Origin of the sequence: Pantoea sp. B65 (assembly GCF_047308185.1) — a bacterium.
In the GTDB taxonomy this organism is placed as follows: domain Bacteria; phylum Pseudomonadota; class Gammaproteobacteria; order Enterobacterales; family Enterobacteriaceae; genus Erwinia.
The window spans coordinates 132,298-189,706 of sequence record NZ_JAHXPU010000023.1; the positions used below are offsets into that span (position 1 = coordinate 132,298).

Below are 57,409 nucleotides of genomic sequence, written 5' to 3' on the forward strand. Positions count from 1 at the left end.
CCGTTTTATGGCGCAGATGCTTGCGTATATCAGCGGGGCTGATGAGCAGATCACCATTCTGACCGCCACCTCCGGCGATACCGGCGCGGCGGTTGCCCATGCGTTCTACGGCATGGAAAATGTGCGGGTAGTGATCCTCTATCCACAGGGCAAAATCAGCCCGCTGCAGGAGAAACTGTTCTGTACTCTCGGCGGCAACATTGAAACCATTGCCATCGACGGTGATTTTGACGCCTGTCAGGCGCTGGTGAAGCAGGCATTTGATGATGAAGAGCTGAAAAAGGCGATTGGCCTGAATTCAGCGAACTCCATCAATATCAGCCGTCTGCTGGCGCAGATTTGCTACTACTTTGAAGCGGTGGCGCAGTTGCCGCAAGAGCAGCGCAACCAGCTGGTGATTTCGGTACCCAGCGGTAACTTTGGCGATCTGACCGCGGGTTTGCTGGCGAAGTCCCTCGGGCTGCCGGTGAAACGCTTTATTGCCGCCACCAATGCCAACGATACGGTGCCGCGTTTCCTGACCAGCGGCCAGTGGCAGCCGAATACCACCGTTGCGACTCTGTCGAATGCAATGGATGTCAGCCAGCCAAACAACTGGCCGCGTGTGGAAGAGCTGTTCCGTCGTAAGACCTGGCGTTTATCCGATCTGGCGACTGGCGCGGTGAGCGATGAGACCACCAAAGCCACCATGCGCGAGCTGGACGGCATCGGCTACGTTTCTGAGCCTCATGCGGCGATTGCTTACCGTTTGCTGCGTGACCAGCTGCAGCCGGGTGAATTTGGCCTGTTCCTCGGCACCGCGCATCCGGCGAAGTTTAAAGAGAGTGTGGAAGAGATTCTCGACAAACAGCTGCCGTTGCCAGCCGAGCTGGCCGAGCGTGCCGATCTGGAACTGCTTTCGCATCCTATGCATGCCAGCTTTGCTGAGCTGCGGGCATTTTTGCTCAAGTAAGTGATGGCAGTGGCAGGGGCGGCATAGATGTCGCCCCTGTCGCGTTTCAGAGAGAGCGTGTTAATTATTTTTGCTCATCTCGCTTAAACACCAGCTCATTCTCACTGCTGGATTCCGCGTTAAAACAGTAACCTTCCAGATCGAATTTCTTCAACTGCGCCGGTTTCGTCAGACGGTGTTGAATGATATAGCGGCTCATCAGCCCGCGCGCTTTCTTGGCATAAAAACTGATCACTTTAAACTTGCCGTTTTTCTCATCGAGAAACACCGGCTTGATTACCCGGGCGTTAAGCCGCTTTGGCCGGATCGCTTTAAAATATTCATCGGATGCCAGATTAATCAGCACATCGTCTCCCTGCTCCGCCAGCGCCGCATTCAGCGCTTCGGTCAGCGTGTCGCCCCAGAAGGTATAGAGATCTTTTCCCGCCGGGTTTGCCAGCCTGATCCCCATCTCCAGACGATAGGCCTGCATTAAATCGAGCGGGCGCAGCAGGCCATACAGGCCGGAAAGCATGCGCAGATGCTGCTGGGCAAAGTCGAAATCTTGCGCGCTGAAATCTTCCGCCTGCAGGCCGGTATAAACATCACCTTTAAACGCCAGAATCGCCTGACGCGCATTGTCGGGTGAGAAGGGCGGCTGCCAGTCGTTAAAGCGCTGCGCGTTGAGTTCCGCCAGCTTATCGCTGATATGCATCAGTGAGCCAATTTGCGCCGGTGACAGATCGCGCGCCACGGCGATCAGCTGTTGTGACTTCTCCAGCAACGCGGGTTGGGTAAATTTTTTCGTCGCCAGTGGGCTGTCAAAATCCAGCGTCTTGGCCGGAGAGATAACCATCAACATTGTTCTTTCCCTTCATTTAACCCACAGGGTTTATGCGAAATATAACAGGGACTAACCATAGCAAAAAAGCCATCGGATTAGGCAAATCGTTGCTATTCGTCCTGGCTATCTTTTTAGCGGCAACCTTACCTTGCGTGGTCAGTTGCGCGTGATATTATCGACCACAGACTTTTTACCCCTCGACAGTCTAACTTAATGAGAATGACAACTATGACGGACAAACTTACTTCCTTACGTCAGCTAACTACTGTGGTTGCTGACACCGGCGATATCGCAGCGATGAAGCTATATCAGCCGCAGGATGCCACCACCAACCCTTCTCTGATTCTTAACGCCGCGCAAATCCCTGAATACCGTAAGCTGATCGATGAAGCGATCGCCTGGGCGCGCGATCAGAGCAGTGATAAAGCCGAACAGATTCAGTACACTTCCGATAAACTGGCCGTCAATATCGGTCTGGAAATTCTGAAACTGATCCCCGGCCGTATCTCGACTGAAGTTGATGCGCGCCTCTCTTACGACACCGCCGGCAGCATCGCCAAGGCTCGTAGCCTGATCAAACTGTACAACGATGCGGGTATCAGCAACGAGCGTATTCTGATCAAACTGGCCTCCACCTGGCAGGGTATCCGTGCCGCTGAGCAGCTGGAAAAAGAAGGTATCAACTGTAACCTGACCCTGCTGTTCTCCTTCGCTCAGGCGCGTGCTTGTGCCGAAGCCGGCGCCTTCCTGATTTCACCTTTTGTTGGTCGTATCCTCGACTGGTACAAAGCGAATACCGACAAAAAAGAGTACGCGCCGCACGAAGATCCAGGCGTGGTTTCGGTGACTGAAATCTATGAGTACTACAAGCAGCACGGTTATGAAACCGTAGTCATGGGCGCAAGCTTCCGTAACGTTGGCGAGATTCTGGCGCTGGCCGGTTGTGACCGTCTGACCATCTCTCCTAACCTGCTGAAAGAGCTGGCGGAAAGCGAAGGTAGCGTTGAGCGTAAGCTGAGCTTCACGGGTGAAGTGAAAGCGCGTCCGGCGAAAATGACCGAATCTGAGTTCCTGTGGCAGCACAACCAGGACCCAATGGCAGTAGACAAACTGGCGCAGGGCATCCGTAATTTTGCCATCGACCAGGGCAAACTTGAGAAGATGATTGCCGACCTGCTGTAATCAGTTTTCAGTGGCCGGGCAACCGGCTACTTTCTCTTCCCCGCCTCTATGTATTATCCTTGCCAGTAACCCTCTATTAAACCGCGCCGCTTCTGCTTTACCGGCCGTGACTACGCAGCGAACAGACAATGAATACATTACGCATAGGATTGATCTCGGTTTCGGACCGCGCCTCTAACGGTATTTATCAGGATTTGGGCCTGCCGGCGCTGGAGCAGTGGCTCGGCCAGGCGCTCAGTACGCCATTTGAGCTGGAAAAACGTCTGGTGCCCGATGAGCAGCCGATGATCGAACAGGCAATTTGCGAGCTGGTGGATGAAATGTTCTGTCATCTGGTGCTGACCACCGGCGGCACCGGCCCGGCGCGGCGCGATGTGACGCCGGATGCCACCCTGGCGGTTGCCGATCGCGAGATGCCAGGCTTTGGCGAACAGATGCGTCAAATTAGCCTGAACTTTGTTCCCACCGCCATTCTGTCACGTCAGGTTGCCGTGATCCGTAAACAATCACTGATCATTAATCTGCCTGGCCAGCCAAAATCGATCCAGGAGACGCTGGAAGGGTTAAAGGATGAGCAGGGCAAAACGCAGGTGCATGGCATTTTTGCCAGTGTCCCTTACTGCATTCAGCTGCTTGACGGCCCCTATGTGGAGACGCATCCGCAGGTGGTAGCAGCTTTTCGTCCTAAAAGCGCCAGACGTGACACAAACATCTGAAAAACAAATTTTTCAGGCATAAGATCCAGCGCCACTGGGTGTAGCGAGAAATTGACGGTATAGTCATCACAGCTTTACAGCTACGGCTATACTTTTTTTCTTCTGCCTCTGGAAATGCCCGAAAAATTATGGAACAGACAATTGCGCGCCGCTTAAACCGGCAGGATTACAAAACCCTTTCTCTGGCGGCACTGGGTGGTGCGCTGGAGTTCTACGACTTTATTATCTTTGTCTTCTTCGCCGCGGTGATTGGCCAGCTGTTCTTCCCGCCCGATATCCCGGAGTGGCTGCGCCAGGTGCAAACCTTCGGCATCTTTGCTGCTGGCTATCTGGCGCGCCCGCTGGGCGGCATTATTATGGCGCACTTCGGCGACCGGGTTGGGCGCAAGAAAATGTTCAGTCTGAGCATTCTGCTGATGGCGCTGCCAACGCTGGCGATGGGGATGCTGCCTACCTATCAGACTATCGGTATTGCCGCCCCATTACTGTTACTGCTGATGCGGATGCTGCAGGGCGCAGCGATTGGTGGTGAAGTGCCGGGGGCATGGGTATTTGTCGCCGAGCATGTGCCGGAAAAACGCATTGGTTTCGCCTGCGGCACCCTGACCGCCGGGCTCACCTTTGGCATTCTGCTGGGGTCGCTGGTCGCTACGCTTATCAACACCACCATGACGCCTGAGGCGATTGTCGCCACCGGCTGGCGTATTCCTTTCTTTCTGGGCGGTATTTTTGGTCTGGTGGCGATGTATCTGCGCCGCTGGCTGCAGGAAACCCCGGTATTTCGCGCCATGCAGCAGCGCAAAGCGTTGTCGGAAACGCTGCCGCTAAAAACCGTGCTGGCGGAACATAAACGCGGGGTGGTGGTAGCAATGCTGCTTACCTGGCTGTTATCTGCCTGCATTGTGGTGGTGATTCTGATGGCGCCGACGCTGCTGCAAAAACAGCACGGTATTGCTGCCGCCATCACCCTGCAGGCGAATAGTCTGGCGACGGTGATGCTGATGATTGGCTGTGTGCTTGCCGGCCTGCTGGTCGATCGCTTCGGGGCCGCGAAAATCCTTGCGCTGGGGAGTCTGTTACTGGCGATCTGTAGCTGGGGCTTTTTCCATATTACCGCCATTGCGCCTGAGTATCTGTTCCTGGCATATGCGATTGCCGGTCTGAGCGTTGGCGTGGTCGGTGTGGTGCCGTTTGTGATGGTGCATGCTTTCCCGGCGGAAGTGCGTTTCAGCGGCATCTCTTTTTCCTATAACGTCGCTTACGCCATCTTTGGCGGTCTGACGCCTATTTCCGTCACACTGATGATGAAGTACACGCCGATGGCGCCGGCCTGGTATGTGCTGGCGCTGGCGCTGATGGGGTTAGTGTTAGGCCTGTGGCTGGCCGCAGAACGCCGTCAGCAGGGAGCGATGCGTGAAGTTAGCGCCGGTTAATCCGGCGCCGTACTGACTGACAGGCCCGCATTTGCGGGCCTGATTTTTTTAATCAAAATGAAAATTTTTTTAGTTTTAACCCTTGATGCTGTCAGATGCGGCCCCACTTACTTCTCATCCAATGTTGTTGGACCGAAAAAAAGCGGGCCCGGGCGGTTGAAATAGCGCAATTCGCCCGCATAACTGGTTCACAATCAGATTGATTACGAATTGACGAATTTAAGTGGGAGACGTTTAGATGGGTAAGATTATTGGTATTGACCTGGGTACAACCAACTCTTGTGTTGCAATCATGGATGGCGGCAAAGCGCGCGTGCTGGAAAATGCGGAAGGCGATCGCACCACTCCTTCAATCATTGCCTACACGCAGGATGGTGAGATTCTGGTAGGTCAGCCGGCTAAACGTCAGGCTGTGACTAACCCGCAGAATACCCTGTTTGCGATTAAGCGCCTGATTGGCCGTCGCTTCCAGGATGAAGAAGCACAGCGTGATCTGAAAATCATGCCTTACAAAATCATCGCAGCCGATAACGGCGATGCATGGATCGACGTGAAAGGCCAGAAACTGGCACCACCGCAGATCTCTGCTGAAGTGCTGAAAAAAATGAAGAAAACGGCGGAAGATTATCTGGGCGAACCAGTAACTGAAGCGGTTATCACTGTACCAGCATACTTTAACGATGCGCAGCGTCAGGCAACCAAAGACGCCGGCCGTATCGCTGGTCTGGACGTAAAACGTATTATTAACGAACCAACCGCAGCCGCACTGGCTTACGGTCTGGATAAAGAAGTCGGCAACCGCACTATCGCGGTTTATGACCTCGGCGGCGGTACTTTCGATATCTCCATCATTGAAATCGATGATGTTGATGGCGAAAAAACCTTCGAAGTTCTGGCAACCAACGGTGATACGCACCTCGGTGGTGAAGACTTCGACAGCCGCATGATTAACTATCTGGTGGCGGAGTTTAAGAAAGATCAGGGTATCGATCTGCACAACGATCCACTGGCAATGCAGCGTCTGAAAGAAGCCGCAGAGAAAGCGAAAATTGAGCTCTCTTCTGCCCAGCAGACCGACGTGAACCTGCCGTACATCACTGCTGATGCCACGGGGCCTAAGCACCTGAACATCAAAGTGACGCGTGCGAAACTGGAATCACTGGTAGAAGATCTGGTGGCGCGCTCTATCGACCCACTGAAAGTAGCGCTGCAGGATGCGGGTCTGTCGGTTTCCGACATCAACGACGTTATTCTGGTTGGTGGTCAGACGCGTATGCCAATGGTTCAGGCGAAAGTGGCTGAATTCTTTGGTAAAGAGCCGCGTAAAGACGTTAACCCGGATGAAGCGGTAGCGGTGGGCGCTGCGGTACAGGGCGGCGTTCTGGCTGGCGACGTGAAAGACGTGCTGCTGCTGGACGTAACCCCGCTGTCACTGGGCATCGAAACCATGGGTGGCGTCATGACCGCGCTGATCAGCAAGAACACCACTATCCCGACGAAACACAGTCAGGTGTTCTCTACTGCTGAAGACAACCAGTCTGCGGTAACCATTCACGTGGTGCAGGGTGAACGTAAACGTGCTGCGGATAACAAATCACTGGGCCAGTTTAACCTCGATGGTATCCAGTCTGCGCCGCGCGGTATGCCACAGATCGAAGTCACTTTCGACATCGACGCCGATGGTATCCTGCACGTGTCAGCGAAGGATAAAAACAGCGGTCGTGAGCAGAAAATCACCATCAAGGCTTCTTCTGGTCTGAACGAGGAAGAAATCGCGAAGATGGTACGCGACGCGGAAGCTAATGCCGAAGCTGACCGTAAATTTGAAGAGCTGGTGCAGATACGTAACCAGGCCGATCATCTGTCTCACAGCACGCGTAAGCAGCTGGACGAAGCCGGCGATAAACTGCCAGCAGACGACAAAGCACCGATTGAAGCCGCTCTGACTGCGCTGAACACCGCGCTGAAAGGCGAAGATAAAGCGGAAATCGAAGCGAAAATGCAGGCGCTGATGGAAGTTTCCAGCAAGCTGATGGAATTTGCTCAGCAGCAGCAGGCTGGCGGTGCGACTAACGCAGGCGACGCATCTGCTAAGAAAGATGACGACGTTGTCGATGCTGAGTTCGAAGAAGTGAAAGACGACAAAAAATAAGCCCTGAACGGAAAGGGGGCAGTTAATATACTGCCCCCCTACGGTGTTTTCAGGTACCCCACGGGCGGCAGAAATGCCAGTCGTGAAAGGGTAAAGGTAACCAGCACGGGCGTAGGAGATCTCTCCACGCCCGTGCACGCATGTTAAGGGCAGGATAATTAAGAATGGCGAAAAGAGACTATTACGAGGTTTTAGGCGTTCCGAAATCGGCGGAAGAGCGTGAAATCAAAAAGGCCTACAAACGCCTGGCGATGAAGTTCCATCCTGACCGCAATCAGGAAAAAGACGCCGAAAGTAAATTTAAAGAGGTCAAGGAAGCTTACGAAATTCTGACCGATGCGCAGAAACGTGCCGCTTACGACCAGTACGGTCATGCCGCCTTTGAACAGGGTGGTATGGGTGGCGGTGGCGGCGGTTTCGGCGGCGGCGGCGGTGCTGACTTCAGTGATATCTTTGGCGACGTATTTGGCGATATCTTTGGCGGGGGACGCCGTCAGCGTGCTGCCCGCGGCGCTGATTTACGCTACAACATGGAACTCTCGCTGGAAGAAGCAGTACGCGGCGTGACCAAAGAGATCCGCATTCCGACCCTGGAAGAGTGTGATGTTTGCCACGGCAGCGGCGCAAAATCCGGTACCAAACCGCAGACCTGTTCAACCTGTCATGGTGCGGGCCAGGTGCAGATGCGTCAGGGTTTCTTTACCGTGCAGCAGGCGTGCCCGACCTGTCACGGCCGTGGTTCGGTAATTAAAGATCCTTGTCATGCCTGCCATGGACATGGCCGCGTGGAGAAATCCAAAACGCTGTCGGTGAAAATCCCGGCGGGCGTCGATACCGGTGACCGTATTCGTCTGACCGGAGAAGGTGAAGCCGGTGAGCACGGTGCGCCTGCTGGCGATCTGTACGTTCAGGTCCAGGTGAAGAAACACCCGATTTTCGAACGTGAAGATAATAACCTGTACTGCGAAGTGCCGATCAATTTCGCCATGGCCGCACTGGGGGGCGAAATTGCCGTGCCGACGCTGGATGGTCGGGTAAACCTGAAAGTTCCGGCGGAAACACAGACCGGCAAGCTGTTCCGGATGCGCGGTAAAGGGGTGAAATCCGTACGCGGTGGTACTCAGGGTGACCTGCTGTGCCGCGTAGTGGTGGAAACTCCGGTGAGTCTGAATGAAAAACAGAAGTCGCTGTTACGCGAGCTGGAAGAGAGTTTCGGCGGTCCATCCGGCGAAAATAACAGCCCACGTTCCAAGAGCTTCTTTGACGGTGTGAAAAAGTTTTTTGACGATTTGACCCGTTAATCCTTAAGGGGCGGCATCAGGCCGCCCCTTAACGGCGATATGATTATGCCAAACAGGCGCAGTCATTGGCTGTATGCGAGCAGATCGCCATCACATCCCGCAGATAAGCAATCTCCCTTACTCCTGCCGAAAAATGGCATTTGGCGATAACAGGCCACAGGCGACGACGCCATTAATCTCACCACCCCCTCAGAGAATGTGCCACCATAAGGAAATGAAAAGACATTTTCCAGTGAGTCCTTTTCCGCCACCATTGAAGGGCAACCGCGGCATACCGTGTTTATACTTCGGAAATTCCGAGTATAAAGCCATAAATAATCTGTTTTTTTCGAGTCTTTAACGCGCGTATGCTTCCCGTCAGGTACTGAAACAGGTAACAAACAGGGATTGAATAATATGGTTTTTCAGATCAAGCGTTTGCTTCACAATGATGCCACCAGTGGTGTGGTACTGATTCTGGCCGCCGCGCTGGCAATGCTGCTGGCAAACAGCGCTGCGACGCAACATGGCTATCTGGCGCTGCTGGCGACACCCGTAGAGTTCCGCTTTGGCGAGCTTGATATCAGCAAAAATCTGCTGCTGTGGATCAATGATGCGCTGATGGCGCTGTTTTTCCTGATGATCGGTCTGGAAGTGAAACGCGAGCTGATGGTCGGGGCGTTAGCCAGCCGTGACCGGGCGATATTTCCGCTGATTGCCGCCGTCGGCGGTATGGTGGTGCCCGGCCTGCTGTTTCTGGCGTTTAACGGCGGTGATGAGGTAACCCGCAGCGGCTGGGCGATCCCGACCGCTACCGATATTGCGTTTGCCTTAGGCATTCTGGCGTTATTGGGAAGCCGGGTGCCGCCAGCATTGAAAATTTTCCTGATGGCGCTGGCGATTATCGACGATCTCGGGGCGATTATTATTATTGCGCTGTTCTATACCAGTGAGCTGTCGATGGTCTCTCTCGGGGTGGCCGCCGGCGCGATTGCCATACTGGCGCTGCTGAATATCGCCAATGTGCGCAGCACGGCGGTCTATCTGCTGGTGGGAGTGGTGCTGTGGGGGGCGGTACTTAAGTCCGGCGTCCACGCCACGCTGGCTGGGGTGATTGTCGGCTTCTTTATTCCACTGGCGAAGAAGGATGGCCACTCACCGGCGGAAAAGTTGGAACATGGCCTGCACTCATGGGTTAACTGGCTGATTTTACCCCTGTTTGCTTTTGCCAATGCCGGTGTGGTGCTGGAGGGTATTTCTCCCGGCGAGATGTTCTCGCTGCTGCCGCTGGGGATTATGGTCGGGTTACTGATCGGTAAGCCGCTGGGCATCACCCTGTTTTGCTGGCTGGCTGTCAGGCTGGGGCTGGCAAAACTGCCGCAGGGCACCAGTATGTCGAATATTATCGCGGTTGGCGTGCTGTGCGGGATTGGCTTTACCATGTCGATCTTTATCGCTTCTCTGGCCTATGGCGATATCGATCCGGCGCTGATCACTCTCGCCAAGCTGGGGATCCTGATTGGTTCCATCGTCTCGGCGCTGGTGGGTTATCTCCTGCTGCGCATCAAACTGAAATAAGCCGCCACGGCAAACCTGTTCCTGCAGGTTTGTCGTGTTTTTTATTTCATCTTATGGGTTAAGCTGGATCTATTCGGTTCATTGGCGTTGCTGCACAGGAGCGCATCGGTGCGTATGTCTCATATTAATTACAACCACCTCTACTACTTCTGGCAGGTATGCAAAGAAGGTTCGATTGTGGGTGCCGCCGAAGCGCTATTTTTGACGCCGCAAACGATCACCGGCCAGATTAAAGCGCTGGAAGACCGTTTACAGGGTAAATTATTTAAGCGCCAGGGGCGGGGAGTGGTGCCGTCGGAACTGGGGCAACTGGTGTTCCGCTATGCCGATCGCATGTTTACCCTCAGTCAGGAGATGCTTGATATCGTCAACTACCGCAAAGAGTCGAACCTGCTGTTTGATGTCGGCGTAGCGGATGCCTTATCCAAGCGGCTGGTGAGCCAGGTACTGGAAACGGCGGTGCTGGATGATAAAAAGATCCACCTGCGTTGTTATGAGTCGACCCATGAAATGCTGCTGGAGCAACTGAGCCAGCATAAACTGGATATGATCCTCTCTGATTGTCCGATTGACTCCACCCAGCAGGAAGGGTTGTTCTCGGTCAAGCTTGGTGAGTGCGGCATCAGTTTCTGGTGCACCCGTCCACTGCCCGACAAAAGTTTTCCCGCCTGTCTTGAGCAGCGGCGTTTACTGATCCCGGGACGTCGTTCGATGCTGGGGCGCAAGTTGCTGAACTGGTTTCATTCACAGGGACTCAAGGTGGAAATTCTCGGCGAGTTTGATGATGCGGCATTAATGAAGGCGTTTGGCGCAGCTAACAATGCGATTTTTGTCGCGCCGTCGCTGTATGGCCAGGATATCTATCGCGATGATGAGATTGTTGAGATTGGCCGCATTGATAATGTGATGGAGGAGTATCACGTCATCTTTGCCGAGCGCATGATCCAGCACCCCGCGGTGCAGCGCATCTGCCATAAGGATTTTAGCGAGTTGTTTTTGTGAGCTGATCGACGCGCATTGCAGCAATAAAAAAACCGGCGCATGCGCCGGTCTTTTCAAAGCCGATTAACAACTTAGCATTAAGCCAGTTTGTTGATCTGTGCAGTCAGGTTTGACTTATGACGTGCAGCTTTGTTCTTGTGGATCAGACCTTTACTAGCCTGACGGTCCACAATTGGTTGCATTTCGTTAAATGCTTTCAGTGCAACTTCTTTATCGCCAGTAGCGATGGCCGCGTATACTTTCTTGATAAAAGTACGCATCATTGAACGGTTGCTAGCGTTATGCTTACGACGCTTCTCTGACGTTACGGCGCGTTTCTTAGCTGATTTGATATTAGCCAAGGTCCAACTCCCAAATATATTCTATTGAGGACAATTCAAAGGCCGAGGAATATGCCTTTATCGCCTTCGTTTGTCAATGGATTTGTGCAAATAAGCGCCGTTAAGATGACGACACTCGATTACGTTGTGATGGCGCAGGATTCTACCAGCATCGCAGGGATGAATACAGTCTTTCCCGATAAAATTGTCTGTTATCTGCCTGAATGGCGGCCATCTTACTGAAATCACCATGAGAATCCCTCAAAGGGATCAATCGCGGGTTAACCTTAACCGCTGTACAAGGTATAATCCGCCGATTTCCACAAATTTGAGCCAGCCATGAAGTTTATCCGCGGCATACATAATCTCAGAGAGCAGCATCGCGGCTGCGTGCTGACCATAGGTAACTTTGACGGCGTGCATCGCGGTCATCAGTCCCTGCTGGCGCATCTGTGCGCAGAGGGGCGTAAGCGTGGCGTACCGGTGATGGTGATGCTATTCGAGCCTCAGCCACTGGAGCTTTTTGCCGCCGACAAGGCGCCGGCGCGTCTGACGCGTCTGCGCGAAAAACTGCGTTATCTGGCCGAAGCCGGTGTGGATGCGGTACTTTGTGTGCGCTTCGACCGGCGTTTTGCCGCGCGCACCGCGCAAAGCTTTGTTGCCGATCTGCTGGTGAAGCAGCTTGGCGTACAGCTGCTGGCGGTTGGCGATGATTTCCGTTTTGGCGCTGGTCGCCAGGGGGATTTCCTGTTATTACAGAAAGCGGGCGCTGAATATGGCTTTGATGTGATCAGCACCCAGACATTCTGCGACGACGGCAAACGCATCAGCAGCACCGCGGTTCGTCAGGCGCTGGCGCAGGATAATCTGCCGCTGGCGCAGTCGTTGCTTGGACATCCCTTCAGCATTTCTGGCCGCGTGGTGCATGGCGATGCGCTGGGCCGCACCATCGGTTTCCCCACGGCGAATATTCCTCTGCGGCGTTCAGTTTCGCCAGTAAAAGGGGTGTATGCCGTAGAAGTTTATGGTCTTGCTGAGCAGCCGCTGCCCGGCGTGGCCAATATAGGTACCCGCCCGACCGTTGCCGGGCTACGTCAGCAGTTAGAAGTTCATCTGCTGGATGTTGCAATGAACCTGTACGGACGCCATATAGATGTGGTGCTCTGTGAAAAAATCCGCAACGAGCAGCGATTCGCATCGCTCGACGCGCTGAAAGAGCAAATTGCTAAAGATGTGGTGACTGCCCGAAATATTTTTGGGCGATACCCAAAGTAAGTGGCGTTGCAGCAAGGCGGCAACAGAACGTGCGTCCGCTGCAACTTCAGCTACCAGCGGTATAAAACACCGGTTTAAGAACCGACATACGGAACCGAGAATCTGATGAGTGACTATAAATCTACCCTGAATTTGCCGGAAACGGGGTTCCCGATGCGTGGCGATCTGGCCAAACGCGAACCGGGAATGCTGCAACGTTGGTATGATGACAATCTGTACGGCATCATCCGCGAAGCCAAAAAAGGGAAAAAAACCTTTATTCTGCACGATGGCCCTCCTTACGCGAACGGCAGTATTCATATTGGTCACTCAGTTAACAAGATTCTGAAAGACATTATTGTGAAGTCTAAAGGCATGGCTGGCTATGATTCGCCATATGTGCCGGGCTGGGACTGTCATGGCCTGCCAATCGAACATAAAGTTGAGCAGATGATCGGTAAGCCTGGCGAGAAAGTGAGCGCCGCTGAGTTCCGCGCGGCCTGCCGTAAATATGCCGCTGAGCAGGTTGAAGGCCAGAAGAAAGACTTTATCCGTCTGGGGGTACTGGGTGACTGGGACCATCCTTATCTGACGATGAACTTCCAGACCGAAGCCAATATTATCCGTGCGCTGGGTAAAATCATCGGCAATGGCCATCTGCATAAAGGCGCCAAGCCGGTGCACTGGTGTCTGGACTGTCGTTCAGCGCTGGCCGAGGCGGAAGTGGAGTACTACGATAAAACCTCACCTTCGATTGACGTGATGTTTAATGCGGTGGATAGCGCCGCGGTTGCCGCCAAATTTGCCGCGACCGGTGTTAACGGCCCGATTGCGCTGGTGATCTGGACCACCACCCCGTGGACCATGCCGGCTAACCGCGCCATTTCACTGCATCCGGAATTTGAATACCAGCTGGTGCAGATCGACGGTAAAGCGCTGATCCTTGCCAAAGATCTGGTGGAAAGCGTGATGAAGCGTGCTGGCGTCAGCAGCTGGACGGTGCTGGGCAGCACCACCGGCGCCACGCTGGAGCTGATGCGTTTCCAGCATCCATTCCTCGGCTTTGATGTGCCGGTGGTTCTGGGTGAGCATGTGACCCTTGATGCCGGTACCGGCGCGGTGCATACCGCTCCCGGCCACGGTCCGGATGACTTTGTTATCGGTCAAAAATACGGTCTGGAAACCGCCAACCCGGTAGGGCCGGACGGCTGCTTTATCACCGGCACTTATCCAACGCTGGATGGGGTACAGGTATTTAAAGCCAACGATATGATTGTTGAGCTGCTGCGCGACCATGGCGCATTGCTGCATGTCGAGAAGCTGTTCCACAGCTATCCGCACTGCTGGCGCCATAAAACGCCAATCATCTTCCGTGCCACGCCGCAGTGGTTTGTCAGCATGGATCAGAAAGGCCTGCGTGCGCAGTCACTGAAAGAGATCAAAGGCGTGCAGTGGATCCCGGACTGGGGCCAGGCGCGTATTGAATCGATGGTCGCTAACCGCCCTGACTGGTGTATCTCTCGTCAGCGCACCTGGGGCGTGCCGATGGCGCTGTTTGTCCATAAAGAGACCGAGCAGCTGCATCCGCGTACGCTGGAACTGATGGAAGCGGTGGCGCAACGTGTCGAAGCTGATGGTATTCAGGCCTGGTGGGATCTCGACGCGAAAGATCTGATGGGCGATGAAGCCAGCGATTATGTGAAAGTGCCGGATACGCTTGATGTGTGGTTTGACTCCGGTTCTACCCACTCTTCGGTGGTGGATGTGCGTCCGGAATTTGGCGGCAACAGCGCAGATATGTATCTGGAAGGTTCGGATCAGCATCGCGGCTGGTTTATGTCTTCCCTGATGATTTCTACCGCGATGAAAGGCAAAGCGCCTTATCGTCAGGTACTGACCCACGGCTTCACCGTTGATGGTCAGGGCCGTAAGATGTCGAAATCTATCGGTAACACCGTCAGTCCGCAGGATGTGATGAACAAACTGGGCGGCGATATTCTGCGCCTGTGGGTGGCATCAACCGATTATACCGGTGAAATGGCGGTATCGGACGAAATCCTGAAGCGCTCTGCCGACTCTTACCGTCGTATCCGTAACACCGCACGTTTCCTGCTGGCTAACCTCAATGGTTTTAATCCGGAAACCGATATGGTGAAACCGGAAGAGATGGTGGTGCTGGATCGCTGGGCCGTAGGGCGGGCGAAAGCGGCACAGGATGACATCCTTGCCTCTTACGCCAGCTACGATTTCCATGAAGTGGTACAGCGTCTGATGCAGTTCTGCTCGATTGAGATGGGCTCCTTCTATCTGGATATCATCAAGGACCGTCAGTACACCGCGAAAGCCGATGGCCTGGCGCGTCGTAGCTGCCAGACCGCGCTGTGGTATATCGCCGAAGCGCTGGTGCGCTGGATGGCGCCGATCATGTCGTTTACCGCTGATGAGATCTGGGGTTACCTGCCGGGCAAACGCGCACCGTATGTGTTTACTGAAGAGTGGTTCGACGGCCTGTTTGGCGTGGCGGAAAATGAGCCAATGAATGACGCCTTCTGGGACGACCTGCTGAAAGTGCGCGGCGAAGTTAACCGCGTGATTGAGCAGGCGCGTGCCGATAAACGTATCGGTGGTTCGCTGGAAGCGGCAGTCACGCTGTACGCCGATCCGGCGCTGGCGCAGAAGCTGACCAGCCTGGGCGACGAGCTGCGCTTTGTACTGCTGACCTCCGGTGCGCAGGTGGCGGATTATGCGCTGGCGAGCGCGGAAGCGCAGCAGAGCGAACTGCTGAAAGGTCTGAAAATCGCGCTGTACAAAGCCGAAGGCGATAAATGTCCGCGTTGCTGGCATTACACTACTGACGTGGGTCAGAATGCGGAGCACGCAGAGGTTTGCGGTCGCTGTGTCACTAACGTAGCCGGAGACGGTGAAGAGCGTAAGTTTGCCTGATGCGTAAGCCACTTTTATCGACCGGATTGCGCTGGCTGTGGCTGGTGCTGGTAGTCATCGCCATCGACTTTGGCAGCAAGCAATGGATTATGGATAATCTGATGCTGCACCAGTCGATGCCGATTATGCCGTACTTTAATTTCTTCTACGCCCATAACTACGGCGCGGCGTTCAGTTTCCTTGCGGATAAAGGTGGCTGGCAACGCTGGTTCTTTGCCGGTATTGCCGTGGCGATTGTGGTGGCGTTGCTGGTGATGATGTATCGCGCATCCGCCAGCCAGAAGCTTAATAATATTGCCTACGCGCTGATTATTGGCGGCGCGCTGGGCAACCTGTTTGATCGTTCGTATCACGGCTTTGTGGTCGATTTTATCGACTTCTATGTTGGTGACTGGCACTTTGCCACCTTTAACATCGCCGATTGCGGTATCTCTATTGGCGCCGCATTGATCGTCCTTGAAGGGTTTTTTACCCCTTCCGGAAAGCAGGCTAAACAGAAAGGGTAAGGCATGACTGATTCTGTACAGCGCAATAGCGCGCTGCTGGTGCATTTCACGTTGAAGCTGGAAGATGGTTCAACGGCGGAGTCGACGCGCGCCAATGGCAAGCCTGCGCTGTTTCGTCTTGGCGATGGCAGTTTGTCGGAAGGTCTGGAACAGGCGCTGCTCGGGCTGAAGTGTGGCGATAAGCACCAGTTCAGTCTGCCGCCGGAATCGGCGTTTGGCGCTGCCAGCCCGGACATGATCCAGTATTTCTCCCGTCGTGATTTTGCTCAGGCGGGGGAGCCGGAAATTGGTGCTATTATGCTATTTACCGGTATGGGTGGTAGCGAAATGCCAGGCGTGATCCGGGAGGTTTCCGGTGATTCAATCACCGTCGACTTCAATCATCCCCTGGCCGGACGCACCATTCAGTTTGATATTGAAGTGCTGGAGATCGATCCGCAGCTGGAGGGGACCAATGCAAATCCTGTTGGCTAACCCACGTGGTTTCTGTGCCGGTGTTGATCGCGCCATTAGCATCGTGGAACGCGCGCTGGAGATGTACGGCGCGCCAATCTATGTGCGTCATGAAGTGGTGCATAACCGCTATGTGGTGAACAGCCTGCGCGAGCGCGGGGCGATCTTTATTGAAGAGATTGCCGAAGTGCCGGATGGCTCGATCCTGATTTTCTCCGCCCATGGCGTTTCTCAGGCGGTGCGGGCAGAAGCGCGTACGCGCGAGCTGACCATGCTGTTTGATGCCACCTGTCCGCTGGTAACGAAAGTGCATATGGAAGTGGCGCGCGCCAGCCGTAAAGGCACCGAGGCGATCCTGATCGGTCATGCGGGTCACCCGGAAGTGGAAGGCACCATGGGGCAGTACAGCAATCCGCGCGGAGGCATGTACCTGGTGGAATCGCCGTCTGACGTCGACAAGTTGCAGGTGAAAGACGAAGAGAACCTGTGCTTTATGACCCAGACCACCCTGTCGGTGGATGATACTTCGGATGTTATCGACGCCCTGCGTCTGCGCTTCCCGAAAATCATCGGGCCGCGCAAGGATGATATCTGCTATGCCACCACTAACCGTCAGGAAGCGGTGCGCAGTCTGGCGCGGGATGCTGATGTGGTGCTGGTTGTCGGATCGAAAAACTCCTCCAACTCCAATCGCCTGGCCGAGCTGGCGCAGCGTGCCGGTAAACTGGCGTGGCTGATCGACTCCGCTGAGGATATTCAGGAGAGCTGGCTGCGCAATATTCAGTGTGTCGGCGTCACCGCCGGCGCTTCAGCACCGGATATTCTGGTACAGGATGTGATTAAACGGCTGCGCGAACTGGGCGGCGAACCGGCGATCGAGTTGAGTGGTCGTGAAGAGAATATCGTGTTTGAAGTGCCGAAAGAGCTGCGCGTGGAAGTTAAGCAGGTAGATTAAACCCTGCGGGCGGTGTTTTCGCCGCCCGTGGCGGCCAAATGACCTGTATTTAAGGATCTTATCCGCTTTACGCCGTTACCCTGGTGGAGAGACTGTTGACCGCTCTGTCTCTTTCCCGGTTTTCTCAAGGCTTGCCGATTTGCAACCTCACAGCCCTGTTTCAGGCGTTGAACCCCATACTTTAGCCAGTTTCAACGCCAGTCCCCGGCCTGGCCGGCGATAACGCCGCCTCTGCAATATTCCCCTCCGCGATTCAGTTTTACTGATAATCCAGGCCAGCTGGCGTAAAATTCTTATTATGTAGTGATTATTGTGGCGTCAATGTAGCCGCCTCGTTAACCTTATTGTCGCTTGCAGGCACAGATATGTCAGGGAATCCAATATGAGTCATTCAGAAATCCGTATTGCTATCGTCGGCGCCGATGGGCGCATGGGGCGCCAGCTAATTCAGGCGACGCAGCAGGCAGCCGGCGTGCGCCTCGGGGCGGCACTGACCCGCAGCGGTTCTTCGCTGGTGGGTAGTGATGCGGGTGAATTAGCCGGGATCGGCGTTATCGGGATTAAGGTGGGCGACAACCCCGATGCGGTGGTTAATGATTTCGATATTTTGATCGATTTCACCCGCCCGGAAGGCACGCTGGAGTATCTGGCGTTCTGCCGTCAACATCAGAAGGCGATGGTGATTGGTACTACCGGCTTTGATGATGCCGGTAAAGCGGCGATTAAGCAGGCCTCAGCGGATATTGGCATCGTGTTCGCCGCTAACTTTAGTGTCGGCGTTAACCTGGTGCTAAAGCTGCTGGAAAAAGCAGCAAAAGTCATGGGCGATTATGCCGATATAGAAATCATCGAAGCGCATCACCGCCATAAAGTGGATGCGCCATCAGGCACCGCACTGGCGATGGGGGAAGCGATTGCGGATGCGATGGACTGGGATCTGAAACAACATGCGGTCTACGCGCGTGAAGGTTATACCGGTGAGCGTGCCGCGCATAGCATCGGTTTTGCTACTGTGCGCGCCGGCGATATCGTCGGTGAGCATACGGCGATGTTTGCTGATATTGGCGAGCGTGTAGAGATTACCCACAAGGCTTCCAGCCGCATGACCTTCGCCAATGGCGCTGTTCGTGCTGCTCAGTGGTTAAATGACCGTAAAACCGGTCTTTATGATATGCGGGACGTGCTGAGTTTAGATAGTTTGTAATGTGTTGCGACCATCGTGATGTGGTTATTTCAATCATAAGGTTCTGATTGATAGGGCAATAATTTATTGCCCTTTTTATTTTTATTAAAAATAAGGCTTTGATGTGTTTTTGTAGATTAAGTGTGGTTAATCTGCATTTAATCGGTAAAAAAAGAGCGCAAAATGTCCGTTTTTGACCATTTGGTCTGGTTTTGCGGGCTGTCAGATTGGATTTTTATTTCATTTCACCAGTCAACCGGTTTTATCAGCCGGATATCACCCCTTTTCAGCATGAATCTTCCGAGTTTCCTTCCAGTTGGCTAAAAAAGCATGAAAAACTGGCTCTCAGGGTAGACAATGGCGAAGGCGATCATTAGAATGCGCGCAATTTGCCAAAAATCGACATCTCAGGCGGTTTTTGCATTGATTCAGGCTATGATTATGAATTAATATGCAGATATTGTGACTGTTTATTCCCTGGAGGACGTTTTGATTAAGTCAGCGCTATTGGTTCTGGAAGACGGAACCCAATTCCACGGTCGGGCCATTGGGGCAGAAGGATCGGCAGTGGGGGAAGTGGTTTTCAATACTTCAATGACCGGTTATCAAGAAATCCTCACAGATCCTTCCTATTCCCGCCAGATCGTCACTCTTACTTATCCTCATATTGGCAATGTCGGCACTAATGCTGCTGACGAAGAATCCTCCCAGGTACATGCGCAAGGCCTCGTCATCCGTGACCTGCCGCTGATCGCCAGCAACTTCCGTAATGAAGAAGGGCTGTCCGAGTACCTGAAGCGCCATAACATTGTGGCGATTGCTGATATCGATACCCGTAAGCTGACCCGTCTGCTGCGTGAAAAAGGCGCACAGAGCGGCTGCATCATCGCCGGTGACGTAGCGGATGCCTCACTGGCATTGCAGAAAGCACAAGCCTTCCCCGGCCTGAAAGGTATGGATCTGGCAAAAGAAGTCACCACCCAGGAGTCTTACAGCTGGCTGCAAGGCAGCTGGACGCTGGAAGGGGGGCTGCCATCGCAGAGTACCGACCTGCCATTCCATGTTGTTGCCTACGATTACGGCGCGAAACGCAATATCCTGCGTATGCTGGTGGATCGCGGCTGTCGCCTGACCGTTGTCCCGGCGCAGACTCCGGCGGAAGAGGTACTGAAACTCAACCCGGACGGCATCTTCCTGTCAAATGGCCCTGGCGACCCGGAGCCTTGCGACTACGCTATCAGCGCGATTAAATCATTCCTGGAAACCGATATTCCGGTGTTCGGTATTTGTCTCGGCCATCAGTTGCTGGCGCTGGCCAGCGGCGCGAAGACGGTCAAAATGAAACTTGGCCACCACGGCGGCAACCATCCGGTGAAAGACCTGGATAATAATCGCGTGATGATTACTGCTCAGAACCATGGTTTTGCGGTCGATGAAAATAATATGCCGGCAAACCTGCGTGTGACGCATAAATCGCTGTTTGACCATACGGTGCAAGGGATCCACCGCACCGATAAAGCGGCGTTCAGCTTCCAGGGACACCCTGAAGCCAGCCCGGGTCCGGCCGATGCCGCACCGCTGTTCGATCACTTTATCGAACTGATCGAAGCTTACCGTTCAACCGCAAAATAATCAGGAGCGACAAAATGCCAAAACGTACCGACATAAAAAGTATCCTGATTCTTGGCGCTGGCCCGATTGTTATCGGCCAGGCTTGTGAATTTGACTACTCTGGCGCGCAAGCCTGTAAAGCGCTGCGTGAAGAGGGTTACCGCGTTATCCTGGTGAACTCTAACCCGGCGACCATTATGACCGACCCGGAAATGGCCGATGCAACCTATATCGAGCCGATTCACTGGGAAGTGGTGCGCAAAATTATCGAGAAAGAGCGCCCGGATGCCGTACTGCCAACCATGGGCGGTCAGACCGCGCTGAACTGTGCGCTGGAACTGGAACGCCATGGCGTACTGGCTGAATTTAGCGTCACCATGATTGGCGCGACCGCCGATGCTATTGATAAAGCAGAAGACCGCCAGCGCTTTGATAAAGCGATGAAGAAAATTGGTCTCGATACTGCCCGCTCCGGCATCGCGCATACCATGGAAGAGGCGCTGGCGGTTGCTGAGCAGCTTGGCTTCCCGTGTATTATCCGTCCCTCTTTTACCATGGGCGGCACCGGTGGCGGTATCGCTTATAACCGTGAAGAGTTCGAAGAGATTTGTGAGCGTGGCCTCGACCTGTCTCCGACCAGTGAACTGCTGATTGATGAGTCGCTGATTGGCTGGAAAGAGTATGAGATGGAAGTGGTGCGCGATAAGAACGACAACTGCATCATTGTCTGTTCGATCGAAAACTTTGACGCCATGGGCATCCACACCGGCGACTCCATCACCGTAGCGCCAGCACAGACCCTGACCGACAAAGAGTATCAAATCATGCGTAACGCCTCGATGGCGGTACTGCGTGAGATTGGCGTCGAAACCGGCGGTTCCAACGTGCAGTTCTCGGTGAACCCGGAAAATGGTCGGATGATCATTATCGAAATGAACCCGCGTGTTTCCCGCTCTTCAGCCCTGGCATCGAAAGCAACCGGCTTCCCGATTGCTAAAGTGGCCGCCAAGCTGGCGGTTGGTTTTACGCTGGACGAACTGATGAACGATATCACCGGTGGTCGTACCCCGGCATCGTTTGAACCGTCCATCGACTATGTAGTGACTAAGATCCCGCGCTTTAACTTCGAAAAGTTTGCCGGTGCTAACGACCGTCTGACCACCCAGATGAAATCTGTCGGTGAAGTGATGGCTATCGGCCGCACCCTGCAGGAATCAATGCAGAAAGCGCTGCGCGGCCTTGAAGTCGGCGCCAATGGCTTTGATCCGAAAGTCAGCCTTGACGATCCGGAAGCGCTGACCCGCATTCGCCGCGAGCTGAAAGATGCCGGTGGCGACCGTATCTGGTATGTGGCGGATGCGTTCCGTGCCGGTATGTCGGTTGATGGCGTGTTTAACCTGACCAATATTGACCGCTGGTTCCTGGTGCAAATTGAAGAGCTGGTGCGTCTGGAAGAGCAGGTGGCTAAGCAGGGCATCAACGGTCTGACCAAAGATTTCCTGCGTACCCTGAAGCGTAAAGGCTTTGCCGATGCCCGTCTGTGTGACCTGGCGGGGGTCGCGGAATCGGAAGTGCGTAAACTGCGTGAGCAGTACAATCTGCACCCGGTCTACAAGCGCGTTGATACCTGTGCGGCTGAATTCGCTACCGATACTGCCTATATGTACTCCACCTATGAAGAAGAGTGTGAGGCCAACCCGAACAGCGACCGTGAAAAAATCATGGTTCTGGGCGGTGGCCCGAACCGTATCGGTCAGGGTATCGAATTCGATTACTGCTGTGTGCATGCCTCGCTGGCGCTGCGTGAAGACGGTTACGAAACCATTATGGTTAACTGTAACCCGGAAACTGTCTCTACCGATTATGACACGTCAGACCGTCTCTACTTTGAGCCGGTAACCCTCGAAGATGTGCTGGAAATTGTGCGCATCGAAAAACCAAAAGGGGTTATCGTGCAGTACGGTGGCCAGACGCCGCTGAAACTGGCGCGCGCGCTGGAAGCTGCCGGGGTACCGATTATCGGTACCAGCCCGGATGCGATTGACCGTGCGGAAGACCGTGAGCGTTTCCAACAGGCGGTTGACCGTCTGGGCCTGAAACAGCCGGCTAACGCCACGGTTACCGCGCTGGAGCAGGCGGTGGATAAGGCGGCGCTGATTGGCTATCCGCTGGTCGTGCGTCCTTCCTACGTGCTGGGCGGTCGGGCGATGGAGATTGTTTACGATGAAATCGACCTGAAGCGCTACTTCCAGACGGCGGTATCGGTTTCCAATGATGCGCCGGTTCTGCTGGATCGCTTCCTTGATGACGCGGTGGAAGTCGACGTTGACGCGATTTGCGACGGTGAACGTGTACTGATTGGCGGCATTATGGAACATATTGAGCAGGCGGGCGTGCACTCCGGTGACTCCGCATGTTCACTGCCGGCCTATACCCTGAGCCTCGAAATCCAGGATGTGATGCGTCAGCAGGTAGAAAAACTGGCATTCGAACTCTGCGTACGCGGACTGATGAATGTGCAGTTCGCGGTGAAAGATAACGAAGTCTACCTGATTGAAGTTAACCCACGTGCAGCGCGTACCGTACCTTTTGTCTCGAAAGCCACCGGGGTGCCACTGGCAAAAGTGGCGGCGCGGGTGATGGCCGGTAAATCCCTGACCGAACAGGGTGTCACTGAAGAGGTGATCCCACCTTATTACTCAGTGAAGGAAGTGGTGCTGCCATTTAACAAGTTCCCGGGTGTCGACCCGATTCTTGGTCCGGAAATGCGCTCTACCGGTGAAGTGATGGGTGTGGGGCGTACCTTTGCCGAGGCGTTTGCCAAAGCGATGCTGGGCGCGCAGTCCAATATGAAGAAATCAGGCCGTGCGCTGCTGTCGGTGCGTGAAGGCGATAAGAAACGTATCGTCGACCTGGCGGCGAAGCTACAGAAGTTTGGTTTCGAACTGGATGCCACCCACGGAACGGCGGTGGTGCTGGGTGAAGCGGGTATCAATCCACGTCTGGTGAACAAGGTGCACGAAGGCCGCCCACATATTCAGGACCGTCTGAAAAATGGTGAGTATGCCTATATCGTCAACACCACTGCCGGACGCCAGGCGATTGAAGATTCCAAGCTGATCCGCCGTAGCGCACTACAGTATAAAGTGCACTACGACACCACGCTGAACGGCGGCTTTGCCACCGCGATGGCGCTGAATGCGGACCCGACCGAGAAAGTGATTTCCGTGCAGGAGATGCACGCGCAGATCAAGGCCCATCGGGCCAGATAAGAAAAACCCCGCTGCGGCGGGTTTTTTTTTGGCTATAAGTTACGGCTCCGCTGTCTCCCGGCGGATTTTTTTTTGGGGGCAATATTGTACTTGATGGGTTTTGTGTATAAAATTATATACATTCCAGGGAGGGATATCTGATAATGAATTCAGGAGAAGAACCACTCAAAGCTAAAACCATCGACTGGCGCGGCAGCTCGCTGGAGGATTTGAAAGCATTTCCGGAAGAGACGCGCGCGATAGCGGGTAAAGAACTGCGTAAAGTCCAGTTCGGCGAGGATCCGTCAGATTTCAAACCGGTTAATGATTGGGGGCCGGGTGTTATTGAGATACGGATTGACGGCGAGGGGAACACTTATCGTGTTGTTTATGTAGCAAAATTTTCGGAATGCATCTACATACTCCATAGTTTTGTCAAGAAGACCCGGAGCACCAGCAGGAAAGAGGTAAACATTATCAAAGATCGCTACCGTGAAGTGGTTAATGAGCGGAGAACCAATAAATGACAGATAAAACTGATGTATCATCACGCCATATCACCCGGCCTGGTGACAATATCTTTGCGGATTTGGGCTTTAGCGAAGCGCGCGCTGAGGCGCTGCTGCAAGAGTCAGATGAGGAAATTCGCCAGCTGACGGCGATGAAAAAATTAGTTATGACGGAAATTGCCGACTGGATGAAACAGTCTGGCACTAAGCAGTTGCAGGCAGCACAGATAATGCATGTTACCCGACCACGGGTATCCGATGTGGTTAATCAGAAAACAGAAAAATTCACCCTTGATGCCCTTGTTTCAATGGCCGGCTGCATCGGTAAAAAATTTCAACTGGTGATTAAATAAAAACCCTTTACCGTCATGATCGCGGCGCCAGCCAGCGATCCAGCCAGCTAAACACCTCGGTTTGCTGTTCCAGATAGAACACATGTCCCAGTTGCGGCCAGATTTTAGTTTCCAGCTTGTCATCCGCTTGTTGCGACTGCCATACCCGGTGCATTTTGTCATAGGCGCCTTGCACCGCATTTACCGGAAACAGTTGATCCTTACCGCCGTTGAACACTAGCATTGGGTGCGGCGCCGCGACGCTGGCAACATCAGGAAAATCGAAGTGCGCCGGCAGCCCGGGGTGCAGCATATAGAAGGCGGACTGGCCGCGCAGCACGTTGTTGCCCGGCGTCATCAATCCGTCATAGGTACCCATCCACGAGATCGCTACTGTGGCTGCCACCTTGTCGGAAAGCGACGCCAGTTGCCAGGCGCGCATGGCGCCCATGGAGAACCCCACCACGCCAATGCGTCTGGCATCCACCTGTTGCAATGACGCGAGAAAGTCAGTGGCGCGCAGATCTTCATATGCCATTTCACCCGCCAGCGAACGCCCCAGGTTGAAGAAGTTGCTCGCCAGCGCCTGCTGTTGTTCATATTTCAACGGGCCACGATCCCCCCAGCCAATGGCATCTGTCGCCAGCACCACATAGCCGCGGCTGGCGAGTTCGTCACCGACAAAGCGGCCGCTAAAGAATTTATCCGCCCATGCCTGTGCGGAAGCCAGCTTCCCGGCATCGCCCCACGGCTTAATCACCTTCTCTTTGCCAATATCAAACTTCGCGCCGTGATCGTGCAGCAGGATGATTGCCGGGTGCGGTCCTGGCGTTTTCGGCGTCAGCAGCAGAGCCGCCACCCGGCTTTGATCGGTGATGTTAAACGCGACTTTTTCCGCCAGATAGCTACCGCGATCTTCGCTGTCGATGGTGGCCGGCGCAAAAGCGCGCTGCGAGTCTGGCGTTAATAGCATGGCGCGTAGCTTCTGGCGCGCCGCTATTTTCCAGGCCGCGAAGTTGTTAAAATTGCCTGACAGCCAGGAGTCCGGATAGGTGAGTTGCTGTTTCAGTTCGGGGTAAAACACCGGCAGGCCATCTGCGGTTACCGCCGACGTTTGGTACGTCATATCATGCGCGATGACTGAGGCGCTAAACAGGCATACTGCCAGCAGAGAGGTACAGGAACGTAACAGAATGCGCATAATGACCGCCCTCATAAAAATAAAACAGCGTTTCTTTTTTAGAGGGCGATGGTAAAACGTAGGGCGGGAAATAAACGTGCGCAGGTCACATTCTAAGCAATGGATTTGATTTGGTTCAACTTTTCATGGGGCTGATGGCCGATCACGACAGTGCGACTTTAATGCCTAAACCGATTAACACACCGCCGAGCAGTTTATCGATCAGCTTCTGTGCTTTTGCCAGCCCGCGACGTACCGGCGCGCTCTGGATAAGAAACACCAGCGCTGGCCACCAGATCACTGACAGGCCAAAAATAATCCCGGCATACCATAACTTCTCGCCAAAGCCAGAGTCGATACTCAGCACCTGAGTAAATACCGAGAGGAAAAACAGCGTCGCTTTCGGGTTCAGCAGGTTGCAGAGATAGCCCTGGATAAAGGCTTTCTTCAGCGACGTCTGTTCGCGCTGCAGATTATCGAGATTCATCTTACTGTTACCGCGTGCCAGCAATGCCTGCACGCCAACATAGATCAAATAGGCCGCGCCGGCATATTTCAGCAGCGTAAACAGCCATGGCGTGGTGGTGATCACCACCGCTAAGCCGGCGACGCAGTAGGTCATATGGGTTGCCACGCCGCAAATTACCCCAAGCGACGTAACCAGAGCAGTGCCGCGCGCATAACGCGCCGCATTTTTAATAATCAGGAAAAAGTCCGGGCCGGGAGAGAGCATTCCCAGAGTGGCAATGGTTGCAACAAACAAGCTGGTTTCTAACATAGTGGTAATCTGGTTTAAAATGGAAAGCGCAAGTTTAGCACGGTCGCGGGCAAAAGTTGTGACGGCGATGTTGTCAGAGTGATGCATGGCGCAAGACGGGAAATCCTTTACAACCTTTACGCAAATCCCGCCATCTCACTATCGACGAAACTTTCACCTTTACGTATGATGGCGCCAATTTAACCCTGTTGAGTTTCATATGATGATTAGCCTTATCGCGGCACTGGCAGCCGATCGCGTTATTGGTATGGAAAATGCGATGCCGTGGAATTTGCCTGCGGACCTCGCCTGGTTCAAACGCACCACCCTGAATAAACCGGTGATTATGGGTCGTCTGACCTGGGAATCGCTTGGCCGTCCACTGCCAAATCGCCTGAATATTGTTATCAGCAGCAAACCCGGTAGCGCAGAAGGCGTCACCTGGGTTTCGTCGATTGAAGAAGCCATTAACGCAGCCGGTGATGCCGAAGAAATTATGGTCATTGGTGGCGGTCGTATCTACGAACAGCTGCTGAGCCGTGCCGACCGTCTGTATCTGACCCATATTGATGCCGAAGTTGAAGGCGATACGCACTTCCCGGACTATGAGCCGGATGAGTGGGAATCCATCTTCAGTGAGTTCCACGACGCTGACGAGAGCAACTCACACAGTTACTGCTTCGAAATCCTCGATCGCCGCTAGTTCCTGTCTGGCCACGGCGTTCTGGCGCGGTGGCTTACCGCGCCAGCGGGTGGATTATGCTGTATGGCAGCATCGATGCTATTTCACCGCGTTACCGCCGGGCAAGGTGTCAGTGGCTGCATGGCGCTGCTGAGTGCTTTGTTCCAGTGAGATGCCGCCAGCACCTCATCCGGCTTAAGCTTGCCAGGGTCAGCGCTTTTGCACCGATAATTTACCGCTGTCGGGCAGGGGTGAAGATCGCAAAAACAGACAGTTACACTCTTGTCGTCACCCGCTGCCGCTATCATAAATGTTGCCTTTATTAGTTGCCCCCTGAGTTATCTTCTCCTTCCTGAAACGTTCTGTCAGTCATTGCCACAGTAGTCGCCGGTATATTTCCTCTACCGCTAGCACTGAATAGATCGGCAGAGATCACTGTCTCAAAAATAATAATGATCCACGCTATAACATGCCCCGGGGATCATGGAGTCGCCTTGCTGTGAAAACCAGAATGATGCTTAGCGGCTGGCTGGCATTTATCTGCTGCGACTTCGCATTGGCGATGCTGAGTTTGCAGGTAAGAGATGTCTGGAGTTTATCTTCCTTAGTCTGGTTTCCGGCCGGGCTGCTGCTGGGCATCTTATGCGCGCTGGCGCCGCGTTACTGGCTGCTGTGGTTGCTGAGTGGCGCGCTGTTGCATCTGGTCGCCAGTCAGCTCTACGGGCGTCCGGTGAACGTCTCACTGATCTTCTGCGGTTTTGATGTGTTGCTGATGATGGTGACCGCCCTGATCTGGCAGTTTTTTTATGGGGTAATGTACCGGCCAAATCGCCCGCGTGACATTCTGGCACTGGCGGTGTTGTGCAGTATTGCCGGCATTGTCGAGCGGCTGGTGACCACCTGGGCGCTGTTTCTGCTGGATTATCCCATCGACCACTCGCTTTCCCTGCTGTATATGGCCGGTTATGTGCTGAGTTATCTGCCTTTGACCTTTTTTGTGCTGTGGCTGCTGACCAGCGGCAGTCAGCAGCAGGCCGATATGCGTCTGTGGCTGTTGGCGCTCGGGATGCTGCTGGCATTGTTACTACTGTTTTTTGCCCCGGCGGATGCTGGCGGCGGCGAAGTGCGCTGGCAGGATCTGGCGCTGATGGTCTCATTTGCGCTGCCGCTGCTACTGGCGTTGCGTGGCGATCTGCTGCTGCTGAGCAGCTTCCTGTCGTGCTCGGCGGTGGCATCGCTGGGGGCGACTTTGTTTGGGCTGGGGCCTTTTCACAGCCCGGCGCGCAATCTGCAACAGGATGTATTGCTGGCAACCTGGTATTGTGCCGCCTTCAGCCTGCCGGCGCTGCTGGGCGCCAGCTGGATTGGTCAGCGCTATGCCCAGCTGGCGCGCCAGCGCTGGCGTGAGCAGTTAGTGGATTGCGTCTTACAGCAGGCAGGATTCCAGCGTTTTCACCTCGACAGCGCGGGCGGCTTAAGCTGGCGCTATCAAAGCCGCTGGCAGAATGTCAGCTATGCGCCCGCTAACTGGCCGCAGTTTGTCGCCTGGCTGCATCCGCAGGATCGACAGATGGTTGAGCAGTTGAAAGCGATGACCGAACAGTCTCCGCAGCTGCTGGTAGTCAGGCTTGCCGATATCAGCGGCGAGTTTCATCAGACCAGCATGGCGCTGATTGCCTGTCGCAGGGAGCAAGGATTCTCTTTTGAAGGCGTGCTATTTCCTGAACCGCGGACGGCGCCCGCAGAGAGGCAGCAATGAGTATTCGCGTCATTATTGCCGACGACCATCCGGTATTCCTGTTGGGGTTACGCGGCGTACTGGCCTCGTTGCCAGAGGATTACCAGATTGTCGCCGAGGCGCACGATGTCGGCGGGCTGTTTGTGCAGCTGGCGACGCATCCGGTTGAGATGTTGATTACCGATCTCAATATGCCGGGTGACCAGCAGGTGGACGGAGTGCGGATGATTGGCCGGGTGCGCCAGCTGTATCCCGATCTGACCATCGTCGTGATCACCATGCTCAGCGACCCGCGTATTCTTGAACTGCTGGCGCGGTATCGGGTGAAGGCGATTCTGAATAAAAATAGCCTGTCGCATGAACTGGCCGCCAGTTTACGCAGCAGCGAACCGGCGGGGCAGCCATGGCTGAGCGATGTGTTTCGCAGCGATCCGCTGCTGCAGATCGAAAAAGCGCTTACCAGTAAAGAGCTGGAGGTGATTCGCCTGCTGGGGCAGGGGTTAAGTGTTAACGATATTGCCGCGCGTCTGTATCGCACCAAGCAAACCATCAGCGCGCAGAAACTGAGCGCGATGCGCAAGCTGGGGCTGGAAAATGATGCCGCGCTCTGGCGCTGGCTCAGCCAGAGTGGGCTGGGGTAGTAAGTATGTGCCGCGGGTGGCTGTTATTACTGCTGTTGCTGTTGCTGTTGCTGCCGCTGATGCCGGGCAGGGCAACGCCGCAGTTTTTGCCGGACAGCGCGCTGGCCGGGCAGGCGGATGGCCGACAGGTCGGGATCTGGTCGAATATCAGCGCGGAGGCGCCGGCAGCCAGCTCTGCCACGCTGCTGGCGCCTTATCCGCGGCTGACGGTGGGGCTGTTTTGTTGTTCCAGCGCACCGCTACAGATGATGCGCTGGGACGGTAAACTGGAAGGGCTGTATCCCGATTATCTGCGCCTGCTGTCCGGGGTACTTAAACGTCCGGTAGAAGCACGGCTGTATAATAGCTGGCCACAGGCGTATCAGGCTTTGCAGCGCGGCGATATCCAGTTGCTGGCGCAGTCAGATTTCTCAATAACTGAAAGTCGCAATAATGAAACCGACCCGATTCTGGTGCAACCGCTGATGCTGATGGTGCGCAAAAGCGATCAGAATACCCCTCTTGCCGAATTACGCCTGCTGGCCGCCCCCGATATCAACCCGACGCTGCTGAACCGCCTGCGCAGTCGTTATCCGCGGCTTGAGGTGGCCAGCAGTCAGCAGCAAGCTATCCAGGCGGTGATCAATCACCAGGCCGATGGCTGGCTGGATGGTCAGAGTCAGATTGCCTGGTATGGCGCTTTACGTCCGCTGTCCGGGCTGGTTTATCGGCGCGACGCTGCGGTGGAAGAGCTGCTGTATCGTTTTGTCGGCCGCCAGGGGGACGAGGTCGCGGCGGTGGTTAACCATATTCTTACCGCTATTCCACACGCGACGAAAAATGCGATCTATCAGCGCTGGATATCCGGTCTGGCGCCGGGGTATCACAGCGACGGGCCGCAGTTCAGTCAGCAGGAAATTGACTGGATTAAGCAGCATCCGCTGATCAATGTGGCCGTTGATATTGATATCGCGCCTTACTCTTTTCTGGATAAAGATGATGAAATCACCGGGCTGGATGTCGATATTCTGCAACTGGTGGCGCAAAACAGTGGGCTGAATTTCAACTTTATTCCGCTCTCCGGGTCGTCGCAGGTGGAGAAGGCGCTGCGCGCAGAGCAAGCACAGATGACCCCATCGCTGATGGATTCACCGGCGCGGCGCAACTGGCTGTCGTTTAGCGATCCCTATGGCACGCTGGAGTGGGTAATGATCACCCGTAATGAACGCAGCGCCCCTTTCTCTCTGCAACAGCTAACCCACCGGCGGGTGGCGATCCAGAGCGGCAATGCGCTGCTGGCCGCGATGCAACTTTACCCGCAGCTGGCGGTTGTTGAGGTCGCCAGCGTAGCGCAGGGGGTGGATATGCTGCTGGCAGGTGCGGCAGATGCCACTTTCGCCACCATTGGCAGCGCCAGCTATCTGCAGTCCAGCCGCTATGGCAACCGGATCATCGTGCAGGCGCTGGATAATGCGCTACAGCCGGAGCGGTTTGCGATCCTCTCTTCCTATCCGCAGTTAACCAGCATTCTGAATAAAAGTATTGCCAGTCTGCCGCCGGACGAGTTGCGGGCGCTGAAAATCCACTGGTTTTCCGTCGCCAACCTCGCCGTCTATAACAGCACGCTGCCGCCGTGGGTGATGCTGTGGGGCGTGGCGCTGCTGGTGATTGCCCTTAGCTCGGTATTCTGGGTCAGCTACCTGGCGCGGCAGGTGGCGCGGCGGAAAAAGGCGGAAGATCGCCTGCAGGAGCTGCTGGCTTATTGGGAAACGCTGTTTAATACCGTGCCGACGCCGATGTTTGTCTGCGCTCCCGATATGACCATCACCGCGGTTAATCAGCATTTTTGTCAGCAACTGGGGCTGGCGGCGCGCGCAATGGTCGGCAGCAACCTGTTTTCCCTGCACTTTTTGTCGCAGCAGGATCAGCGGGAAGTGCGCGGGATCTTCCTGCGCTGCCTGTCCGGCGATCAGCCGCAGTTTTCCGATCGCCGCATGGAGCTGCAGGGTAAGGTACGCGAAGGCTATCTGTGGTTTGAGGGCTATCGCAATACCGCCGGGGTGATGCTGGGAGTGATTGGCGGCTGGTTTGATGTGACGGAACGTAAATCACTGGCCGCAGAACTGCTACTGGCGCGCGACAAGGCGGAACTGGCCAGCCAGGAAAAGTCGGCGTTTCTGGCGCGGATGAGTCATGAAATTCGTACACCGCTGCATGCGATTATCGGCATTCTGGAGCTGGCGGTGCCGCAGCAGCCCGATGGCGATAATCCGTTGCGGCTTGCCTGGCAGGCGGCTGATTCGCTGCAGGGCATCATCGGTGATGTGCTGGATTTCTCCAAAATAGAGGCGGGCAACATTGATATCCGTTTGCAGCCCACGCGCCTCGAAACGCTGCTGGAAAGCTGCGCCGCGACTTTTCGTCTGCGCGCGCAGGAGAAGGGACTGGCGTTGCAGTGCCAGCTGACGCTGCCGGCAGAGGTGCTGCACTGGCTGGATGGCGCCCGACTGACGCAGGTGATCAATAACCTGCTGCTGAACGCGATTAAGTTTACCGCACAGGGTGAAATTCAGCTGCGCGCGGTCAGCCATTATCTGCCGGCAGAGGATCGCGATGAGGTGACCATTGAGGTGGAAGACAGCGGCTGCGGTATTCCGCCGGAGATGTATCAGGCAGTACTGCAACCCTGGGTCAGAGCGGAAACGGCGGATACGGTGCCCGGCAGCGGTCTGGGTTTGCCGATTTCCGCCCGGCTGGTCACATTGATGGCGGGGACGCTAACGCTTGGCGCCAGTGCTTCCGGCGGCGTGCGGGTTAGCGTGCAGCTGTCGGCGCAACGGGCCGCGCCGGATCTGATTGCCGCACCGGCGTTGCAGATTAGCGAGCAGAGGCCGCCGGCGGAATCGCTGAATATTCTGGTGGTGGATGATTTACCGGTCAATTTGCAGGTGCTGGCGTTGCAGTTTGCCAGTTCCGGCCATGATATCCAGCTGGTGGGCAGCGGTGCGGAAGCGCTACAGGAGGTTGAGCAGCACTATTATGATCTGGTACTGACCGACTGTCAGATGCAGGCCATGGATGGCTATACCCTGACGCGTTATTTGCGTGAGCATCAACGGCGACGCCAGTTGCCGCCCTATGTGATCCTCGGTTGTACCGCCAATGCTTTTGCCAGCGAGCGCGAGCGTTGTCTGGCCGCCGGGATGGACGATGTATTAATTAAACCCCTGACGCAACAGGCGCTACTCTCCGGGGTGGCGCAGGCATGGAAGCAGGTCACGGAACAGGTGGCGGTGGAGCGGGATGACGCGTTACGTGCTCTGGCGCAGGGTGATGCGCAGCAGGAGCGGCAGTTGCTGATGGCGTTGCAACAGGGGCTGGAGCAGGACAGCGCCGCCATTAGTCAGATGCGCGACGGCAGTGACAGTGAGCAAATCGCGCAGCTTGCGCACCGTATGCTATCGTCATTTGCCCTGCTGAATGACTATCCGGGTATGCGGGTGTGTCTGCGTATTGAGAGAAACGGGCGGGTTGATAACCCGACGCTGGACAGTTTACTGCAGCGGGCGGCAGAGCTGATCGCAAAGGTAGCGCAACGGCTGGCGGCGACATAAAAAAACAGCCCGCCTGATGGCGGGCTGCTGCAGATAGGGGAAATCCATGCCCTGAGGGTTTATTTCATCCCTTTGCATGATGCGTGCATTTTACTGTCGCCAGTTTTACGCCACACGCCCCACTCGCCGTCGGCGCCCGGTACGTTACTCACCGTCCACCAGCCGTTAAACCATTCGCTACCGTTGTAAGTGACTTTCTGACACGGTGTGGCATAGGTTTTGTTTTTATCCCAGCTATCGCCAGTGACGGGCGGCGTGACCGCAACCGGTTTGGCATTCAGCACCAGCGTGGTTTCACCGACATTGTTGTCCGGGTCAGTGGCTTTCAGACTGACGACCACATCAAACTCGGAGGTTGCTGCCGCTTTCAGACGCACCTGGGTGGAGATCCCGCTGGTGTTGGCCAGTTCCACTTTGTCCGCATTGCGCGTCACAGACCACTCGTAGTTCAGCTGCTCTGCCGGGGTACCGTCAGGATCGTTTGACTGGCCGGCATCCAGCGTGGTCCAGCCGCTATGGCTGATCGTGGTGGCTGACGGAGTGATCACCGCCACCGGAGGATTATTTTCCGATGGATTTTCCTCTGGCACTTCACCCTTGTGAACATCAATTTCATAGCTATAGGCTTTGCTGTTATCAACCGCATAGACGTTGTAGTTGTCTTTCACCGCGGTAAGGCTGACCACGCCATTGCTCAGGGTGTCGCCGACCTTCACGGCAATCCCCTGATTGTTGACTTTCTTCGCCAGGTCATACAGCCAGTTTGCCGCCGTTCCCAGTTCCGCTTCGCTGATCACATGCTGCACCGTAGCCGCCACCGCGCCATCGGCGAACAGACGGAACACCACGCTATCGCCGGTTTTCAGATCCTGACCGGCCCGTACGCCGTTACCGATAACCGCCCAACCCTCTTCAGGCGTGGTGGTGCTGCCCTGAATATCGACGTCGCTGCAGCTGACAAAGTTTTCCTGCGAGCCATGTCCTCTGGCCACCGGCCACATGGAGACAATGGTATGTTTACCGCTGGTGCCTGCCGGCAGACGGACCTTCTCAATCCACGGTCCTGAACCGCCAGGCTTGCCGGTTGGGCTGGGAACCGCCGGATAGTGGCCAATTTCCGTCAGATCGCTCCATTTGATCGCTTTAGTGTTATCGGTACCCTGTTTCGTAATGTAGTAACGAATGTGATCGGTAGTATGGTGTGTGGTGAAGAAATATTTAAGTGTGATTTCACCACTGGTATTTGGCGTCACTGCGGTGCTGGTCCAGCTGGTATTCGGCAGATCCAGCCGGTCATTCGAGCGGTTAGCGCGGCAAATATGACCATCTGGCAATGAGCGGGTATAATCCAGATAGTCGCTACCAACATAGACGTTCTGCTGCGGCGTGTTGATGGCCTCCATCTGGTTGCTTGAACGCAACGCCTGGCAGCCCGCCGAGTTATCGGTTTTACATAAATAACCGCGCGAAGGCGGATCCAGAAGATAAGCATGAGCGGAAGCAAGATTGACCTGGCTGGCGCTACCGGCCAGGGTCATTAATACCACCAGACTCTTTTTCTTAAAAGAACGCATAATTTATCCAGTTAACTATAAATTCACAAAAATAAAAGATATTTCACTGGCGCTGATCGCGCTGAGTTAAAATAAAAATCCGCGAAAAGGATAAATACCGTCTGGTAAAGTGCATTTCGCGAAGTGACGATATAATAGTTTTTAGCCAGTTTAATTGAAGCGGAATCTTCCTGGCTGGAATCAGAGGCTTCTTGATGGGCGATATTATTCTTAACCAACAGCAGAATTATCCGCTGGTGCGTTATTATCCGTGGCTTAATAATTAATCCGCTATTGAGGTTATTATTTACAGGAGAGAATGGATGAAACATAAACTGATCGTATTGCTGGTGGCATCACTGCTTTCGTCACTGGCCCTGGCTCATGACGATCATGAAATCACGGCAGTAGCAGAATCTGTTGTTACTGACGGGCAGCATCAGGCTAATGAGACCAGTGGCGACAGCGAGGCGCATGCCTGTGGTGGCGCAGAGAGCGCTGAACCACAGCAAACTGCGGATTAAGCGACGAACATCCGCTGCTGCCGACGATAACCGTCGGATAAAAATCAGACGGTTATCTATTGGTTGTCGGCGCACCGCTGGAGGTGATCATTACAGCTTGATATCAAACAGGCCGGAACGGCTCAGCAGAAAATAGAGCTGGCAGTCGCTCTCTACCGCCAGCTTATCCATTGCCCGTAGCTTATGGGCGCTGACCGTTTTGATACTCAGATTCATGCGGCTGGCAATCCGGGTTAAGCTCAGTCCCTGGCATAACAGCCGCAACACTTCCGACTCCTTGGGCGAGATCTCGTTAGGATTATTGTGCGTATTGAGCAGGCTGCGCATTAAGTCATTTTCGACATACACTTCGTTATTCAGTACGCTATTCATCACGCGCTCCAGCGTCTTTTCACAGATATCCATACTGATATAGCCGGAAATACCGGAACCCAGCATCATCCGTACCAGACTGGCATGGCGGTGCGGCGACATCACCACAATCTTAATCTGCGGATATTTATTACGCAGCCACTTGACCAGGTTATAACCATCCATGGAAGCCAGCGGGCTGCTTTTTTTCTCATTGGTATTGAGTGAGTATCCCAGTAATAACAGGTCAATATGGTTTTTATTTAAAGTATTAACCAGCTCGGCCGGGGTAGAGACGTCATTAATAATACTGTAACTGGCATCATCATTTCCGGCGGAAAGTTTCTTTCCGGTCATATTGTTAATCAGCGATTTAATACCGCAGCGAATCAGTTTGTGTTCATGGGCAATGGCAATGTTAACGGTCATCAGATAGTTCCCCGGTGAAGTTAGGTAATCAGTAAGTGGGGCAGATATTAACCATTAATCTGGTATGGCGGCGAGAAGATTCTTACGACATAAAAAAAACTCATTTTGCGCTATTTTCTGACTGGTCAGATTTAATTATCGCGGCCGGTAGGTTTAAAATTCGCCACGTTGCGCAGCGACATTTCACGGTAAACTTTTTCGGGGACAGAAATGAGAGCGGGATTTAAAAAAATTAATGCTTTTCTTACCGTTGTCGATACCGGCAGTTTTGAAGAAGCGGCACGGCAGCTGTTTATCACACCTTCGGCGGTCTCGTTGCGTTTAAGTTCGCTGGAAGATGAAGTGGGAGAAAAGCTGGTTGAGCGTCGTCGTCCCTGCATTCCGACGGCCAAAGGCGAAATCTTTTATCAGCATGCGCTGGCGCTGCGCAGTGTTAAAGCGCAGATAGACCGCATCTTTGCCTGATCGCTACCCGGCGCACAGCTGCGGCAGGGGGGCGCCTGGATCCACTTCCACTTTAAACTGCCATTCGGCGTAGCTGCTCGCCTGATTAAAACTCTTATTATGATCAGCAAAACCCTGTTGTTTCAGCGGTCTGCCGCTTCCCTGACTGTACACCCCGATCCAGCGCTGCTGCTCATCATAGATCATTCCCCATTCTCTCTGCTGCGTGAAGGGATCCGCATAGATCTGGCGCAGCAGATGCCGGGCCGGCAGGCTGCGCGTATCGCTGAGTAACTGCTGGAAGCGGGTCGGAAAACATTTATTGCCGGCCGGATTATTGCGATACAGACGGATCGCCTGCCGGATCTGCTCACCGGCAAACAGTAGCTGGGCCTCGCGCTCCTGTCGCCACTGCGCCTGGCGATGATCGTAACTGCGCAGCAACAGCAGGGCCATGATGCTGAGCCACGCCAGCAACAGCAGATAGCTGAATCCCGCCTGGGGATTACCAGTGGGCATAGGGCACTCCGTCCAGCGATTTTTGCTGCGACCCGCTATGAATATCAATAATCTGCCCGTTTTCATCCTGCCTGCTCTGCCAGCTGCTGTGTTTATCGGTCATCGGATCGAGCGGCAACTGACGCAGATAGCCTTTATCCACCAGATCCTGCAGTTGCGACGGCCCCTCAATATGATCCTGACGATAGTGATCGAGCGACACGCGCAGCGTATTCAGGTTGTGCTTTAGCACCACCTCCTTCGCCCGTTCGGTCTGCTGGAAATAACGCGGCGCCACCATGGTCATCAGGGTGGCGATAATCGCCATCACCACCAGCAGTTCAATCAGGGTAAAGCCTTGTTCACCATTGCGCATAGGGCACTCCATTCAGTCCGCTGACGCGGCTGGTTGAGGCGACATCGTAGATATCCGCGCCGCGATTAAAATTGCCCGGTTCGCTTTGACTGCTGCGGGTTTGCCAGCTTTCATGGTCGGCTTTCCCGGCGCAGTCACACATTGGATCGCGCGGAATGCGGCGCAGAAAATAAATTTTCTGCTGGTTAGGCGAAGTCTTGTCGACCACCCCTTCGCTCAGCACCTGCAGGTTTGGCGGATAGCCCGATTCATCGGCTTTCTTTTCGATCCGCCCTTCGAGGCTGGCGCGCTGGTAGCTGTCCAGCGCCAGACGGATCTGGCGCAGCGCCTGCTGCAACTGCTGCTCTTTCTGCCGCTGACCCTGTTTTTCGATCAGCGGCAGCGAGGCTGCCGCCAGTGAAGCCAGCAGACTGAGCGTCACCATCATCTCAATCAGGGTAAACCCCTGTTGCCGGCTGCGGCTCATGGCGCGCTGCTCGCCGGGCCGTCATGGGCCGGGTTCGGTGACGGCAGCGCGCCGCGCTGCTCCGGGAAATTGGCTGGCGGTGCCAGTGGCGGCGCGGTCATCGCCTCCTTACCCACCTGGATGCGGCCCGCTGCGCGCAGGCGCATATCCTGGTCTCCTGGCAGATCTTCGGTACCCACCGGAATCGCGCTGATATGGGATCCCGGCAGATCGATGCTGCGCGCAATGCGCGGGGTGATCAGCAGCACCACTTCCGTACGTTTCTTCTCCTTATCCGAGGTGCTGAACAGTGATCCCAGCAGCGGCACACTGCTTAAGCCGGGAATACCGCTCTTTTCATCTTTCTGGTTCTGGCTGATCAGGCCGGCCAGCATCTGCGTTTCGCCATCAAGACTGCTGAGGATGGTTTTCGCCATACGATTATTGGTACTGTAATATTTCAGGCCGTCCTTGCTCTCCTGTGCCAGGCCGAGACTACTCAGGCTGAACTCAACGTCCATACTGATCTCGCCATCGAGGCTGATTTCCGGCGTCACCTGCAACTTAAGGCCGACATCCTGATACTCCACGCGCTGATTCGTCACGCCATCATTGGTGGTATTGGTTAATACCGGCATTTTTTCGCCGATTTCAATCAGCGCCTGTTTATTGTTTTTCACATGGATGCGCGGATTCGCCAGCACTTTGGCATTGTTGCGGATCTTGCTGATATCCAGCTTGATGCCGCGGTTGCCACCGAGATTGATAAACATATTGTTGCCGTTAAAACCATTGAGCGGAATATTGCCGGAGCCGTCGCTGCCGCCGTTAAAGCCAATGCCGATTTCACCCGGATGGCGGATCCCCAGCCGGCTGGCATCGCTGCTGCTGATCTCCAGCACTTCCACTTCCAGCGTCACTTCAGCTTCCGGCCGATCCAGCGTCATCAGCAGACGCTCCACCATTTCGATGCTTTCGCGCGGGCTGCGTATTGTCAGCGAGTTGGTGCGTTCGTCGACGTGAATATCTTTCAGCTTCATAATATTGCGCAGCGCCACATTGACATCTTTGGCTTTGGCATAGCCGAGGAAGAAAGTTTTAACCATGATGTCGCGGTAGATCTTCTCTTTGTTCTGGCTGGCCGGATAGATCAGCAGCGTATTGCTATTCAGCACTTTTTTCCGCAGCTGATTAGAGATCAACAGTAAATTGATCGCGTCTTCCGCCGTGGTGTTATTGGCAATAATGCTGGTAGTGATATTGCGTGACACATCGTTATCAAAGATAAAGTTCACGTTGGTGATCTTCGAGATGGTGTTGAAGATCTCCAGCAGATTATGCGAGCGAAAATTGAGTGACACCGGTTTTTGTAGCTGGGCACTCATCCGCTGCGACGGCTGGCTACTGGATGAAAGCTTACGCAGCAGGTGATCGCGCAGTGCGGTGGCCTGCGGCCAGGCCGGCTCTTCTTCCAGCACTTTATTGATTTTTTCCAGCGCCGCTTCCGGGTTATCCGCCGCCAGCTTGCTGGCCTGCTGATACAGCACATCAAGCGATCGCCAGGCATTAATACGGCGCAGTCCTTGCTGGGCGCGCATATTGCCCGGCTGATATTGCAGCGCGGTGCGCCACAGGCGTGCGGCATCCTGGTAGTTGTTTTCAGCCACTGCGCGATCGGCCTGCTTCAGGTAAAGGTTAACCAGCTGATTGGTTTCCAGCTGCTCGCGGCTTTTTAGCGCCAGATCCTCAGGATCGTTTTGACGCTGTTGTTTCAGCTTATCCAGCGACTGGACCAGCTGTTGTTGTTCATTAAGTGGCTGTTCGCCATGGTTCTCTGTCTGCTGGTTAGCACAGCCCGCCAGCAACAGAACACCGATAATCAGAGACAGTTTTTTTTGCGTAAACATAATCAGAATTCAGGTTTGGATTTCATATCACCCAGCGATAAACGCTGGTCGTTTTCTAGCGGCAGCCAGCGGAACACCAGATAGTCAGGTTCGATCGCCCTTAGCTGCCAGTTATCGTTCAGTTTTTCGCCGCTGCGAATGCTGTCGGCAAACTTGCACTGGCGGCAGACGATCCAGCTTTGTCGGCCATCGGTCAGCAGCAGATAGCGCTGCTGCTGGCTCCACCAGGCTCCCGCCACCCGGAACGGCAGGGTGGGGGCTCGTGGCGCTTCGGCCACCGGCGGTGTTGGCGGCGGCGGCGGCGGCGGTGGCGCCGCCCTGACCTGTGGTCCCTGGAAGGGGAACAGATCGTGATGGTTATCGCTGAGTGCGGGCGCCGCTGCGGCACGGCTGGCGCTGGCAGCGGCCAGTGCCGCAGGCTGTCCCTGCGGCAGTAAATCTTCCGCCACTGGCGCATCATCGGCAGGGCTGAACAGGCTCCACAGTGTGACCGCAGCGGTGACAGCCAGCGCGGCCTGTAAGTAACGTGGCAGTGTCATTGGCTCTCTCCGCTCAGCGTGACGCGCAGCGACATGTTCAGCTGGGTGGTCGCCGGTGTGCTGCGCGCCATGGCTAACGATTCAAACTGCAGCGGCAGGCTGGCCGACATCTCCCGTAATGCGCTTTGCAAATGCAGGTAGTCGCCGATCAGCGGAATATCGAGGGTCAGCCGCTCCGGCGCCGCATCGCTGTCAGCAGTCAGCAACTGATAACGACTCTCTCTGGCTTGCAGGCCGTGCTTTTGCAGAATGGCAAACAGCGCTTTAACCTGTTCATACTCAGTGGCGCTCAGCGGATTCTCCCCCTCTTCCTGCGGCGAGGTAATCGGCAGCGGAACCGCCAGCTGCTGGTGAATCGCCTGCTGGCGCAGGGTATCGGCCGCCAGCGCCGGGCGCAGTTGCGCGCACAGGTAAAACAGCAACACCAGCCACAGTGCGGCGATCGCCAACGGCAGCGGGCCGGACAGTTCATAACACTGGCTGGCGTACCAGCGCAGACGCGGCAGTAGCGTATTTATTGACCGCAGCAGGCCGGAATTAAGACGCATCGGGATACTCCAGATTTAATGTGGCGCGGATCTTCCATGGTTCGGGCATATTGCTCTCCGTCTGGTGGCTGTCCAGCGCCACTTTGACCGGCAGCCGTTGCAGGCGGGCGACAAAGTCCAGCAGCGCATCCAGCGAGTGACTCAGAACTTCGACGCGCAGGCGTTGCTGACGGGTATCCATCTCCAGCGATAGCAGGGCGATATCGTCGCGCAGGGCAGCGGCCATCAGCGTCAGACCGTTCAGCTGCGCAGGGTCCTGTTGCGGTTGCGGCGTGCGGGCGAAGGCGCGTTGTCTGGCGCTAATCGCCTCCGCAGCCTGACGGTGCGCCTGTAACTGCTGCATATCTTCCGCCAGCAGCCGGGTCAGTTGCTGCTGCTGTTGCTGAGTCACGCCGATCGCCGTCAGCGTCGGCGCAATCAGCAGCAGCAGCAGGCTGAGACCGATCGGCAGCCGCCAGCGCGGTGTAAATTGATGATGACTTTTCATGGTGTTGCTTCTCTCACCGCCGGCATCCCCGGTGGCGTCTGCGGCTGGTTGTGCATCACAAAGCGCGCCAGCGGCGGCAGCCCCGCGAGACGGTTAGCGGTATCCAGTTGCTGCGCCAGCTCGCTGTGCGGCAGATGCAGGGTAAACACGCTGTGCCACTGCCGCTGGTAGCGGCAGGCAAAGCTGCTTTGCGGCGTGCCGGCACAGGCAAACAGCGCATTTTCCGGCAGCTGACGGCCAAAACCGGCCAGCATGCCGCTGAACGGGGTGCAGCAGCCGACCAGACGCAGGCGTTGCGCCGCCGCCGTCTGTTTCAGTTCCGCCAGCAGCGCCTGCGGCAGCAGGGCGGCAAAGGCGTTGTCGCCATAGCCGCTGCGCATAAAGCTCACTGCCATCGGCTGGGCTTCATCCTGCTGCTGCGCCAGCAACAGGGCGGCATACTGACGCAGTTCCGCCGGCCGGGTAATACCTGCGCTCCACGGCACCAGCAGATAATTAACGTGTGGCGTATCGACGACAAACTCCAGGCTATCGCGCCAGGCAGGCGCGGGCGGCAGACTGGCGAATAACGGCGTCAGCTGTGCGGCCAGTGGCTGCTGCGGCTGCCAGCGGCACTGATCATGCAGCTCGCCATTACGCCACAGCTGCAGGTGTTGCGGTTGCAGGCGGCAGCACCAGCGCTTAATGGCGGGAAATAACACGTTTCACCTCCTGTAAGCTGGTCAGCCCGTTGCTGGCGGCAGTGATGGCGATCTGCTGCAGCGGCAGAAAACCTTCAGCGATCGCTACCTCGCGCAACTGGCGTAACGGCGCCCGCGCCAGCAGCGCCTCTTTCATCGCATCGCTGAAATGCAGTACTTCCGCCAGCGCCAGTCGTCCGTGATAACCGCTATGGCGGCAGTGTGGGCAACCTGCGCCGCGGCTCCAGCTGGCATCGCTCAGCATCTGCTGGCTGATCTGCCAGTGCGCAATCTCCTCCGCCGTTGGCTGATGGGGTTGCTGACATTGTGGGCAGATCTGGCGCACCAGGCGCTGCGCCACCACGCCGTTCAGCGCGGTGATCAGACTGGCGGGTTCCACCTGCATATAGAGGAAACGTTCCAGCACGCTGAATACGCTGTTGGCATGCACTGACGACAGCACCACATGCCCGGTCAGCGCCGCCTGCACCGCAATACCGGCCGTCTCGCCGTCACGGATTTCCCCCACCAGGATAATATCGGGGTCATGACGCAGGATGGCGCGCAGGCCGCGCGCAAAGGTCAGCCCTTTCTTATCGTTGACCGGGATCTGCAGGACTCCTTCCAGCTGATATTCCACCGGATCTTCAATGGTGATGATCTTGCTCTCACCGCTGTTCAGCTCGCTTAACGCTGAATAGAGGGTGGTGGACTTGCCGCTACCGGTTGGCCCGGTAACCAGCACCATGCCATGGGGGATCTGCGTCAGTTTGCGGATCGCCTGCAGCGTCGGCGTATCAAAGCCGAGGGTTTCCAGCCGCAGTTTTTTATCGTGCGATTTATCCAGCACGCGCAATACCGCGTCCTCGCCATGAATGCTGGGCATAATCGAGACGCGAAAATCGACGTTGCGCTGCTGAATATGCGCCTTAAAGCGCCCATCCTGCGGGATACGACGCTCGGAGATATCCATGCTGCCCAGTACCTTGAGCCGCGAAATTATCTGTTCCGCATTCTGGCCGCCATTACAGCGCGTAATGCTGTGCAGTACGCCATCAATGCGGTACTTCACCACCAGCCCGTCGGCAACGCTCTCCAGATGGATATCGCTGGCGCGGCTTTGCAGCGCGTCGTACAGCGTCGAGTTGACCAGTTTGATTACCGGGCTCTGCTCCTGGTCGAGGGTAACCAGCGAGATCTCCAGCGCCATCTCTTCTGCCTGACTGGTAAAATGCTGCTGATCCAGCTGTTCCATGGTGCGTTGCTGGCGCGACAGGCTCTCCAGCTGCTCATTGACCCAGCCCGGACGGCACAGCGCCAGACGTTCGGTCTGCCGCTGCGCCCACTGGCGCAACGTCAGGCTGAACGGATCGGCCAGTAGCAGCCAGCCGGTGCCGTCCAGCTGGATCGGCAGCAGGCGGCGCGCCAGCGCCTGCGGCAACGAAATGCGGCTAAAATCCAGCGTTGCGGCTGCCAGTTGCTGCTCCTGCAATGGCCAGAGACCCAGCTCGGCCGCCAGCGCGTCGAGCTGCTGCGGTTGTTCGCTTAGCAGCTGCTCCAGCCAGGCGGCGCGCTGCTCCTCTGCAAGATTAAGCCATGCAGAGCCTGGCATCGGTTGATGATCCTGAATCATCCGGCTAATCCTCCCGCCATTTCAAAAATCGGCATATACAACAGAAACACCACCAGGCCGACCAGTCCGCCGACGATCAACATCAGCAGCGGTTCAAATACCTTGCTAAAGGTTTCAATCGCGCGTTCAAGGTTCTCGTCATAAAACGCGGCGATACGTTCACACATCGCTGGCAGTTCACCGCCACGCTCTCCTACCACCAGCAGCCGGCTGGCGACCGGCGTGGTCAGGCCCTGGGCGGTCAGGCAGTGTGATAACGCTTTGCCTGCCTGGATCTCCGCCAGAATTTGCTGTAGCCGTGGCTGATAAGCCGCTGGCAACAGACAACCGGTCAGCCGCAGGGCATCGACCGCGGCCATCCCGCCCTGCAATAGCAGGCCAAGGGTGCGGTAGAAGCGCACCAGAATCGCCAGCTGGTACTGCTGTTTCAGCTGCGGTATGCGCAGTAACTGATTGAATGCCGCCTGACGCAGCGTCTTATTGCGTAACGCCGCGATAAACAGCGTGACGGCGCCGGCGGTCAGCATCAGCAACTGCGGACCGGCGCTGTTTGTCAGCGCGCCCCACCAGACAATAAATTGCGCGCTGCCGTTGAGGTTCTGCATGCCGGTAAACACCACGGCAAAGCGCGGGATAATAAAGCCCAGCAGGAAGAACAGAATCAGGCAGCCGACGCTGATAACCACGCAGGGGTAGAGCAGGGTGCTGCGAATGCGTTTGCGCAGCGTTTCCATGCGCTTTTCATAATGCAGAAAGCGCCCCAGCGCCACCGGCAGCTGGCCGGTCTGCTCCGACGAGGCCACGGTGCTGACCAGCAGCGGCGGAAACAGCGACGGCTGGGCGGCGAGCGCCTGCGACAACTGCTGTCCGCGATACAGTTCGCGCAGAATGTCGGCCAGAACCCGGCGCTGCTGCGCCTCACTGCAGCTTTCACTCAGTGCTTCAATCGCTTCGACAATCACCAGTCCCGCATCCAGCAACGCAATCAGTTCCTGAATAAACAGCGTCAGCGGAAACGGACGCGCGCGCCTGGCCAGCGGTTTCGCTTTGATCTGCAACACCAGCGCCTCCGCGGCGATCTGCGCGCGGGCTTCTTCGACGCTGCTGGCCGGGACCTGGCGGACACTGCGGACGCCGTTGTGCAATAACGTAATTTGATAATTTTTCATGGTTATTTATTGCTCAGCAGACTGGCTTTGTTGTTTTAGCCGCGCATAGTGGGGATGCACGCGCTGGACATAGCGCTGACGCAGATGGCCGCGATCGGGCGCATTACCGGCGTTATAGGCTCCCACCGCTTCCCAGCTATAGCCGTAGTGGCGGATAAAACCCGCCAGCACCCAGGCGCCGGTCATCACACTCAGGCATGGGTCGTCGAGTAGTGCGCGTTCAGAAATCTGAAAGTTGCGCAGCAACGGCAGATGACGGCTGTTAATCTGCATCAGTCCGATATCGTAGCTACCGTCGCGGTTCTGATTGCGTGCCGACGCCTGCAGGTTAGATTCGACGATGGCGATGGCCTGCAATAACTCCGGCTCAATGCCATAGCGTTGCCCGGCCTGCTCCCAGCAGGTGGCGCGCACCGGCAGCTGAATCAGATACAACAGCAGAAAAAACAGAGTTGCACGCACCATCAGAACCCGTAACTAACCTGTTTGCCGTCGTTACCGGTCGCCAGCAGCTCGACTTCATAGACCACATTTTTATTGCGCGTCGGGTTATGCCACTGATACGGGTTGCCCCAGGGATCGGCAGGCACTTCTTTGCTCAGGTAAGGACCACGCCAGTTTTTGACGCCGCCTGGCCGTTCAGTCAGCGCTTTCAGCCCCTGGGCTTCGCTGGGGTACTGACCGACATCGAGGCGATACTGGCTCAGCGCCTGCGACAGGCTTTTCATCTGGCTGACGGCGGTTTTATCTTTCGCCTGGTCAACCTGGGAAAACAGGCGGGGACCGACAAAGCCTGCCAGCAGAGCGATAATCATTAATACCACCAGCAATTCGAGCAGTGTAAAACCCTGCTGGTGGCGGACAGGTGATAACAGATATTTTTTCATGACATTCTCACGGTTATTTCATGGCAGAGATTTAACAAACGATGTGAATATTCTTAAGTAATCGCTGTGCAATAAACAGGCTATTGCTCTGTGCTTCGCTAAGAATTAACACCCGGTGATAGAGAATTTTCTTTATTTAACCGGCGGGGATATTTCTCTGAGCAGGTCAGGCTATTATCCGGCGTTTTACTGATAACCACCTGAACAGAAGAGAGATGAGAGATTAAATGCAGATACTCCTGGCCGCGCTGTCCGGCGCAGTAGTGGGTAGTTTCCTGAATGTGGTGATTTACCGGCTGCCGCTAATGATGGCGGGGGCGGCGTGCTCACTGAGTTTCCCGGCTTCCCATTGCCCCTGTTGCGCCGCACCTATTCGCTGGCGTCATAATCTGCCGGTAGTTGGCTGGCTGTGGCTGCGCGGGCGCTGTGCGGATTGTCGTCAGCCGGTTAGCTGGCGTTATCCGCTGGTAGAGGCGCTAACGGCACTGCTGTTTGTGCTGGTGGTCTGGCGCCACGGGGTGACGCTGCAGAGTGGTTTTATTCTTGGCGCGGTTTGTCTGCTGATTGCGCTGGCGGTCATTGACTGGCGCACCATGTTGTTGCCGGACCGTCTGGTGCTGCCGCTGTGGGCGCTGGGGATGGCGGCGGCGCTGCTGGAACTGGGTTCCGTCAGCTGGCATGATGCGTTGCTCGGCTCAGTAACCGGCTTTGCGTTGCCCTGGCTGCTGGATCGTCTGCATTACCTGCTGCGCGGTACCGCCGGCATGGGAATGGGGGATATGAAGTTGTTTGCCGCGCTGGGCGCCTGGTTCGGTGTGGCGACGCTGTGTCATATTATGCTGTTTGCGCCGCTGCTGGCACTGGCGGCGGCACTGTTATGGTTACGGGTGAAACCGGGTGAAGCTTTTCCTTTTGGCCCCTATCCGGCAATAGTGGCGCTGGTGTTTTTGCTATTTTCGCCGGCGGATTTTTATTTCTGATGCCGGGTATTGGCACGGGCGGCATTAATGCCGATAGTCGGATATGACTGGAATATTCTCAATAATTGCGGGAAATTGCTGCTGTTGTTTATCAGGTAAAAATCCTATTTTCCTCAGGTAATCCTGTTTTTTGATTAATAGCGAAATATTGCCTGTGAACAGACCCGCTCAATTAAACCTGATAACCGCGCTATTATTGCTGAGCAGCGCGGCGCTGCATGCTGAGATGCCCGATACCGCCGACGCTTTCCCGGATATCAGTGATAAAAAGATTATGGTGGGGTTCTGGCATAACCAGCAGACCCCGTCCGTTGGTTATCAGCACGGAACTTCCGCCAGTATCGAACTTTCGCAGATCCCGGCGGAATATAATGTGGTTACCGTGGCCTTTATGACCGGCAGCGGTATTCCGACCTTTACGCCAGATAATCTCAGTGACGAACAGTTCCGCCAGCAGGTTGCCATCGTTAACCAGCAGGGGCGCCCGGTATTGATCTCACTCGGTGGGGCGGATGCGCATATCGAACTGGCAACCGGTGAGGCGCAGAAACTTGCCGATGAAATTATCCGTCTGGTGGAAGTGTATGGCTTTGACGGACTGGATATCAATCTGGCCGACAGTGTGATTAGCGCCGGCGCCAATCAGAGCGAGATCCCCGCGGCGCTGAAACGAGTAAAAGCCACATATCCGCAATTTATCATCAGTATGTCGCCGCCATTTCCTGCCCTGCGCCGGGGCGGCGGCTGGGAAGTGCTGATAGATAATCTTGCCGGCTATTACGACTTTATCGCGCCGCAGTATTACAACCACGGCGATGAAGGGGTTTCCGGCGATAATGACTGGTATGCGCAAAAGGATGACAGTAAAAAAGCCGAGTTTTTATATACCCTTACCGATGCGCTGGTACAGGGAACGCGCGGGTATATTCAGATCCCGGCGGATAAATTTGTTATCGGTTTACCCAGTAATGCGGATGCCGCCGCCTCCGGCTATGTGCAGAATGAGGCTGATGTGCGCAGTGCATATCAGCGCTTAGCTGCTCAGGGCACGCCGGTCAGGGGACTGATGAGCTGGTCGGTTAACTGGGATGCCGGACACCGTCAAAGCGGCAATGCCTATGCGCACCAGTTCGTTGAGCGCTTTAGTCAGCTGGTCAGTGAAGAACTGGCCACGGAACCTGACAGTGAACCGCCGGGGCAACCAGGCAAACCGGATATCGAACTGGCGGAGGGTCAGGCCGTGCTGTCATGGGCCGCTGCCAGCGATAATCTCGCGGTGGCGCGCTATCACATCTGGCGTAATGGCGTCGAGATTGCACAGTCATTACTGCCGGAGTGGACGGATACCCAGCTGAGCGCAGGCAATAGCTATGAATACCAGATTGTCGCCGCAGATAAGGCGGGCAATCTCTCGCCGCCTGGCGAGTCATCGGTTATCACCGTGGAGAACGAGATGCCGGAGGAGGATAGCGAAAAGCCCGCCACGCCGCAGGGGCTGGTGGCGGCGGATATGGCTCAAGAGCGGCTGACGCTAAGCTGGCAGGCGGCAAGCGATAATCTGGCGATCAAACACTATCGGGTATACCGCAATGGGGTGCTTATCAGCGAGTCGCCGACGACGCATTTCACCGATAGCCTGCCCGACGCCGCGGCCATCTATGAATATCAGGTGGCTGCGGTGGATAACGCGGATAATGTCTCTGACAAGAGCCCGCCGCTGACGGTGAACACCGGCAGTGATAATGCTGTGCCGCCGTCAGCGGCAGCGGTTACTCTTCAATAGTGCGTTCGCGGTTTGACGGCTGAACAAATAGCGAGCGATCTTCCCAGCGCAGCAGCGTCAGAGAGCCGCCCCAGCAACAGCCGGTATCGAGGGCGATAATGCCTTCCGGCGTACCGCGCCCTTCCAGCGACGCCCAGTGGCCAAAGACAATGGTGTAATCACGGGCAATCGGCCCCGGAATGGTAAACCAGGGTTTCAGCGGCGGCGGCGCCGATTCCGGCGCCTCTTTGGCAATCATATCCAGCTGACCGTTGGGGAAGCAGAAGCGCATGCGCGTCAGCGCATTGGTGCTGAAACGCAGACGCGATAACCCGGTCAGTTCTGGCGTCCAGTTATTCGGCATATCGCCATACATGGCGTTGAGAAACAGGGGGTAACTGTCGCTGGAGAGCACCGCTTCCACTTCGCGCGCGCACATTTTTGCCGTTTCAATATCCCATTGCGGCGTAATGCCGGCATGCGCCATCACCAGCTTCTTCTCTTCGTCAATCTGCAGCAGCGGCTGACGACGCAGCCAGTTAATCAGCTCGTCGGCATCATGGGCTTCCAGCAGCGGCGTAATACGATCTTTGGGTTTATTACGACTGATGCCGGCATACACTGCCAGCAGATGCAGATCGTGGTTACCCAGCACCATGCGTACGCAGTCGCCGAGTGAACGGACAAAACGCAGCACTTCTAACGATGCCGGGCCGCGGGCGACCAGGTCGCCGGTCAGCCACAGGATATCTTTTTCGGGATCAAAAGCGACCTGCGCCAGTAGCGATTGCAATTCGTCGTAGCAACCGTGAATGTCGCCAATCAGGTAAGTACTCATTAATAGGGTATCCGCTAAAGCAAGCCAGGAGTAAACCCGGGTATCACGTCGAGTTTATGTCTTAGTGAATATGGGTCGGGATGGCAAGACGGAAGACCGGAATATCAACGTTGAAGGTTTCACCCTGCTGATCGATCATCACGTAGTGGCCTTGCATGGTACCCATTGGCGTTTCAAGGATCGCGCCACTGGTATACTGGAATTCACTGCCGGGCTCAATCAGTGGCTGTTCGCCAACCACCCCTTCGCCCTGCACTTCAGTTTCCCGACCATTACCGTTGGTAATCAACCAGTAACGGCCAATAAGCTGCACAGGATTGCGCCCCAGGTTGCGGATCGTAATGGTGTAGGCGAACACATAACGCTCTTCATTCGGTGCCGATTGCGACTCAATATACGCACTCTGCACCTGTACACAAACACGGGGCGATTCAATCATGCTGTTAGTTCTCCTGCGGCTCGGGGGGATGCGCAGTTAACCAGTTAGCTAACTGACAATATTGTGCGACAGAGATGTTTTCCGCCCGCAGCGTATTGTCGATGCCTAATTCGGTCAGCGTCTCCAGCGAGAACAGATGACCTAAGCTATTACGCAGCGTCTTTCTGCGCTTACCAAAGGCCTCCGTGGTGATACGGCTCAGGGTGCGAATATCATTGACCGGGTTAGGGACTTTGACATGCGGCACCAGACGCACCACGGCGGAGTCAACTTTGGGCGCAGGCGTAAATGATTCTGGCGGCACTTCCAGCACCGGAATGATATTGCAGTAATACTGCGCCATCACGCTCAAACGGCCATAGGCTTTGCTGCCCGGACCGGCAACCAGACGGTTTACCACCTCTTTCTGCAACATAAAGTGCATATCTTTGATTGCACTAGTATAGCTGAAAAGATGGAACATCAATGGCGTCGAGATATTGTAAGGCAGGTTGCCAAACACGCGTAATGACTGACCCTTTTCGGCTGCCAGTTCGGCAAAGTTAAAGGTCATCGCGTCCTGCTGAAAAATAGTCAGTTTCGGACCGAGGAACGGATGCGTTTGCAAACGGGCCGCCAGATCGCGGTCAAGCTCAATGACGGTCATGGCATCAATGCGATCGCCTACGGGTTCGGTCAGGGCGCCAAGGCCGGGACCGATTTCCACTATCGCCTCACCGGGTTGCGGATGGATGGCGGAGACAATGCTGTCGATGATGTACTGGTCGTTGAGGAAGTTCTGGCCAAAACGTTTGCGGGCAAAATGGCCCTGGTGGACGCGATTATTCATTACTGCTCTTGATCATGGTAATGGCGAGATTAAGCGCCGTGATAAAGCTGCCCGCATCGGCTGTTCCCTGTCCCGCCAGTTCAAGCGCGGTGCCATGGTCAACAGACGTACGGATAAATGGCAGGCCAAGGGTGATATTCACCGCGCGGCCAAATCCCTGATATTTTAACACCGGAAGCCCCTGATCGTGATACATCGCCAGCACCGCATCGGCATGTTGCAGATATTTGGGCTGGAACAGCGTATCGGCGGGCAGTGGGCCGGTGAGCTGAATCCCTTGCAGGCGCAACTCGTTGAGAGCCGGGATAATGGTATCAATTTCTTCACGGCCCATATGACCGCTTTCGCCAGCGTGCGGATTAAGGCCGCAGACGAAAATATGTGGTGTGGCAATGCCAAACTTGCTTTGCAGATCATGATGCAGGATGCCAATCACTTCATGCAAACTGTCGCGCGTGATGGCGGCAGAGACATCTTTCAGCGGCAGGTGCGTAGTGGCCAGCGCCACCCGCAGCTCTTCCGTCGCCAGCATCATCACCACGCGCTGGCAGGCTGAACGTTCGGCAAAGAACTCGGTATGCCCGGTAAACGGGATACCGGCATCGTTAATTACCCCTTTATGCACCGGGCCGGTGATCAGCGCGGCAAACTCGCCGTGCAGACAGCCGTCACAGGCGCGTGCGAGGGTTTCCAGCACGTAATGGCCGTTAGCGACACAGAGCTCACCGGGGATAACCGGTTGGGCGCAGGCCAGCGGCAACAGGGTCAGTGTCCCCGCCTGTTGCGGTTGCGCGGCAACCCCAGGCTGATAGTCACGCAGGGTGAGCGGCAGGCCGAGTATTGCTGCGCGTGCGCGCAGCAATTCAGGGGAGGCACAGACCACCAGTTCAACCGGCCAGTCGCGCTGGGCCAGCTGGATGGTCAGATCGGGACCAATCCCGGCGGGTTCGCCGGGAGTGATCACCACACGCTGATTACTTAGCATTGGCATCCAGAATTTTCACGTAAGCGCTGGCACGTTGTTCCTGCATCCAGGTTTGTGCTTCTTCAGCAAACTTACGATTAAACAGCAGACGGTAAGCACGCTCTTTCTGCGCCGCATCGGTTTTATCAACCTGGCGGGTGTCGAGCAGCTGAATCAGATGCCAGCCGAAAGAGGAGTGGATCGGCTGGCTGATCTGGCCTTTATTCAGTTTCAGCAACGCATCACGGAAAGCCGGATCGAAGACGTCGGCTGAGGTCCAGCCAAGATCGCCGCCCTGATTCGCTGAACCAGGATCTTCCGAAAGTTGTTTGGCCGCAGTGGCGAAATTCGTTTTACCACTCTTAATATCGGCGGCAATTTCTTCCAGTTTCTGGCGTGCCTGGGCATCGGTCATTACCGGTGACGGTTTCAGCAGAATATGGCGCGAATGCACTTCGGTAACCGAAATGTTCTGGCTCTCGCCGCGCAGATCGTTCACTTTCAGAATATGGAAACCGACGCCGGAGCGAATCGGGCCGACAATGTCGCCTTTTTTCGCACTGCTCAGCGCCTGTGAGAACAGGGTTGGCAGTTCTTCAATTTTACCCCAGCCCATAGTGCCGCCTTTCAGCGCCTGGGAGTCAGCAGAGTAAGTGACCGCCAGTTTACCGAAGTCGGCGCCGCCTTTCAGCTGCGAGACCAGCTGCTTCGCCAGGTTTTCCTGCTCATCAACCTGTTGCTGCGTCGGGTTTTCCGCCAGTGGCAGCAGGATGTGGCTGAGGTTCAGTTCGGTGCCGCGACTGTTCTGCGCGCCGACCTGCGCCGCCAGCGTATCCACTTCCTGTGGCAGGATAGTGACGCGACGACGAACTTCGTTATTACGCACTTCGGCAATTTGCATCTCTTTACGGATCTGCTCGCGGTAGGTGCTGTAGTTAACGCCATCATAGGCCAGACGACTACGCATCTGATCCATGGTCATCTTGTTCTGTGCGGCAATGTTGGCTATCGCCTGATCGAGCTGCTGATCGGTGACCTGCACCCCCATCTGTTTGCCCATCTGCAGCAGGATATTATCCATAATCAGACGTTCAACAATCTGATGACGCAGAGTGTTATCATCAGGCAGCTGTTGTCCGGCCTGCTGCGCCTGGGCTTTCACCGACTGCATCATGCCATCCACATCACTTTCTAATACCACGCCGTTATTTACCACGGCGGCAACTTTATCAACAACTTGTGGTGCTGCAAACGCGGTATTGGCTGCCAGGGCCACACCAAGGATCAGCGTTCTCCAGTTCTTCATACTTTTTCCATTCTTCTTTCCGCACTGCGGGTTTGCATGCCAAACATTACAACATCAGAAAGCGCGCTGGTAAGGCAGAATACCCTGACGCAGCATTTGACCGGTTCCTAAGCCGTAGTTAGAGCTCAGGCCACGCAGTTCAATGTTGAACGAGATTTGGTTATCATATTTACTGTTTTCGTTTTCCCAACCGTTGATTTTGCGTTCGTAACCCAGGCGAATGGCATAACAGCAAGAGCTGTATTGCAGGCCCACCAGCTGATCGGCAGGCTGTCGCGATTTGGTGTCGTAGTAGTAGGCGCCGACAACAGACCACGCATCAGCAATCGGCCAGCTTGCTGTGGTGCCAACCTGCGAAATGCCATCTTTATAGATCGGGTTGGTTGAAATATCACTCTGCAAGGCAGACGCAACATAATCCGGACTGCTGTAGCGATAGCTCAGCTGAATCATACGATCCGCGTCACGACGATACTCCAGCACCGCATTCCCCTGCGAAACATTATCCAGTCGCGTATCGTACTGAATACCGCCGCGCGTGCTCCAGCGATCGCTAATTTTCCAGTATGTATCACCGGCCCACACCAGGCTGCCAGTGTCATCTTCTTCGCTGACGGTGTTCAGGCCGGTGCGAGAAGGGGTAAACGAGTAGATTTGACCCACAGAAACGTTAAAACGTTCAACCAGATCGGTATCATAAATACGAGAAGTGACGCCGGTGGTCACCTGGTTGGCCGATGCGATGCGATCCAGACCACTATAAGTACGATCGCGGAACAGGCCGGTGTAGTCAGTTTGCAGCAGCGTCGAGTCATAGGCGTTGATATGGCTCTGGTCGCGATACGGGATATACAGGTACTGCGCGCGTGGTTCCAGCGTCTGCGTGTAACCCTCCGCCCAGTTCATCTCGCGGTCATAGACCATTTTACCGTCAACTTTAAATTGCGGCATTACGCGGTTGACTGACTCTTTCAGCTGATTGGTTTTGCTGGTATCGACGCTGTTATTGTAATAATCAACGTTTTCCTGCTGGTAATGGGTGGCCAGCAGTTTGGCTTCGGTATTCAGACTGCCCCAGCTATTGGCCATCGGCAGATTGATGGTCGGCTCAAGGTGCAGACGTGTCGCCTCAGGATAGCGTGGGTCGACGTTGGTAAATTTCACCGCCTGGCCATACAGGTGGGTATCAAACGGACCGACATCGTTTTGATAGGCGTTAAAATCAAACTGTGGCTGCGCGCGGTACACATTGCGTACCGAGAACACCTGGAAGTCTTTACTCGACAGCGTGGCGTTCCAGTTCTCTTCGGCATAGCCAACGCTGAATTTTTGCGTCAGATAGCCGTCGGTGGATGAGTAGAACGGCGAATCCAGATCGTTAAAGTAGTAAGAGTCGCTGACTTTTGAGTAGTCAGCGTTGAAGCGCCAGTTTTTCTCGTAGACGCCCGCATGGCGCCAGTAGAAGAACCAGCGATTCGAATCTTTTTCATCCGGATGATCACGGTTGAACTGATCGTCCGATGGCAGATAATCCAGCTCCACCAGGCCTGCGCCGGCGGTGGTCAGATATCGAAACTCATTCTGATACTGCACGCCACGCTTGCTCAAGTAGTGCGGCGTCAGGGTGGCATCAAAGTTCGGCGCGATATTCCAGTAGTACGGCAGAATAAATTCAAAGCCGTTATTACTGCCATATTTGGCATTCGGGATCAGGAAACCGGAACGGCGGCGATCGCCGATCGGCAGCTGCAGATACGGGCTGTAAAATACCGGCACGGCGCCAAGTTTAAAGCGGGCGTTCCAGATCTCCGCCACCTCTTCCTGGCGATCCTGAATCACTTCCGAACCGACCACGCTCCAGCTATTATCGCCGGGCAGACAGGTGGTAAAGGTGCCGTTTTCCAGAATGGTGTAACGGTTTTCACCGCGCAGTTTCATCTGATCGGCAACGCCGCGCCCCTGGCGACCGACCATCTGATAGTCGCCGTTCCAGACGTTAGTGTCTTTGGTATTCAGATTTGACCAGGCTTTCGGCCCTTTCAGGATCACCTGATTGTCGTCATAGTGCACATTGCCCAGCGCATCGACGGTACGTGTCGGCACCGTTTGCTGCGGCAGCATGCGCTGATGCACCTGAACTTCATCGGCTTTCAGGCTGCTATTGCCCTGCTGCACATCGACATTGCCGGTAAATACCGCATCATCGGGATAGTTGCCTTTTGCGTTATCAGCGTTAATCGTTACCGGCAGTTGATTGGTTTGCCCCTGCACCAGAGGTCGATTGTAGCTTGGCACGCCTAGCATGCACTGCGACATCAGATCGTCTGCAAGCACTTGCTGACTGTAAAGCGCTGAACCAATCAGTGTGGCCAGCAAACTAGGTATACGTTTTTTCATACGCGGTATCGAGAATTCCGTGATAACTGGCATCATGCCGACAAACGGTCAGAGACTAACTTACTCAACAGCGTTGCGCTAGTGTTATCCTGCTCGTTTACCCGCGTTGCCGTTAGGCTCTGAGATAAATGACAGGTATGATAATGCAATTTTTAGCCTTCAGCATGGCGAATTGAGGAGTATATGCGCTATTGGGGAAAAGTACTTGGCCTTGTGCTGGGTTTGTTGTCTGGAGCCGGCTTCTGGGGCCTGGCGATTGGCCTGCTTATTGGCCATATGTTTGATAAGATTCGCAGCGCGCAAGGACGGGGGTATTTCGCCAATCAACAAACGCGGCAAACGCTGTTCTTTCGCACCACCTTCCAGGTGATGGGGCATTTAACCAAATCGAAAGGGCGGGTGACCGATGCGGATATCCAGATGGCGTCGTTGCTGATGGATCGCATGCAGTTGCATGGCGCGGCGCGTACCGCTGCGCAGCAGGCGTTTCGTGAAGGTAAGCAGGGGGAATACCCGCTGCGTACTAAGTTACGCGAACTGCGCAGCGCCTGTTTTGGCCGTTTCGATCTGATTCGGATGTTTCTGGAAATCCAGATTCAGGCGGCCTTTGCCGATGGTTCGCTGCATCCCAACGAGCGCCAGGTATTGTATGTGATTGGCGAAGAGCTGGGGATCTCCCGCAGCCAGTTCGACCAGTTTCTGCGCATGATGCAGAGCGGCCAGCAGTTTGGCGGCGGCAATCAATCCTGGGGCGATTCGGCGCAGGGCGGTTTTCAGCAGGCTCAGCGTGGGCCGACGCTGGAAGATGCCTGTAGCGTGCTGGGGGTGAAAAGCAGCGACGATGCCGTCACCATCAAGCGTGCTTACCGCAAGCTGATGAGTGAACATCATCCTGATAAGCTGGTGGCGAAAGGCTTGCCGCCAGAAATGATGGAGATGGCGAAGCAGAAAGCGCAGGAGATTCAGGCGGCGTATGATTTAATTAAACGCGAGAAGAACTTCAAATAACGCCTGTAGGGGCGGCATTAATGCCGCCCGTATCAATGGTTTGCACTGACCGCAATGACGGCATTAATGCCGCCCGTATCAATGGCTTGCACTGACCGCTAAAAATCCGCCGGCTGGCGAAAGGTCATCGGCGTTTTATATTGCGGATGGGTAATCGTCAGCATCTCAGCATGCAGCTGCAACCTTGGCGCCATCGCCCGCGCTTCATCATGGGCATAAAAATTATCCCCCAGAATCGGATGGCCCAGCGCCAGCATATGCACACGTAACTGGTGCGAACGCCCGGTAATCGGCTTCAGGCGCACGCGCGCGCTGTTATCGGCGGCATACTCCAGTACCTGATACTCGGTCTGCGCCGGTTTGCCGCTGACAAAACAGACTTTCTGCTTTGGCCGGTTCGGCCAGTCACAGATCAGCGGTAAATCAACCAGTCCTTTCTCCGGCTGCGGATGTCCCCAGACGCGCGCAACATAGGTCTTCTGCGGTTCACGCTCGCGGAACTGCCGCTTCAGCTCACGCTCAGCGGCTTTCGTTAGCGCCACCACAATCACGCCGCTGGTCGCCATATCCAGTCGATGTACCGATTCGGCCTGCGGATAATCACGCTGAATGCGCGTCATCACGCTGTCTTTATGCTCCGCCAGACGGCCGGGCACCGACAGCAAACCACTGGGTTTATTGACCACCATAATATGCTCATCCTGGTAGAGGATATGCAGCCATGGCTCTGCCGGCGGATTGTAAGGTTCCATTATTGGTGCGTCACCACAATCAGGCGCAGCGCATCCAGACGCCAGCCGGCGTCGTTCAGGCTGGCCAGCACCTGGGCGCGATTACTCTCCAGCGCTTCAACCTCATCATCACGAATGTTCGGGTTAACCGCTTTCAGTGCTTCCAGGCGTGACAGTTCGGCGCTGAGTTTCTCGTCCGCTTCCTGGCGCGCGGCATCAATTACCTGTCGGGCTTCTGCCGCCGCCTGCTCTTCAGATAATTTCAGAATCGCGTGGACATCCTGTTGCAGCGCATTAACCAGCTTGCTGCCGGTATGACGATTGACCGCATTCAGCTGACGGTTAAAGCTTTCAAACTCCACCTTAGCGGCGAGGTTGGTTCCTTTACGGTCCACCAGCATGCGGATCGGCGTCGGCGGCAGGAAGCGAGTCAGCTGCAGATGCTTCGGCGCCTGCGCTTCGACCACGTAAATCATCTCCACCAGCAGGGTGCCAACCGGCAACGCTTTATTTTTCAGCAGCGACAGCGCGCAGCTGCCGGTATCGCCGGAGAGGATCAGATCCAGACCGTTACGGATGATCGGGTGTTCCCAGGTGATATACTGCGCATCTTCACGCGCCAGCGCCTGCGCGCGATCGAAGGTAATGGTGCAGCCATC

The 57,409-nt window shown here is 55.4% G+C and carries 53 protein-coding genes (2 of these 53 running past the window's edge); 27 read left to right on the top strand and 26 right to left on the bottom strand.

Features of this window, described 5'->3' with window-relative positions; all coding sequences use genetic code 11:
• Positions 1 to 952: the 3' portion of a threonine synthase gene (thrC, locus tag JWF83_RS10640; protein WP_413650173.1), read on the top strand. It extends 332 nt beyond the left edge of the window; the window shows 952 of its 1,284 coding nt (coding positions 333-1,284); the start codon falls outside the window, past its left edge; its stop codon occupies positions 950 to 952.
• Positions 953 to 1,016: 64 nt separating this feature from the next.
• On the opposite strand, the gene yaaA is transcribed toward thrC, so the two are convergent.
• On the bottom strand, positions 1,017 to 1,793 hold the full coding sequence (yaaA, locus tag JWF83_RS10645) for a peroxide stress protein YaaA (RefSeq protein WP_413650174.1): 777 nt from the start codon (positions 1,791 to 1,793) through the stop codon (positions 1,017 to 1,019).
• 210 nt (positions 1,794 to 2,003) lie between these two features.
• Between yaaA and tal the strand changes: the two genes are divergently transcribed.
• From tal to nhaR, 7 genes are all read left to right on the top strand, one after another.
• Positions 2,004 to 2,957 carry a transaldolase gene (gene tal, locus JWF83_RS10650; RefSeq protein ID WP_413650175.1) on the top strand — a complete coding sequence of 318 codons (954 nt, stop codon included), beginning with the start codon at positions 2,004 to 2,006 and terminating at the stop codon, positions 2,955 to 2,957.
• A 128-nt stretch (positions 2,958 to 3,085) separates the two neighbouring features.
• Entirely contained in the window at positions 3,086 to 3,673 is a 588-nt protein-coding gene (mog, locus tag JWF83_RS10655; RefSeq protein ID WP_413650176.1) for a molybdopterin adenylyltransferase, read from the top strand.
• A 128-nt stretch (positions 3,674 to 3,801) separates the two neighbouring features.
• Positions 3,802 to 5,106: an MFS transporter gene (locus tag JWF83_RS10660; protein WP_413650177.1), complete on the top strand. Its 1,305-nt coding sequence runs from the start codon at positions 3,802 to 3,804 to the stop codon at positions 5,104 to 5,106.
• Between the two features lie 238 nt (positions 5,107 to 5,344).
• Positions 5,345 to 7,258, top strand: a complete 1,914-nt coding sequence (gene dnaK, locus JWF83_RS10665; RefSeq protein WP_413650178.1) for a molecular chaperone DnaK — start codon at positions 5,345 to 5,347, stop codon at positions 7,256 to 7,258.
• A gap of 164 nt (positions 7,259 to 7,422) precedes the next feature.
• Positions 7,423 to 8,559: a molecular chaperone DnaJ gene (gene dnaJ, locus JWF83_RS10670; RefSeq protein WP_413650179.1), complete on the top strand. Its 1,137-nt coding sequence runs from the start codon at positions 7,423 to 7,425 to the stop codon at positions 8,557 to 8,559.
• A 396-nt stretch (positions 8,560 to 8,955) separates the two neighbouring features.
• Positions 8,956 to 10,116, top strand: coding sequence for a Na+/H+ antiporter NhaA (gene nhaA, locus JWF83_RS10675; RefSeq protein WP_413650180.1), 1,161 nt, complete (start codon positions 8,956 to 8,958; stop codon positions 10,114 to 10,116).
• Between the two features lie 114 nt (positions 10,117 to 10,230).
• Entirely contained in the window at positions 10,231 to 11,118 is an 888-nt protein-coding gene (nhaR, locus tag JWF83_RS10680; protein WP_413650181.1) for a transcriptional activator NhaR, read from the top strand.
• 77 nt (positions 11,119 to 11,195) lie between these two features.
• Here the strand turns inward: nhaR and rpsT are convergent, their stop codons facing one another.
• A complete protein-coding gene (rpsT, locus tag JWF83_RS10685) occupies positions 11,196 to 11,459 on the bottom strand; it encodes a 30S ribosomal protein S20 (protein WP_413650182.1) in 264 nt (87 codons plus the stop codon).
• A 318-nt stretch (positions 11,460 to 11,777) separates the two neighbouring features.
• On the opposite strand from rpsT, the gene ribF reads away from it, so the two are divergent.
• The 10 genes from ribF to JWF83_RS10735 all read left to right on the top strand — a co-directional run bounded on the left by ribF (position 11,778) and on the right by JWF83_RS10735 (position 24,456).
• Positions 11,778 to 12,713 carry a bifunctional riboflavin kinase/FAD synthetase gene (ribF, locus tag JWF83_RS10690; protein ID WP_413650183.1) on the top strand — a complete coding sequence of 312 codons (936 nt, stop codon included), beginning with the start codon at positions 11,778 to 11,780 and terminating at the stop codon, positions 12,711 to 12,713.
• Positions 12,714 to 12,818: 105 nt separating this feature from the next.
• Positions 12,819 to 15,635, top strand: coding sequence for an isoleucine--tRNA ligase (gene ileS, locus JWF83_RS10695; RefSeq protein WP_413650184.1), 2,817 nt, complete (start codon positions 12,819 to 12,821; stop codon positions 15,633 to 15,635).
• Positions 15,635 to 16,141, top strand: a complete 507-nt coding sequence (lspA, locus tag JWF83_RS10700) for a signal peptidase II (RefSeq protein ID WP_413650185.1) — start codon at positions 15,635 to 15,637, stop codon at positions 16,139 to 16,141. Before ileS ends, lspA begins: the two co-directional genes overlap by 1 nt.
• A gap of 3 nt (positions 16,142 to 16,144) precedes the next feature.
• Complete coding sequence (gene fkpB / locus JWF83_RS10705) at positions 16,145 to 16,615, top strand: FKBP-type peptidyl-prolyl cis-trans isomerase (RefSeq protein ID WP_413650186.1); 471 nt, start codon at positions 16,145 to 16,147, stop codon at positions 16,613 to 16,615.
• On the top strand, positions 16,596 to 17,549 hold the full coding sequence (ispH, locus tag JWF83_RS10710) for a 4-hydroxy-3-methylbut-2-enyl diphosphate reductase (protein WP_413650187.1): 954 nt from the start codon (positions 16,596 to 16,598) through the stop codon (positions 17,547 to 17,549). The genes fkpB and ispH overlap by 20 nt, the downstream gene beginning before the upstream one ends.
• Positions 17,550 to 17,931: 382 nt before the next feature.
• Entirely contained in the window at positions 17,932 to 18,753 is an 822-nt protein-coding gene (gene dapB, locus JWF83_RS10715; RefSeq protein ID WP_413650188.1) for a 4-hydroxy-tetrahydrodipicolinate reductase, read from the top strand.
• Between the two features lie 468 nt (positions 18,754 to 19,221).
• A complete protein-coding gene (carA, locus tag JWF83_RS10720; protein WP_413650189.1) occupies positions 19,222 to 20,364 on the top strand; it encodes a glutamine-hydrolyzing carbamoyl-phosphate synthase small subunit in 1,143 nt (380 codons plus the stop codon).
• A gap of 14 nt (positions 20,365 to 20,378) precedes the next feature.
• Entirely contained in the window at positions 20,379 to 23,615 is a 3,237-nt protein-coding gene (gene carB, locus JWF83_RS10725; RefSeq protein ID WP_413650190.1) for a carbamoyl-phosphate synthase large subunit, read from the top strand.
• A 143-nt stretch (positions 23,616 to 23,758) separates the two neighbouring features.
• A complete protein-coding gene (locus JWF83_RS10730; RefSeq protein WP_413650191.1) occupies positions 23,759 to 24,121 on the top strand; it encodes a type II toxin-antitoxin system RelE/ParE family toxin in 363 nt (120 codons plus the stop codon).
• Positions 24,118 to 24,456, top strand: coding sequence for a helix-turn-helix domain-containing protein (locus JWF83_RS10735; RefSeq protein ID WP_413650192.1), 339 nt, complete (start codon positions 24,118 to 24,120; stop codon positions 24,454 to 24,456). Before JWF83_RS10730 ends, JWF83_RS10735 begins: the two co-directional genes overlap by 4 nt.
• Before the next feature lie 13 nt (positions 24,457 to 24,469).
• On the opposite strand, the gene JWF83_RS10740 is transcribed toward JWF83_RS10735, so the two are convergent.
• Together JWF83_RS10740 and JWF83_RS10745 are read right to left on the bottom strand one after the other, a co-directional pair.
• A complete protein-coding gene (locus tag JWF83_RS10740) occupies positions 24,470 to 25,636 on the bottom strand; it encodes a dienelactone hydrolase family protein (RefSeq protein WP_413650193.1) in 1,167 nt (388 codons plus the stop codon).
• Positions 25,637 to 25,778: 142 nt separating this feature from the next.
• Positions 25,779 to 26,393, bottom strand: a complete 615-nt coding sequence (locus JWF83_RS10745; RefSeq protein WP_413650194.1) for a LysE family translocator — start codon at positions 26,391 to 26,393, stop codon at positions 25,779 to 25,781.
• A gap of 202 nt (positions 26,394 to 26,595) precedes the next feature.
• Here JWF83_RS10745 and folA point away from each other — a divergent pair, with 202 nt between their 5' ends.
• From folA to JWF83_RS10765, 4 genes are all read left to right on the top strand, one after another.
• Positions 26,596 to 27,075 carry a type 3 dihydrofolate reductase gene (gene folA, locus JWF83_RS10750; RefSeq protein WP_413650336.1) on the top strand — a complete coding sequence of 160 codons (480 nt, stop codon included), beginning with the start codon at positions 26,596 to 26,598 and terminating at the stop codon, positions 27,073 to 27,075.
• Between the two features lie 478 nt (positions 27,076 to 27,553).
• Positions 27,554 to 28,813, top strand: a complete 1,260-nt coding sequence (locus tag JWF83_RS10755; RefSeq protein ID WP_413650195.1) for a hypothetical protein — start codon at positions 27,554 to 27,556, stop codon at positions 28,811 to 28,813.
• Positions 28,810 to 29,433: a response regulator gene (locus JWF83_RS10760; RefSeq protein ID WP_413650196.1), complete on the top strand. Its 624-nt coding sequence runs from the start codon at positions 28,810 to 28,812 to the stop codon at positions 29,431 to 29,433. Before JWF83_RS10755 ends, JWF83_RS10760 begins: the two co-directional genes overlap by 4 nt.
• Positions 29,434 to 29,438: 5 nt before the next feature.
• Complete coding sequence (locus JWF83_RS10765) at positions 29,439 to 33,026, top strand: transporter substrate-binding domain-containing protein (RefSeq protein WP_413650197.1); 3,588 nt, start codon at positions 29,439 to 29,441, stop codon at positions 33,024 to 33,026.
• Between the two features lie 59 nt (positions 33,027 to 33,085).
• On the opposite strand, the gene JWF83_RS10770 is transcribed toward JWF83_RS10765, so the two are convergent.
• Entirely contained in the window at positions 33,086 to 34,600 is a 1,515-nt protein-coding gene (locus JWF83_RS10770) for a lytic polysaccharide monooxygenase (protein WP_413650198.1), read from the bottom strand.
• Positions 34,601 to 34,902: 302 nt separating this feature from the next.
• Between JWF83_RS10770 and JWF83_RS10775 the strand changes: the two genes are divergently transcribed.
• Positions 34,903 to 35,103: a hypothetical protein gene (locus JWF83_RS10775; protein WP_413650199.1), complete on the top strand. Its 201-nt coding sequence runs from the start codon at positions 34,903 to 34,905 to the stop codon at positions 35,101 to 35,103.
• A gap of 90 nt (positions 35,104 to 35,193) precedes the next feature.
• Here the strand turns inward: JWF83_RS10775 and JWF83_RS10780 are convergent, their stop codons facing one another.
• Positions 35,194 to 35,883 (bottom strand): LuxR C-terminal-related transcriptional regulator, encoded by a 690-nt coding sequence (locus tag JWF83_RS10780; protein ID WP_413650200.1) that lies wholly within the window; start codon positions 35,881 to 35,883, stop codon positions 35,194 to 35,196.
• Positions 35,884 to 36,093: 210 nt separating this feature from the next.
• Here JWF83_RS10780 and JWF83_RS10785 point away from each other — a divergent pair, with 210 nt between their 5' ends.
• On the top strand, positions 36,094 to 36,348 hold the full coding sequence (locus JWF83_RS10785; RefSeq protein ID WP_413650201.1) for a LysR family transcriptional regulator: 255 nt from the start codon (positions 36,094 to 36,096) through the stop codon (positions 36,346 to 36,348).
• A 3-nt stretch (positions 36,349 to 36,351) separates the two neighbouring features.
• On the opposite strand, the gene JWF83_RS10790 is transcribed toward JWF83_RS10785, so the two are convergent.
• From JWF83_RS10790 to gspG, 12 genes are read right to left on the bottom strand one after another with little or no spacing between them, the layout of a single operon-like run.
• The gene (locus JWF83_RS10790; RefSeq protein WP_413650202.1) at positions 36,352 to 36,846 is read right to left on the bottom strand and encodes a type II secretion system protein; all 495 of its coding nucleotides are present in this window, start codon (positions 36,844 to 36,846) and stop codon (positions 36,352 to 36,354) included.
• Positions 36,833 to 37,201: a type II secretion system protein gene (locus JWF83_RS10795; protein ID WP_413650203.1), complete on the bottom strand. Its 369-nt coding sequence runs from the start codon at positions 37,199 to 37,201 to the stop codon at positions 36,833 to 36,835. The genes JWF83_RS10790 and JWF83_RS10795 overlap by 14 nt, the downstream gene beginning before the upstream one ends.
• Positions 37,188 to 37,667, bottom strand: a complete 480-nt coding sequence (locus tag JWF83_RS10800; protein ID WP_413650204.1) for a Tfp pilus assembly protein FimT/FimU — start codon at positions 37,665 to 37,667, stop codon at positions 37,188 to 37,190. Before JWF83_RS10800 ends, JWF83_RS10795 begins: the two co-directional genes overlap by 14 nt.
• Complete coding sequence (locus JWF83_RS10805; protein ID WP_413650205.1) at positions 37,664 to 39,553, bottom strand: secretin N-terminal domain-containing protein; 1,890 nt, start codon at positions 39,551 to 39,553, stop codon at positions 37,664 to 37,666. Before JWF83_RS10805 ends, JWF83_RS10800 begins: the two co-directional genes overlap by 4 nt.
• A 2-nt stretch (positions 39,554 to 39,555) precedes the next feature.
• Entirely contained in the window at positions 39,556 to 40,092 is a 537-nt protein-coding gene (locus JWF83_RS10810) for a hypothetical protein (protein WP_413650206.1), read from the bottom strand.
• On the bottom strand, positions 40,089 to 40,640 hold the full coding sequence (locus JWF83_RS10815) for a hypothetical protein (protein ID WP_413650207.1): 552 nt from the start codon (positions 40,638 to 40,640) through the stop codon (positions 40,089 to 40,091). Before JWF83_RS10815 ends, JWF83_RS10810 begins: the two co-directional genes overlap by 4 nt.
• Complete coding sequence (locus JWF83_RS10820) at positions 40,630 to 41,127, bottom strand: hypothetical protein (protein ID WP_413650208.1); 498 nt, start codon at positions 41,125 to 41,127, stop codon at positions 40,630 to 40,632. The genes JWF83_RS10815 and JWF83_RS10820 overlap by 11 nt, the downstream gene beginning before the upstream one ends.
• On the bottom strand, positions 41,124 to 41,828 hold the full coding sequence (locus JWF83_RS10825) for a hypothetical protein (protein WP_413650209.1): 705 nt from the start codon (positions 41,826 to 41,828) through the stop codon (positions 41,124 to 41,126). The genes JWF83_RS10820 and JWF83_RS10825 overlap by 4 nt, the downstream gene beginning before the upstream one ends.
• On the bottom strand, positions 41,809 to 43,440 hold the full coding sequence (locus tag JWF83_RS10830) for a GspE/PulE family protein (protein ID WP_413650210.1): 1,632 nt from the start codon (positions 43,438 to 43,440) through the stop codon (positions 41,809 to 41,811). The genes JWF83_RS10825 and JWF83_RS10830 overlap by 20 nt, the downstream gene beginning before the upstream one ends.
• Entirely contained in the window at positions 43,437 to 44,609 is a 1,173-nt protein-coding gene (locus JWF83_RS10835) for a type II secretion system F family protein (RefSeq protein WP_413650211.1), read from the bottom strand. Before JWF83_RS10835 ends, JWF83_RS10830 begins: the two co-directional genes overlap by 4 nt.
• Positions 44,610 to 44,615: 6 nt before the next feature.
• Complete coding sequence (locus JWF83_RS10840; RefSeq protein ID WP_413650212.1) at positions 44,616 to 45,074, bottom strand: transglycosylase SLT domain-containing protein; 459 nt, start codon at positions 45,072 to 45,074, stop codon at positions 44,616 to 44,618.
• On the bottom strand, positions 45,074 to 45,496 hold the full coding sequence (gene gspG, locus JWF83_RS10845) for a type II secretion system major pseudopilin GspG (RefSeq protein WP_413650213.1): 423 nt from the start codon (positions 45,494 to 45,496) through the stop codon (positions 45,074 to 45,076). The genes JWF83_RS10840 and gspG overlap by 1 nt, the downstream gene beginning before the upstream one ends.
• Before the next feature lie 227 nt (positions 45,497 to 45,723).
• Between gspG and JWF83_RS10850 the strand changes: the two genes are divergently transcribed.
• A complete protein-coding gene (locus JWF83_RS10850; protein ID WP_413650214.1) occupies positions 45,724 to 46,476 on the top strand; it encodes a prepilin peptidase in 753 nt (250 codons plus the stop codon).
• 154 nt (positions 46,477 to 46,630) lie between these two features.
• The gene (locus JWF83_RS10855; protein WP_413650215.1) at positions 46,631 to 48,259 is read left to right on the top strand and encodes a glycosyl hydrolase family 18 protein; all 1,629 of its coding nucleotides are present in this window, start codon (positions 46,631 to 46,633) and stop codon (positions 48,257 to 48,259) included.
• Here the strand turns inward: JWF83_RS10855 and apaH are convergent.
• From apaH to lptD, 6 genes are all read right to left on the bottom strand, one after another.
• The gene (gene apaH, locus JWF83_RS10860) at positions 48,246 to 49,076 is read right to left on the bottom strand and encodes a bis(5'-nucleosyl)-tetraphosphatase (symmetrical) ApaH (protein ID WP_413650216.1); all 831 of its coding nucleotides are present in this window, start codon (positions 49,074 to 49,076) and stop codon (positions 48,246 to 48,248) included. The two genes, JWF83_RS10855 and apaH, sit on opposite strands and share 14 nt — an antisense overlap.
• Before the next feature lie 61 nt (positions 49,077 to 49,137).
• Positions 49,138 to 49,515 carry a Co2+/Mg2+ efflux protein ApaG gene (apaG, locus tag JWF83_RS10865; RefSeq protein ID WP_413650217.1) on the bottom strand — a complete coding sequence of 126 codons (378 nt, stop codon included), beginning with the start codon at positions 49,513 to 49,515 and terminating at the stop codon, positions 49,138 to 49,140.
• A 4-nt stretch (positions 49,516 to 49,519) separates the two neighbouring features.
• Positions 49,520 to 50,344: a 16S rRNA (adenine(1518)-N(6)/adenine(1519)-N(6))-dimethyltransferase RsmA gene (gene rsmA, locus JWF83_RS10870; RefSeq protein ID WP_413650218.1), complete on the bottom strand. Its 825-nt coding sequence runs from the start codon at positions 50,342 to 50,344 to the stop codon at positions 49,520 to 49,522.
• Positions 50,337 to 51,329 carry a 4-hydroxythreonine-4-phosphate dehydrogenase PdxA gene (gene pdxA, locus JWF83_RS10875; RefSeq protein WP_413650219.1) on the bottom strand — a complete coding sequence of 331 codons (993 nt, stop codon included), beginning with the start codon at positions 51,327 to 51,329 and terminating at the stop codon, positions 50,337 to 50,339. Before pdxA ends, rsmA begins: the two co-directional genes overlap by 8 nt.
• Positions 51,319 to 52,614, bottom strand: a complete 1,296-nt coding sequence (surA, locus tag JWF83_RS10880; RefSeq protein ID WP_413650220.1) for a peptidylprolyl isomerase SurA — start codon at positions 52,612 to 52,614, stop codon at positions 51,319 to 51,321. The genes pdxA and surA overlap by 11 nt, the downstream gene beginning before the upstream one ends.
• Positions 52,615 to 52,668: 54 nt before the next feature.
• A complete protein-coding gene (gene lptD, locus JWF83_RS10885; RefSeq protein WP_413650221.1) occupies positions 52,669 to 55,011 on the bottom strand; it encodes an LPS assembly protein LptD in 2,343 nt (780 codons plus the stop codon).
• A gap of 183 nt (positions 55,012 to 55,194) precedes the next feature.
• On the opposite strand from lptD, the gene djlA reads away from it, so the two are divergent.
• Positions 55,195 to 56,019, top strand: a complete 825-nt coding sequence (gene djlA, locus JWF83_RS10890; protein WP_413650222.1) for a co-chaperone DjlA — start codon at positions 55,195 to 55,197, stop codon at positions 56,017 to 56,019.
• A gap of 98 nt (positions 56,020 to 56,117) precedes the next feature.
• On the opposite strand, the gene rluA is transcribed toward djlA, so the two are convergent.
• Together rluA and rapA are read right to left on the bottom strand one after the other, a co-directional pair.
• The gene (rluA, locus tag JWF83_RS10895; protein ID WP_413650223.1) at positions 56,118 to 56,771 is read right to left on the bottom strand and encodes a bifunctional tRNA pseudouridine(32) synthase/23S rRNA pseudouridine(746) synthase RluA; all 654 of its coding nucleotides are present in this window, start codon (positions 56,769 to 56,771) and stop codon (positions 56,118 to 56,120) included.
• On the bottom strand, positions 56,771 to 57,409 hold the 3' end of the coding sequence (gene rapA / locus JWF83_RS10900; RefSeq protein WP_413650224.1) for an RNA polymerase-associated protein RapA. It continues 2,268 nt past the right edge of the window; 639 of the gene's 2,907 nt are visible here — the last part of the coding sequence; its start codon lies beyond the right edge, outside the window; its stop codon occupies positions 56,771 to 56,773. The genes rluA and rapA overlap by 1 nt, the downstream gene beginning before the upstream one ends.

Excerpts from the sequence above, each read along its gene's own strand:
- yaaA (WP_413650174.1), bottom strand. The coding sequence starts at position 1,793 with ATGTTGATGGTTATCTCTCCGGCCAAGACGCTGGATTTTGACAGCCCA.
- tal (WP_413650175.1), top strand. The coding sequence starts at position 2,004 with ATGACGGACAAACTTACTTCCTTACGTCAGCTAACTACTGTGGTTGCT.
- mog (WP_413650176.1), top strand. The coding sequence starts at position 3,086 with ATGAATACATTACGCATAGGATTGATCTCGGTTTCGGACCGCGCCTCT.
- JWF83_RS10660 (WP_413650177.1), top strand. The coding sequence starts at position 3,802 with ATGGAACAGACAATTGCGCGCCGCTTAAACCGGCAGGATTACAAAACC.
- dnaK (WP_413650178.1), top strand. The coding sequence starts at position 5,345 with ATGGGTAAGATTATTGGTATTGACCTGGGTACAACCAACTCTTGTGTT.
- dnaJ (WP_413650179.1), top strand. The coding sequence starts at position 7,423 with ATGGCGAAAAGAGACTATTACGAGGTTTTAGGCGTTCCGAAATCGGCG.
- nhaA (WP_413650180.1), top strand. The coding sequence starts at position 8,956 with ATGGTTTTTCAGATCAAGCGTTTGCTTCACAATGATGCCACCAGTGGT.
- nhaR (WP_413650181.1), top strand. The coding sequence starts at position 10,231 with ATGTCTCATATTAATTACAACCACCTCTACTACTTCTGGCAGGTATGC.
- ribF (WP_413650183.1), top strand. The coding sequence starts at position 11,778 with ATGAAGTTTATCCGCGGCATACATAATCTCAGAGAGCAGCATCGCGGC.
- ileS (WP_413650184.1), top strand. The coding sequence starts at position 12,819 with ATGAGTGACTATAAATCTACCCTGAATTTGCCGGAAACGGGGTTCCCG.
- lspA (WP_413650185.1), top strand. The coding sequence starts at position 15,635 with ATGCGTAAGCCACTTTTATCGACCGGATTGCGCTGGCTGTGGCTGGTG.
- fkpB (WP_413650186.1), top strand. The coding sequence starts at position 16,145 with ATGACTGATTCTGTACAGCGCAATAGCGCGCTGCTGGTGCATTTCACG.
- ispH (WP_413650187.1), top strand. The coding sequence starts at position 16,596 with ATGCAAATCCTGTTGGCTAACCCACGTGGTTTCTGTGCCGGTGTTGAT.
- dapB (WP_413650188.1), top strand. The coding sequence starts at position 17,932 with ATGAGTCATTCAGAAATCCGTATTGCTATCGTCGGCGCCGATGGGCGC.
- carB (WP_413650190.1), top strand. The coding sequence starts at position 20,379 with ATGCCAAAACGTACCGACATAAAAAGTATCCTGATTCTTGGCGCTGGC.
- JWF83_RS10730 (WP_413650191.1), top strand. The coding sequence starts at position 23,759 with ATGAATTCAGGAGAAGAACCACTCAAAGCTAAAACCATCGACTGGCGC.
- JWF83_RS10735 (WP_413650192.1), top strand. The coding sequence starts at position 24,118 with ATGACAGATAAAACTGATGTATCATCACGCCATATCACCCGGCCTGGT.
- JWF83_RS10740 (WP_413650193.1), bottom strand. The coding sequence starts at position 25,636 with ATGCGCATTCTGTTACGTTCCTGTACCTCTCTGCTGGCAGTATGCCTG.
- JWF83_RS10745 (WP_413650194.1), bottom strand. The coding sequence starts at position 26,393 with ATGTTAGAAACCAGCTTGTTTGTTGCAACCATTGCCACTCTGGGAATG.
- folA (WP_413650336.1), top strand. The coding sequence starts at position 26,596 with ATGATTAGCCTTATCGCGGCACTGGCAGCCGATCGCGTTATTGGTATG.
- JWF83_RS10760 (WP_413650196.1), top strand. The coding sequence starts at position 28,810 with ATGAGTATTCGCGTCATTATTGCCGACGACCATCCGGTATTCCTGTTG.
- JWF83_RS10765 (WP_413650197.1), top strand. The coding sequence starts at position 29,439 with ATGTGCCGCGGGTGGCTGTTATTACTGCTGTTGCTGTTGCTGTTGCTG.
- JWF83_RS10770 (WP_413650198.1), bottom strand. The coding sequence starts at position 34,600 with ATGCGTTCTTTTAAGAAAAAGAGTCTGGTGGTATTAATGACCCTGGCC.
- JWF83_RS10775 (WP_413650199.1), top strand. The coding sequence starts at position 34,903 with ATGAAACATAAACTGATCGTATTGCTGGTGGCATCACTGCTTTCGTCA.
- JWF83_RS10780 (WP_413650200.1), bottom strand. The coding sequence starts at position 35,883 with ATGACCGTTAACATTGCCATTGCCCATGAACACAAACTGATTCGCTGC.
- JWF83_RS10785 (WP_413650201.1), top strand. The coding sequence starts at position 36,094 with ATGAGAGCGGGATTTAAAAAAATTAATGCTTTTCTTACCGTTGTCGAT.
- JWF83_RS10790 (WP_413650202.1), bottom strand. The coding sequence starts at position 36,846 with ATGCCCACTGGTAATCCCCAGGCGGGATTCAGCTATCTGCTGTTGCTG.
- JWF83_RS10795 (WP_413650203.1), bottom strand. The coding sequence starts at position 37,201 with ATGCGCAATGGTGAACAAGGCTTTACCCTGATTGAACTGCTGGTGGTG.
- JWF83_RS10800 (WP_413650204.1), bottom strand. The coding sequence starts at position 37,667 with ATGAGCCGCAGCCGGCAACAGGGGTTTACCCTGATTGAGATGATGGTG.
- JWF83_RS10805 (WP_413650205.1), bottom strand. The coding sequence starts at position 39,553 with ATGTTTACGCAAAAAAAACTGTCTCTGATTATCGGTGTTCTGTTGCTG.
- JWF83_RS10810 (WP_413650206.1), bottom strand. The coding sequence starts at position 40,092 with ATGACACTGCCACGTTACTTACAGGCCGCGCTGGCTGTCACCGCTGCG.
- JWF83_RS10815 (WP_413650207.1), bottom strand. The coding sequence starts at position 40,640 with ATGCGTCTTAATTCCGGCCTGCTGCGGTCAATAAATACGCTACTGCCG.
- JWF83_RS10820 (WP_413650208.1), bottom strand. The coding sequence starts at position 41,127 with ATGAAAAGTCATCATCAATTTACACCGCGCTGGCGGCTGCCGATCGGT.
- JWF83_RS10830 (WP_413650210.1), bottom strand. The coding sequence starts at position 43,440 with ATGATTCAGGATCATCAACCGATGCCAGGCTCTGCATGGCTTAATCTT.
- JWF83_RS10835 (WP_413650211.1), bottom strand. The coding sequence starts at position 44,609 with ATGAAAAATTATCAAATTACGTTATTGCACAACGGCGTCCGCAGTGTC.
- JWF83_RS10840 (WP_413650212.1), bottom strand. The coding sequence starts at position 45,074 with ATGGTGCGTGCAACTCTGTTTTTTCTGCTGTTGTATCTGATTCAGCTG.
- gspG (WP_413650213.1), bottom strand. The coding sequence starts at position 45,496 with ATGAAAAAATATCTGTTATCACCTGTCCGCCACCAGCAGGGTTTTACA.
- JWF83_RS10850 (WP_413650214.1), top strand. The coding sequence starts at position 45,724 with ATGCAGATACTCCTGGCCGCGCTGTCCGGCGCAGTAGTGGGTAGTTTC.
- apaH (WP_413650216.1), bottom strand. The coding sequence starts at position 49,076 with ATGAGTACTTACCTGATTGGCGACATTCACGGTTGCTACGACGAATTG.
- apaG (WP_413650217.1), bottom strand. The coding sequence starts at position 49,515 with ATGATTGAATCGCCCCGTGTTTGTGTACAGGTGCAGAGTGCGTATATT.
- rsmA (WP_413650218.1), bottom strand. The coding sequence starts at position 50,344 with ATGAATAATCGCGTCCACCAGGGCCATTTTGCCCGCAAACGTTTTGGC.
- pdxA (WP_413650219.1), bottom strand. The coding sequence starts at position 51,329 with ATGCTAAGTAATCAGCGTGTGGTGATCACTCCCGGCGAACCCGCCGGG.
- surA (WP_413650220.1), bottom strand. The coding sequence starts at position 52,614 with ATGAAGAACTGGAGAACGCTGATCCTTGGTGTGGCCCTGGCAGCCAAT.
- lptD (WP_413650221.1), bottom strand. The coding sequence starts at position 55,011 with ATGAAAAAACGTATACCTAGTTTGCTGGCCACACTGATTGGTTCAGCG.
- djlA (WP_413650222.1), top strand. The coding sequence starts at position 55,195 with ATGCGCTATTGGGGAAAAGTACTTGGCCTTGTGCTGGGTTTGTTGTCT.
- rluA (WP_413650223.1), bottom strand. The coding sequence starts at position 56,771 with ATGGAACCTTACAATCCGCCGGCAGAGCCATGGCTGCATATCCTCTAC.